Source organism: Bacillus sp. XT-2 (assembly GCF_025696525.1).
In the GTDB taxonomy this organism is placed as follows: domain Bacteria; phylum Bacillota; class Bacilli; order Bacillales; family Bacillaceae; genus Bacillus; species Bacillus halotolerans.
In genome coordinates this window covers 1-55,052 of the sequence record NZ_JAHVOC010000004.1, presented here as the reverse complement: position 1 = coordinate 55,052, position 55,052 = coordinate 1, and the positions used below count along the sequence as shown (strand labels likewise).

At 41.8% G+C, this 55,052-nt stretch carries 71 protein-coding genes, 1 tRNA gene and 1 pseudogene (1 of these 73 running past the window's edge); 56 read left to right on the top strand and 17 right to left on the bottom strand.

Features of this window, described 5'->3' with window-relative positions:
• Positions 1–455: the 5' portion of a GNAT family N-acetyltransferase gene (locus tag KXD37_RS12235; protein ID WP_254518161.1), read on the bottom strand. Its footprint begins 91 nt before the window's first position; only the first 455 of its 546 coding nucleotides appear in the window; the start codon lies at positions 453–455; its stop codon lies beyond the left edge, outside the window.
• 57 nt (positions 456–512) lie between these two features.
• Entirely contained in the window at positions 513–1,703 is a 1,191-nt protein-coding gene (locus tag KXD37_RS12230; protein ID WP_254518162.1) for a DUF819 family protein, read from the bottom strand.
• A gap of 172 nt (positions 1,704–1,875) precedes the next feature.
• On the opposite strand from KXD37_RS12230, the gene KXD37_RS12225 reads away from it, so the two are divergent.
• The 7 genes from KXD37_RS12225 to KXD37_RS12195 all read left to right on the top strand — a co-directional run bounded on the left by KXD37_RS12225 (position 1,876) and on the right by KXD37_RS12195 (position 7,163).
• Positions 1,876–1,948, top strand: a tRNA-Val gene (locus KXD37_RS12225).
• Positions 1,949–2,108: 160 nt separating this feature from the next.
• The gene (locus KXD37_RS12220) at positions 2,109–3,158 is read left to right on the top strand and encodes a tyrosine-type recombinase/integrase (RefSeq protein WP_263463594.1); all 1,050 of its coding nucleotides are present in this window, start codon (positions 2,109–2,111) and stop codon (positions 3,156–3,158) included.
• Between the two features lie 157 nt (positions 3,159–3,315).
• Positions 3,316–4,041 (top strand): helix-turn-helix domain-containing protein, encoded by a 726-nt coding sequence (locus tag KXD37_RS12215; RefSeq protein WP_263463593.1) that lies wholly within the window; start codon positions 3,316–3,318, stop codon positions 4,039–4,041.
• A 256-nt stretch (positions 4,042–4,297) separates the two neighbouring features.
• Entirely contained in the window at positions 4,298–5,212 is a 915-nt protein-coding gene (locus KXD37_RS12210; protein WP_263463592.1) for a DUF4062 domain-containing protein, read from the top strand.
• Between the two features lie 58 nt (positions 5,213–5,270).
• Positions 5,271–5,618 (top strand): hypothetical protein, encoded by a 348-nt coding sequence (locus KXD37_RS12205; RefSeq protein WP_263463591.1) that lies wholly within the window; start codon positions 5,271–5,273, stop codon positions 5,616–5,618.
• Between the two features lie 91 nt (positions 5,619–5,709).
• On the top strand, positions 5,710–6,528 hold the full coding sequence (locus tag KXD37_RS12200; RefSeq protein ID WP_263463590.1) for an RNA ligase family protein: 819 nt from the start codon (positions 5,710–5,712) through the stop codon (positions 6,526–6,528).
• A 56-nt stretch (positions 6,529–6,584) separates the two neighbouring features.
• A complete protein-coding gene (locus tag KXD37_RS12195) occupies positions 6,585–7,163 on the top strand; it encodes a DUF3267 domain-containing protein (RefSeq protein ID WP_263463589.1) in 579 nt (192 codons plus the stop codon).
• 341 nt (positions 7,164–7,504) lie between these two features.
• On the opposite strand, the gene KXD37_RS12190 is transcribed toward KXD37_RS12195, so the two are convergent.
• The 3 genes from KXD37_RS12190 to KXD37_RS12180 form a co-directional block, all read right to left on the bottom strand.
• Positions 7,505–7,729, bottom strand: a complete 225-nt coding sequence (locus tag KXD37_RS12190) for a helix-turn-helix domain-containing protein (protein WP_263463588.1) — start codon at positions 7,727–7,729, stop codon at positions 7,505–7,507.
• Between the two features lie 69 nt (positions 7,730–7,798).
• Entirely contained in the window at positions 7,799–8,110 is a 312-nt protein-coding gene (locus KXD37_RS12185; protein ID WP_263463587.1) for a hypothetical protein, read from the bottom strand.
• A 13-nt stretch (positions 8,111–8,123) separates the two neighbouring features.
• Positions 8,124–9,548: a lipase gene (locus KXD37_RS12180; RefSeq protein WP_263463586.1), complete on the bottom strand. Its 1,425-nt coding sequence runs from the start codon at positions 9,546–9,548 to the stop codon at positions 8,124–8,126.
• 50 nt (positions 9,549–9,598) lie between these two features.
• On the opposite strand from KXD37_RS12180, the gene KXD37_RS12175 reads away from it, so the two are divergent.
• The gene (locus KXD37_RS12175) at positions 9,599–9,940 is read left to right on the top strand and encodes a DUF1433 domain-containing protein (RefSeq protein WP_263463585.1); all 342 of its coding nucleotides are present in this window, start codon (positions 9,599–9,601) and stop codon (positions 9,938–9,940) included.
• Positions 9,941–9,961: 21 nt separating this feature from the next.
• Here KXD37_RS12175 and KXD37_RS12170 read toward each other — a convergent pair whose 3' ends face one another.
• Both KXD37_RS12170 and KXD37_RS12165 read right to left on the bottom strand, forming a co-directional pair.
• Positions 9,962–10,150 (bottom strand): hypothetical protein, encoded by a 189-nt coding sequence (locus KXD37_RS12170; RefSeq protein ID WP_172640631.1) that lies wholly within the window; start codon positions 10,148–10,150, stop codon positions 9,962–9,964.
• Between the two features lie 7 nt (positions 10,151–10,157).
• The gene (locus KXD37_RS12165) at positions 10,158–10,394 is read right to left on the bottom strand and encodes a helix-turn-helix domain-containing protein (RefSeq protein WP_024085142.1); all 237 of its coding nucleotides are present in this window, start codon (positions 10,392–10,394) and stop codon (positions 10,158–10,160) included.
• Positions 10,395–10,679: 285 nt separating this feature from the next.
• On the opposite strand from KXD37_RS12165, the gene KXD37_RS12160 reads away from it, so the two are divergent.
• The 12 genes from KXD37_RS12160 (at position 10,680) to KXD37_RS12105 (ending at position 17,791) form a co-directional block, all read left to right on the top strand.
• Positions 10,680–10,880: a hypothetical protein gene (locus KXD37_RS12160; protein ID WP_263463584.1), complete on the top strand. Its 201-nt coding sequence runs from the start codon at positions 10,680–10,682 to the stop codon at positions 10,878–10,880.
• Positions 10,877–11,221 carry a hypothetical protein gene (locus tag KXD37_RS12155; RefSeq protein ID WP_263463583.1) on the top strand — a complete coding sequence of 115 codons (345 nt, stop codon included), beginning with the start codon at positions 10,877–10,879 and terminating at the stop codon, positions 11,219–11,221. The genes KXD37_RS12160 and KXD37_RS12155 overlap by 4 nt, the downstream gene beginning before the upstream one ends.
• Entirely contained in the window at positions 11,218–11,760 is a 543-nt protein-coding gene (locus KXD37_RS12150; RefSeq protein WP_263463582.1) for a hypothetical protein, read from the top strand. Before KXD37_RS12155 ends, KXD37_RS12150 begins: the two co-directional genes overlap by 4 nt.
• Positions 11,761–12,624: 864 nt before the next feature.
• The gene (locus tag KXD37_RS12145; protein ID WP_263463581.1) at positions 12,625–12,873 is read left to right on the top strand and encodes a helix-turn-helix domain-containing protein; all 249 of its coding nucleotides are present in this window, start codon (positions 12,625–12,627) and stop codon (positions 12,871–12,873) included.
• Positions 12,870–13,253, top strand: coding sequence for a hypothetical protein (locus tag KXD37_RS12140; RefSeq protein ID WP_263463580.1), 384 nt, complete (start codon positions 12,870–12,872; stop codon positions 13,251–13,253). The genes KXD37_RS12145 and KXD37_RS12140 overlap by 4 nt, the downstream gene beginning before the upstream one ends.
• 65 nt (positions 13,254–13,318) lie before the next feature.
• Positions 13,319–13,690 (top strand): sigma factor-like helix-turn-helix DNA-binding protein, encoded by a 372-nt coding sequence (locus tag KXD37_RS12135; protein WP_263463579.1) that lies wholly within the window; start codon positions 13,319–13,321, stop codon positions 13,688–13,690.
• Between the two features lie 71 nt (positions 13,691–13,761).
• Positions 13,762–14,574: a hypothetical protein gene (locus KXD37_RS12130; protein WP_263463578.1), complete on the top strand. Its 813-nt coding sequence runs from the start codon at positions 13,762–13,764 to the stop codon at positions 14,572–14,574.
• Position 14,575: 1 nt separating this feature from the next.
• Positions 14,576–14,854, top strand: coding sequence for a hypothetical protein (locus KXD37_RS12125; RefSeq protein ID WP_263463577.1), 279 nt, complete (start codon positions 14,576–14,578; stop codon positions 14,852–14,854).
• The gene (locus KXD37_RS12120) at positions 14,851–15,393 is read left to right on the top strand and encodes a hypothetical protein (protein ID WP_263463576.1); all 543 of its coding nucleotides are present in this window, start codon (positions 14,851–14,853) and stop codon (positions 15,391–15,393) included. The genes KXD37_RS12125 and KXD37_RS12120 overlap by 4 nt, the downstream gene beginning before the upstream one ends.
• Positions 15,394–15,454: 61 nt before the next feature.
• Positions 15,455–15,589: a hypothetical protein gene (locus KXD37_RS12115; protein WP_263463575.1), complete on the top strand. Its 135-nt coding sequence runs from the start codon at positions 15,455–15,457 to the stop codon at positions 15,587–15,589.
• A gap of 1,021 nt (positions 15,590–16,610) precedes the next feature.
• Positions 16,611–17,366, top strand: a complete 756-nt coding sequence (locus tag KXD37_RS12110) for a DUF3990 domain-containing protein (RefSeq protein WP_263463574.1) — start codon at positions 16,611–16,613, stop codon at positions 17,364–17,366.
• Between the two features lie 269 nt (positions 17,367–17,635).
• On the top strand, positions 17,636–17,791 hold the full coding sequence (locus KXD37_RS12105; RefSeq protein WP_263463573.1) for a hypothetical protein: 156 nt from the start codon (positions 17,636–17,638) through the stop codon (positions 17,789–17,791).
• A 49-nt stretch (positions 17,792–17,840) separates the two neighbouring features.
• Here the strand turns inward: KXD37_RS12105 and KXD37_RS12100 are convergent, their stop codons facing one another.
• Positions 17,841–18,389 carry a site-specific integrase gene (locus tag KXD37_RS12100; protein ID WP_263463572.1) on the bottom strand — a complete coding sequence of 183 codons (549 nt, stop codon included), beginning with the start codon at positions 18,387–18,389 and terminating at the stop codon, positions 17,841–17,843.
• 83 nt (positions 18,390–18,472) lie between these two features.
• Between KXD37_RS12100 and terL the strand changes: the two genes are divergently transcribed.
• The 24 genes and pseudogenes from terL to KXD37_RS11980 all read left to right on the top strand — a co-directional run bounded on the left by terL (position 18,473) and on the right by KXD37_RS11980 (position 39,374).
• On the top strand, positions 18,473–20,233 hold the full coding sequence (gene terL / locus KXD37_RS12095) for a phage terminase large subunit (protein ID WP_263463571.1): 1,761 nt from the start codon (positions 18,473–18,475) through the stop codon (positions 20,231–20,233).
• Between the two features lie 16 nt (positions 20,234–20,249).
• Complete coding sequence (locus KXD37_RS12090) at positions 20,250–20,684, top strand: phBC6A51 family helix-turn-helix protein (protein ID WP_263463570.1); 435 nt, start codon at positions 20,250–20,252, stop codon at positions 20,682–20,684.
• Between the two features lie 4 nt (positions 20,685–20,688).
• Complete coding sequence (locus tag KXD37_RS12085; protein WP_263463569.1) at positions 20,689–22,359, top strand: phage portal protein; 1,671 nt, start codon at positions 20,689–20,691, stop codon at positions 22,357–22,359.
• Positions 22,359–23,171, top strand: coding sequence for a phage minor capsid protein (locus KXD37_RS12080; RefSeq protein ID WP_263463568.1), 813 nt, complete (start codon positions 22,359–22,361; stop codon positions 23,169–23,171). Before KXD37_RS12085 ends, KXD37_RS12080 begins: the two co-directional genes overlap by 1 nt.
• A gap of 106 nt (positions 23,172–23,277) precedes the next feature.
• Positions 23,278–23,838: a ribonucleoside-triphosphate reductase gene (locus tag KXD37_RS12075; protein WP_263463567.1), complete on the top strand. Its 561-nt coding sequence runs from the start codon at positions 23,278–23,280 to the stop codon at positions 23,836–23,838.
• Between the two features lie 31 nt (positions 23,839–23,869).
• Positions 23,870–24,778: a major capsid protein gene (locus tag KXD37_RS12070; protein WP_031601004.1), complete on the top strand. Its 909-nt coding sequence runs from the start codon at positions 23,870–23,872 to the stop codon at positions 24,776–24,778.
• A gap of 55 nt (positions 24,779–24,833) precedes the next feature.
• Complete coding sequence (locus tag KXD37_RS12065) at positions 24,834–25,025, top strand: hypothetical protein (RefSeq protein ID WP_263463566.1); 192 nt, start codon at positions 24,834–24,836, stop codon at positions 25,023–25,025.
• A 17-nt stretch (positions 25,026–25,042) separates the two neighbouring features.
• The gene (locus KXD37_RS12060; protein WP_263463565.1) at positions 25,043–25,435 is read left to right on the top strand and encodes a hypothetical protein; all 393 of its coding nucleotides are present in this window, start codon (positions 25,043–25,045) and stop codon (positions 25,433–25,435) included.
• A gap of 99 nt (positions 25,436–25,534) precedes the next feature.
• Complete coding sequence (locus tag KXD37_RS12055) at positions 25,535–25,774, top strand: hypothetical protein (protein WP_263463564.1); 240 nt, start codon at positions 25,535–25,537, stop codon at positions 25,772–25,774.
• Positions 25,771–26,178, top strand: coding sequence for a hypothetical protein (locus tag KXD37_RS12050; protein ID WP_263463563.1), 408 nt, complete (start codon positions 25,771–25,773; stop codon positions 26,176–26,178). Before KXD37_RS12055 ends, KXD37_RS12050 begins: the two co-directional genes overlap by 4 nt.
• A gap of 4 nt (positions 26,179–26,182) precedes the next feature.
• Positions 26,183–26,557, top strand: a complete 375-nt coding sequence (locus tag KXD37_RS12045) for a minor capsid protein (RefSeq protein WP_263463562.1) — start codon at positions 26,183–26,185, stop codon at positions 26,555–26,557.
• Between the two features lie 40 nt (positions 26,558–26,597).
• Positions 26,598–27,167 (top strand): hypothetical protein, encoded by a 570-nt coding sequence (locus KXD37_RS12040; protein ID WP_263463561.1) that lies wholly within the window; start codon positions 26,598–26,600, stop codon positions 27,165–27,167.
• Between the two features lie 59 nt (positions 27,168–27,226).
• Positions 27,227–27,610 carry a hypothetical protein gene (locus KXD37_RS12035; protein WP_263463560.1) on the top strand — a complete coding sequence of 128 codons (384 nt, stop codon included), beginning with the start codon at positions 27,227–27,229 and terminating at the stop codon, positions 27,608–27,610.
• Positions 27,611–27,705: 95 nt separating this feature from the next.
• Positions 27,706–27,930, top strand: a complete 225-nt coding sequence (locus KXD37_RS12030; RefSeq protein ID WP_263463559.1) for a hypothetical protein — start codon at positions 27,706–27,708, stop codon at positions 27,928–27,930.
• The gene (locus KXD37_RS12025; protein WP_263463558.1) at positions 27,931–30,753 is read left to right on the top strand and encodes a phage tail tape measure protein; all 2,823 of its coding nucleotides are present in this window, start codon (positions 27,931–27,933) and stop codon (positions 30,751–30,753) included.
• A 3-nt stretch (positions 30,754–30,756) separates the two neighbouring features.
• Entirely contained in the window at positions 30,757–32,175 is a 1,419-nt protein-coding gene (locus KXD37_RS12020) for a glucosaminidase domain-containing protein (protein WP_263463557.1), read from the top strand.
• A 14-nt stretch (positions 32,176–32,189) separates the two neighbouring features.
• The gene (locus KXD37_RS12015; RefSeq protein WP_263463556.1) at positions 32,190–33,584 is read left to right on the top strand and encodes a phage tail protein; all 1,395 of its coding nucleotides are present in this window, start codon (positions 32,190–32,192) and stop codon (positions 33,582–33,584) included.
• A 12-nt stretch (positions 33,585–33,596) separates the two neighbouring features.
• Positions 33,597–35,501 carry a teichoic acid biosynthesis protein gene (locus KXD37_RS12010; RefSeq protein WP_263463555.1) on the top strand — a complete coding sequence of 635 codons (1,905 nt, stop codon included), beginning with the start codon at positions 33,597–33,599 and terminating at the stop codon, positions 35,499–35,501.
• Between the two features lie 11 nt (positions 35,502–35,512).
• On the top strand, positions 35,513–37,294 hold the full coding sequence (locus KXD37_RS12005) for a BppU family phage baseplate upper protein (protein WP_263463554.1): 1,782 nt from the start codon (positions 35,513–35,515) through the stop codon (positions 37,292–37,294).
• Positions 37,295–37,305: 11 nt separating this feature from the next.
• Positions 37,306–37,695: a hypothetical protein gene (locus KXD37_RS12000; RefSeq protein WP_263463553.1), complete on the top strand. Its 390-nt coding sequence runs from the start codon at positions 37,306–37,308 to the stop codon at positions 37,693–37,695.
• Between the two features lies 1 nt (position 37,696).
• Positions 37,697–37,918 (top strand): XkdX family protein, encoded by a 222-nt coding sequence (locus KXD37_RS11995; protein WP_263463552.1) that lies wholly within the window; start codon positions 37,697–37,699, stop codon positions 37,916–37,918.
• A 2-nt stretch (positions 37,919–37,920) separates the two neighbouring features.
• A pseudogene (locus tag KXD37_RS11990) lies at positions 37,921–38,125 on the top strand (BhlA/UviB family holin-like peptide).
• 70 nt (positions 38,126–38,195) lie between these two features.
• Entirely contained in the window at positions 38,196–39,134 is a 939-nt protein-coding gene (locus KXD37_RS11985; RefSeq protein WP_263463551.1) for an N-acetylmuramoyl-L-alanine amidase, read from the top strand.
• 18 nt (positions 39,135–39,152) lie between these two features.
• On the top strand, positions 39,153–39,374 hold the full coding sequence (locus KXD37_RS11980) for a phage holin (protein ID WP_263463550.1): 222 nt from the start codon (positions 39,153–39,155) through the stop codon (positions 39,372–39,374).
• Positions 39,375–39,490: 116 nt separating this feature from the next.
• Here the strand turns inward: KXD37_RS11980 and KXD37_RS11975 are convergent, their stop codons facing one another.
• The 3 genes from KXD37_RS11975 to KXD37_RS11965 all read right to left on the bottom strand — a co-directional run bounded on the left by KXD37_RS11975 (position 39,491) and on the right by KXD37_RS11965 (position 41,936).
• Complete coding sequence (locus KXD37_RS11975) at positions 39,491–40,372, bottom strand: hypothetical protein (protein ID WP_263463549.1); 882 nt, start codon at positions 40,370–40,372, stop codon at positions 39,491–39,493.
• Between the two features lie 557 nt (positions 40,373–40,929).
• Positions 40,930–41,799, bottom strand: a complete 870-nt coding sequence (locus KXD37_RS11970) for a tetratricopeptide repeat protein (protein WP_263463548.1) — start codon at positions 41,797–41,799, stop codon at positions 40,930–40,932.
• Positions 41,769–41,936: a hypothetical protein gene (locus KXD37_RS11965; protein ID WP_263463623.1), complete on the bottom strand. Its 168-nt coding sequence runs from the start codon at positions 41,934–41,936 to the stop codon at positions 41,769–41,771. The genes KXD37_RS11970 and KXD37_RS11965 overlap by 31 nt, the downstream gene beginning before the upstream one ends.
• A 409-nt stretch (positions 41,937–42,345) precedes the next feature.
• Between KXD37_RS11965 and KXD37_RS11960 the strand changes: the two genes are divergently transcribed.
• On the top strand, positions 42,346–42,633 hold the full coding sequence (locus KXD37_RS11960) for a putative quinol monooxygenase (protein ID WP_223203927.1): 288 nt from the start codon (positions 42,346–42,348) through the stop codon (positions 42,631–42,633).
• Positions 42,634–42,990: 357 nt separating this feature from the next.
• On the opposite strand, the gene KXD37_RS11955 is transcribed toward KXD37_RS11960, so the two are convergent.
• Both KXD37_RS11955 and KXD37_RS11950 read right to left on the bottom strand, forming a co-directional pair.
• Positions 42,991–43,263 carry a hypothetical protein gene (locus KXD37_RS11955; RefSeq protein ID WP_127695450.1) on the bottom strand — a complete coding sequence of 91 codons (273 nt, stop codon included), beginning with the start codon at positions 43,261–43,263 and terminating at the stop codon, positions 42,991–42,993.
• 409 nt (positions 43,264–43,672) lie between these two features.
• Entirely contained in the window at positions 43,673–44,068 is a 396-nt protein-coding gene (locus tag KXD37_RS11950; protein WP_024120994.1) for a hypothetical protein, read from the bottom strand.
• Positions 44,069–44,334: 266 nt separating this feature from the next.
• Here KXD37_RS11950 and KXD37_RS11945 point away from each other — a divergent pair, with 266 nt between their 5' ends.
• The 7 genes from KXD37_RS11945 (at position 44,335) to KXD37_RS11915 (ending at position 49,493) form a co-directional block, all read left to right on the top strand.
• Positions 44,335–44,775 (top strand): DUF805 domain-containing protein, encoded by a 441-nt coding sequence (locus KXD37_RS11945; RefSeq protein ID WP_263463547.1) that lies wholly within the window; start codon positions 44,335–44,337, stop codon positions 44,773–44,775.
• 372 nt (positions 44,776–45,147) lie between these two features.
• Positions 45,148–45,414 carry a hypothetical protein gene (locus tag KXD37_RS11940; protein WP_024120997.1) on the top strand — a complete coding sequence of 89 codons (267 nt, stop codon included), beginning with the start codon at positions 45,148–45,150 and terminating at the stop codon, positions 45,412–45,414.
• Positions 45,415–45,750: 336 nt separating this feature from the next.
• The gene (locus KXD37_RS11935; RefSeq protein ID WP_106020490.1) at positions 45,751–46,470 is read left to right on the top strand and encodes an NPP1 family protein; all 720 of its coding nucleotides are present in this window, start codon (positions 45,751–45,753) and stop codon (positions 46,468–46,470) included.
• Between the two features lie 343 nt (positions 46,471–46,813).
• Complete coding sequence (gene csn, locus KXD37_RS11930) at positions 46,814–47,650, top strand: chitosanase (protein WP_024120999.1); 837 nt, start codon at positions 46,814–46,816, stop codon at positions 47,648–47,650.
• Positions 47,651–48,152: 502 nt separating this feature from the next.
• Complete coding sequence (locus KXD37_RS11925) at positions 48,153–48,275, top strand: hypothetical protein (RefSeq protein ID WP_059292995.1); 123 nt, start codon at positions 48,153–48,155, stop codon at positions 48,273–48,275.
• 96 nt (positions 48,276–48,371) lie between these two features.
• Positions 48,372–48,659: a YozQ family protein gene (locus KXD37_RS11920; RefSeq protein WP_263463546.1), complete on the top strand. Its 288-nt coding sequence runs from the start codon at positions 48,372–48,374 to the stop codon at positions 48,657–48,659.
• A gap of 351 nt (positions 48,660–49,010) precedes the next feature.
• Positions 49,011–49,493 carry a YjdF family protein gene (locus KXD37_RS11915; protein WP_106020489.1) on the top strand — a complete coding sequence of 161 codons (483 nt, stop codon included), beginning with the start codon at positions 49,011–49,013 and terminating at the stop codon, positions 49,491–49,493.
• 51 nt (positions 49,494–49,544) lie between these two features.
• On the opposite strand, the gene KXD37_RS11910 is transcribed toward KXD37_RS11915, so the two are convergent.
• Complete coding sequence (locus tag KXD37_RS11910) at positions 49,545–50,051, bottom strand: GNAT family N-acetyltransferase (RefSeq protein ID WP_263463545.1); 507 nt, start codon at positions 50,049–50,051, stop codon at positions 49,545–49,547.
• A gap of 366 nt (positions 50,052–50,417) precedes the next feature.
• Positions 50,418–51,284 (bottom strand): LysR family transcriptional regulator, encoded by an 867-nt coding sequence (locus KXD37_RS11905; protein WP_101863885.1) that lies wholly within the window; start codon positions 51,282–51,284, stop codon positions 50,418–50,420.
• A 128-nt stretch (positions 51,285–51,412) separates the two neighbouring features.
• Between KXD37_RS11905 and KXD37_RS11900 the strand changes: the two genes are divergently transcribed.
• The 3 genes from KXD37_RS11900 to KXD37_RS11890 all read left to right on the top strand — a co-directional run bounded on the left by KXD37_RS11900 (position 51,413) and on the right by KXD37_RS11890 (position 53,438).
• Positions 51,413–52,384, top strand: coding sequence for a DMT family transporter (locus KXD37_RS11900; RefSeq protein WP_106022344.1), 972 nt, complete (start codon positions 51,413–51,415; stop codon positions 52,382–52,384).
• A gap of 17 nt (positions 52,385–52,401) precedes the next feature.
• Positions 52,402–52,545 (top strand): YrzO family protein, encoded by a 144-nt coding sequence (locus tag KXD37_RS11895; RefSeq protein ID WP_010333841.1) that lies wholly within the window; start codon positions 52,402–52,404, stop codon positions 52,543–52,545.
• 125 nt (positions 52,546–52,670) lie between these two features.
• Complete coding sequence (locus tag KXD37_RS11890) at positions 52,671–53,438, top strand: MerR family transcriptional regulator (RefSeq protein WP_263463544.1); 768 nt, start codon at positions 52,671–52,673, stop codon at positions 53,436–53,438.
• A gap of 182 nt (positions 53,439–53,620) precedes the next feature.
• On the opposite strand, the gene KXD37_RS11885 is transcribed toward KXD37_RS11890, so the two are convergent.
• Together KXD37_RS11885 and KXD37_RS11880 are read right to left on the bottom strand one after the other, a co-directional pair.
• The gene (locus tag KXD37_RS11885) at positions 53,621–53,815 is read right to left on the bottom strand and encodes a DUF4177 domain-containing protein (protein WP_024121010.1); all 195 of its coding nucleotides are present in this window, start codon (positions 53,813–53,815) and stop codon (positions 53,621–53,623) included.
• Between the two features lie 328 nt (positions 53,816–54,143).
• Entirely contained in the window at positions 54,144–54,452 is a 309-nt protein-coding gene (locus KXD37_RS11880; RefSeq protein ID WP_254518192.1) for a YjdJ family protein, read from the bottom strand.
• Between the two features lie 155 nt (positions 54,453–54,607).
• On the opposite strand from KXD37_RS11880, the gene KXD37_RS11875 reads away from it, so the two are divergent.
• Positions 54,608–54,925, top strand: coding sequence for a hypothetical protein (locus tag KXD37_RS11875; protein WP_254518193.1), 318 nt, complete (start codon positions 54,608–54,610; stop codon positions 54,923–54,925).
• The last annotated feature ends 127 nt before the right edge of the window (positions 54,926–55,052 follow it).

The following is a 55,052-nucleotide window of genomic DNA, read 5'->3' as shown; positions in this document are numbered from 1 at the left end:
TTATGAAATCCCGCTTTTTCTAATACGCGCATGGACCCCAGATTGCGAGGCATGACACCGGCTTCAATGCGATGCAGTTTCAAATCGTGAAACGCATAATCAACAATCAGTCTGACCGCCTCTGTCATAAGGCCCTTTCCGTTATGGGCTTTATCTAAAAAGTATCCAATAAACGCGCATTGCAGCGCTCCGCCGATGATTTGGAAAAGGGAAACCGTCCCGATTAATGTATGGTCTTTATTTGTGAAGATGCCGAAGTGATACTCTTGGTCATTTACCAACCTTTGCTGATATTGTTCGATCCTTTTTCTCTGCCCTTCAATCGTATAGTAATCGTCTGCGCGAATCATGGAGAACTGTTCAAAAAATGCCCGGTTTTCGCTTTGCAGCCGAAGATTCTCTTCAGCATCTTCTGTTTCTAAAGGTCTTATATAAATGGTATGTCCTTTTAACATACAGTGATCTCTCCGTTTCTCTTACATAGTATTCTGAGGAAAGTGTGAAAATCCTTTTTATAAAAAGGAAGAAAACCAATTTCCCATAAAGGTGCCAACATAATTGCCGATCAAGTAGCCGAGTGTGCCGACCAGCATAATCGGTGCAACAAGCTCCCGCCATCCTTTGGCAATCGCCATCGCAGCTGCTGTCGTAGGGCCGCCGACTGTGGCGTTTACGGCAAGCAGAATTTCCTCAAGGCGCACGCGGAACAATTTACCGACAGCTAAGGAAACCGCTAAATTGCTGATGGCGATGATAAAGACAAATAAGAGAATAAGAGGCGCATTTGTGATGATTAACCGGAGATCTGCAGGAATGCCAATCACCACAAAAAACAAATAAATCAAGTAGGTGCCAAGCTCCTGAGATCCATTGAGCCTTTCAAAAAAACGAGGGAACAGAAAGATGATAAGAACGGATAAAGACGTAAGCACAAGGTACTGATCGCCAAGCGTCCCGGTCAAAAGGGGGTGAGAGAACGTAATTTTGAAATAGCCGGAAACCTTACCGCTTACCGCAACAAGAGCAAAAGCAGCTCCAGCGTTAAAGGCAATGTCCTTTAATGAAATGTCTTTCCGCTTCCAATAGCTTTCCGCGCTGTTACCACTGTTTCCTTCCGCTTTTGCCTGATCTTCAAACGGCATCGCATAATGCCGGCGAAACCATTTGAGTGCGGGAATGCTGATTAAAATAAAAAACAACAGCGCCATCATAAAGTTATCTGCCACAACCGTTGCCGACACATATTCGCCCGGTGTCTCAAATTTCGCAGCCATCGCCGCAAAATTAATCCCGCCGCCAATATAGGAGGCACTGATCATCCCGCCGATCTTATCTAGATAGGGAATATGCTGTTTTAATAGAAAAAAAGCGATGATGCTGCCAACCACTGTCCCTAAGGAACTTATAAGAAAAATAAACAGCAAGCGCCTGCTTTCCTTAAAAATCTGCCGCACATTGATCTGAAACAGCAAAAGAGGAATCGCAAGCGGCACCACATATGACCATACGGTATCGTATACAGGGGATTCAACAGGAAGCACTCCTATATTTGTAAACACCATTGCACCTGCCAGCGCGATAATAGCGCCAGACACAGCGGAAGCCCACTTAAACCGCTGCTCCAGCCCGATGCTCACTGCCGCCCACACCGCAATAAATCCCCATAATACCCATACATCATCAGAAGAAATCAAAGAATGCAAAACCCCATCACCCCTATTGTTAGAAAATTAAGACATATTATAATAGCCGATGAACATAACAGCAAGTCCGAAAAAAGTTTTTCTGAAAAAGCAGTTGACGAATAGAAGGGAAGGTTATATAATAGGACTTGTCAGAAAGACAACAACATACCCAGCAACACATACATATCATGATTCCGTAGCTCAGCTGGGAGAGCGCTACCTTGACAGGGTAGAGGTCGCTGGTTCGAGCCCAGTCGGAATCATACACGGCGGTTAGAGGCGTTATATCAACGTTTCTAGCCGTTTTTTATTGCGTTGACTTAGTCGATGACTTAGGCGTATTAAGGCGCAGGGTAGCGGTGGACCGTTACCGTGTTTGAACGTTTCTTATTCTATAAACCGGAATAGGAGGCGTTCTTTTTTATGGATAATATTCGGAAAGGGAAACCGATTAAACGAACACGCAGGCGTAAAATTCGTGATCTCGGTGACTTAGACGGATTATTTCAGACGTTCATCACGATAAAGACGGCCGAAGGGAAAGCAAAAGGAACGTTACAACAATATCGTGATAATTATAAATCTTTCACTACGTTTCTTGATGAATTTGGTATACCTCGTTCTCCTACGGTTATTGATCGAGATGCAATACGACACTATATAAACTATATGCGCAATGATTGGGTGCAATTTAAGGGGAACGTTTATATATCGGATGAGGAGAAGAAGCGAGGTCTATCAGATAGCACGATAAATACGCGCTTAAAAACACTTCGAGTGATGTATAACACCCTGGAAAACGAAGGACTTATTGACAATAATATAATGGACGGAGTTAAGAACGTAAAAGAAATAGAGGAGCCTATTATTATTTTACAACCAGATGAGCTGCAACGTCTTTTAAAAGCGCCTGATAAGAAAAACTTTGCAGATTTTCGTGATTATGTATTGATGAACGTATTGTTAGACGGAATGATGCGAATTGGTGAAATAACACATGTTGAAAAGCGGGATTTTGATTTTAAATCTCATATATTAACGATTCGATCATCTATTGCGAAAAATCGAAAGACACGATATATACCTTTACTACCTACTACATGTCGGCTAGTTCAAGAGTTAATCGCTGAAAATGAATTAGATTTTAAAAGTGATTATGTTTTTCTGACTAACTACGGAGCTCGTCTTGACAGAAATCATTTTAGAAAGAGATTAGTTGATTTTGCGGCAAAAGCTAACGTGAAAAAGAAGGTGCATCCGCATTTATTTAGACATACTGCTGCGACGATGTTTTTGGAGAATGGAGGAGATAGCCGAATGCTTCAAAAGCTACTCGGTCATTTAGATTTGCGAATGATTCAGAGATATACACACGTGGCTGATAAATCGGTAGCGAAGGCGCATGCCAAACATACAGTGATGAATTACATTATCAAAGCTCAAGCAATGCCGCGAAAAATAAAAAGATCCTAAAAACAAAAAAAGAACGCCATCCAGCGGAAATAAATCCGATAGATAGAACGTCCTGACCTACGTTTATTATATCGAAAAAAAGCGTAATTGTCTACGTTTATTTAAGTGCGCCTAATTTTCCGACGGACCGGTGTCTCTTATCGAGGAGAGAAACCGAATGTACACGAAAGAAGCCTCTAAAATGGCGTCATTCCGTTCAGTGGACGAGCTTAATGGCGCCATCCGTACGCACATATACCGTAATAAATCCGATCTAACGCCTGCCGCAATCGAGGTTCTGAAGGTGTTGTCTCGTCATGCCGTAAAAACGCCGGGCGTGGCGTATCTGAAGCTCGCAACTATTGCGGAACTAATCGGCAAGCACCGCGTAACCGTGATTCGGACCGTTAAGCGTTTAGTCGATCTCGGCATTATTCGCAAAGAAATAAAGTATCGGCCAGTATCCGGCGGCAATGGCGCCAATATATACGTTATCCTGCCGGCGAGCGATGTTACTCCGTCCGTGTTACCCCGCCAAGCTGCCGAAAAGCCAACGGAGACAAAGGCGGAAACGCCGAAACGGAAAGACGAAGCTGTTATTTCTCAAAGCAAATTAAAGTTACTACGTAATACGTATGCTGCGTTTAAATTGGCGGTCAATACGTTTGTTAGTGATCGTAAATTAACGAGCAAGCTCTACGGCATTTATCTCGCGCATACGTCGTATTTAAAAGGCGTTTATGCTGCCGATACACTTCAAGAGATCGGACTAGAGGCCGTACGGCAAACATTTATTGCAACTAAACGGAAAGCAATACGTAATTTGGCCGGTTATTATAACGGCGTACTGGACCGGATGCTGGATCGTCTATTTGAGGAAAGGTTCGACCAAATTAATATGTAACCATATAGTACTTAAAAGGTTGCGGAAGACCTCTATGCGCAGAGAGCGATATATTTAAATGATCAGGTAGAATTATTTTATTTAAGAAGTATCCAAGTGTGTTGTCCCTCTCTATAAATGATGCTAAATATACCTCTTTTATAATGTTTTATCCATTATTTTAAATCTAGCCCTAAATTCCTGTTTTTCAAGAAGGTTTCTAGTGTGTAATGTAGAAGTATATTAAGTCGTATTTTATAGGAAATGAGGGTGGAAAATGGGTTTTCCAGCGGAGGTATTGCGCGTTCTTATTGCATCACCTTCAGATGTGCAGGATGAGCGTGATGAAATAGAAAGGGCAATTCATAATTGGAATAGGCAGTTTGCAGAAGAGACGGGGGTTATTTTGCTTCCTAGTAGATGGGAAAAAGATGTAGCTCCAGCATATAGTGCAGAAGAAGCTCAGAAAATTATAAACGAACAGCTAGTAAATAAGTGTGACATACTAATAGGTGTTTTTTGGACTAGATTGGGTTCGCCAACTACTAGTTTCTCATCTGGCACGTTAGAAGAAATAAATATTTTTATAGAAAATAAAAAAGAAATTATGCTTTATTTTTTAGATAGAAACATTCCTTTTGATACAAATTATCAAGAAGTTAATAAAGTGAAGGAGTACAAAAAAAGTTATACTGGACTATATTCAACTTATAATATAAGTAAAATAACTGAAGATCTATATAAAAAAGTTCAAATTTATAGAAATAAAAATAAAAAAGATGAAAAAAATCAAAATACAGATACGGTAAGTTACAATCAAGGGAAAACTTTAGACGAATTAATAATCTCAGATCGGTTATCTGAAAATGAACTACTACTGCTTGCATATATAATAGAAACTGCAAACCGCAGCTTTGGTTCAAGATGGATGGCAGATGGGACAATGAAAGAGATTCAAAGATGGCATTCGGGTCGAGGCATTTTAAGTGAATTGCATTCTTATTACGAAGCTGTAATAGATAATTTCGTAGATAGAGGATTGCTGGAACCAAAAGAATTTACGAGTCACGGAAATGTCAGGTTATATATGATGCCTATAAATATATACGATGAACTTTGCGATTTGTCTAATGAAGCTAAGCAGAAAATAGTTTCTGTGGTAAATAATTGTACGCATGACTTACCATTCTAATATAATTGCAATTTCTCTATACCAGCAAAAAATATAAAAAATTATAGGGAGAAAAATAATGAAGATACTAGAACAACTAGCTAAATTGCGTGAAGAAATTAATAAGGAATCCAATAAAACAGGGATTATTATTACAACGGCTACAATTCAGGATCGTGACATAAATGGAGGTCTTGATTGGTTCGAAGAACGAAAAGAGATATTATTTAAGGACAACCAATGGGTTAAAAGGCATGTTGAGGAGGAGTCGCTTGTACAACAAGGACTGCCGGGAACTAAAACAGAAGTTACTTCTTCGTATACTCTAACAGACGAAGAAGTTGAGGAGTATTTTAATGGCGCCCGAAGTTCTGTAAAAGAGGTAACTCAATTAATAAGTTTCTTTGAAAAGTACGATATCAAATAGAACACCGTAAATTACCAACGCCATATCACTTCGTTCTAGCGGACTATTACTATATCATTAAAGTAATACGAAGCTGAAACGAGGTGATTTTTTGTTTATTTCGCCAATGTTATTAGAGTCCGCAAAAGCCCCGTTCGACTCTGACGACTATATTACGGAAACCAAGTTCGACGGCATCCGTCTGATCGCGTCCAAAACTAACGGACAAATACGCCTCTACACGCGCCACAACAACGAAGTCACCGCTAAATTCCCCGAACTCCTAACGCTACAGATACCGGAAGGCACCGTTTTAGACGGCGAACTGATCGTGCCAGGACCGACCGGCGCCGGCGATTTCGAAGCGATGATGGAACGGTTCCAGTCGCGCAAAAGTTTTCACGCAATAGTATTCTGCGTGTTTGATCTATTACGGTTGGATGGCGCCGCGGTTACGTCTAAGCCGTTGTATGAAAGAAAGGCGCTACTGGCCGGCCTCGCGATCGATCATCCAAACGTTAAGATCATCGAAGGCATACGAGGACACGCCGCCGACTACTTCGAGTTGGTGCGACAGAATCGCATCGAGGGCATCGTTATGAAGCGCGCAGATTCGTCTTATGCGGAAAGTAAACGGTCCGACCGTTGGCTGAAGATCGTAAACTACGAATATACGGACGTATGGATTACGGGATATCGTAAAGAAGACAATGCGCTGGTGCTTGCGTATGAGGACGGTTCCTACGCGGGAATTATGGAGTTTATGCCGCAGGCTGAACGGCGGAGATTTCATTCGCTGCGTAAGGACGTAGAAGAAACGGATAAATACGAGAATATAGAGCCGCTGAAGTGCCGCGTTAAGCATCGGTTTAGGACGAAGAACGGTATGTTGCGGATACCTTCGTTTGATGCGTGGCTACATTCCTTTTAAAATTTTGCACTTAAATATATTATTTATTAGTCGATGATATATTTGAGGTGATATAGATGATGGTCTTAAAAAGTTCATCTACCGCTGTTAATATATTAGGTATGATACTAGGCGTATTGTGCTGGAGCTCTTTCTTATTTTTTGACATAGAAATCGGAATTGCACGTCAGATTAATTCGCCATTGCTTTGGGTTTACTGTTTTAGTAACTTTGTACTTTTTTTAGGGCTACAACCGTTACTTACTATAGTTCATGAAAAAGCTCATGCGTGGGCGGCTTCTCATTTCTCATTTAAAACTAAAATTAGTTATATCAACAAGAATAAAAATGGACGCAAAACTTTTAAGCCGTGCTGTATGTTTGAGAATAGTGACGAAATAGGTAAGAGTGCTTTTATTGTCATTGCACTAGCTCCAGCAATTGTACTTACTTTGATTTTTTTACCTTTTTTACTTTTCAGTAAGATATATTTACTGCGCTATCCAGAATTATTTTGCTTCGGAATTCCACTTTACCTTCTAAAATTGAAGGGGTGTTTTGGAGATTTAAGTCTCATACTCGGTGCAAGTAAGCAGCCAAAAGGAACAACATTTCAACAATTATGTATAGGAGATTTTAAAGTAATAAAGAAATAAAGACGCCTTTAAGAGCGTCTATTTTGTTGTCTATTATAATCATTTATGTCAAAAAATGCTTTGACTTTATGAAATGAAGATGCCGATTTACTCAGTGTCTTGTATTCCTACAATCTCGTTCATCACTTTATTATATTGCGAAGACCCTTTACGTAAATTTATGATTGTCGAGCCGTTAAGGACCAGCCGAATACCTCCTTGCCGCTTATCATACCAGACACGTGCACTATCGAGGTCGACGGATACAGATTTCTCATTATCGATGCGTTCCATCAAATTACCCGCCTTTCCTCCCGTATTATACCAAAATATTCTGCATGTTTGTGAAAAAAGACGCCGATTTATTCAGCGTCCTCTTCCGCGGCTTCTTCTATTTCGAATAGTTCCTCGACCTCTACTTCGAGCGCCTTCGCAATTGAAAAAATGTGCCAATTTTCGTGGCGACTGTTCTTATCGAATCGCGATATTGAACCTTGCGGCACACCCGATGCTTCCGAAAGCCTTACCTGCGTCCATCCCTTCGCCTTCATGACGGCGTTTAGGCGCGGCGTAGCGATTAATTTCATTTCGATCACCTCTGTGACGAACTTGTCTATAGTCAACTGCTGGTTATCATTGATAATTAAAGTGGCTTTTTATCTCGTTTTAAAGCTATTAACGAAAGTTTCTCCGTCGTTCTCCGCATTAACAATAAGCTTGGCACTTTCACTGATACGCTGAGCAAGTGCTTTTTGCGCTTTTCCCTCGAAACTGTATAAAAGGGCTGAATAAACATCGTTTAATTCTTCCTGCAACGAATTCATTTCAAACTTTGGTTTAAGGTTTTTTCGAACCGTCTCAAGCTTAGTATTTGCCACTTGCGTCATACCTGCTTTTAACATTTGGCGCTGCATCTGTTTACGCATTGGATCATCTTTATGTTCTAAAAGGTTATCTAACGTCGGCATTGCTTTGTCACTCCTATAATCTTAGCCAATTGGCAAGCATTTGATCTTTTTCCTCAAAGTCGTCGGCGATTTTATTTAAGAAGCCGCCTATTTCCTCAAGGTCTGTAATTGCTGCCTGTAGTGAATCTATGAATGATTGTTCAGCCTGTGTGTCGTAAAATAACGGTCCTTTATCGTAAGATTGGGCTATATCCTCTAACGTATTTTTTACATCCTGCGCGTTCAGTTGATCGTAGAATCCATGCCCAACTTGACCGTAAAATTCAGTTTTTAGTTCAGCTATTTTTTCATCGTGCTCTTGATAAGCATTTTGCGCTTCTTTTTTCATCGTTCTCAGATCCTCGACCATCGCGTCAACTTTTTCGGCAAGTTTTTTCGCACTTTTGGGCGTTACTTTAATGGCATCCCCGCCGCCGATCGCGCCGGCCGGAAGCATTGCGTTTAGGTTTTTATCGTACACAAGCTCATCGCCGTTTACGTTCGTGATATTTCCGTTTTCATCAAACGTAAAGTTGGCTTCATTTAAACCGTGCGTATCAGGATTTCGAAGAATAACAGTATCTATAAAGTAGGCGAGGTTCTTTTCAATTTGGTCACCCCATCGTCCACTCAGTCTCTGTTTTCGATTGAATTGCGAAAGGGCAGGGTTTTTTGTGTAAATTGTGGTCCCGTTGTGGCGATCATACTCGTTCCAATATCCAGCTCCGACCATATCATCCGGGTTGATAATAGACCTCACGTAAGGATTGTACAAACCATCGTTTATTTCTTCTTGCTTATTATCAGTATGTAGTTTGACGACAGAAGGGCTGTTAAACGCGACCCCATAAATATCATTGTTTACCGCACTGTATTCAGCCTCTGCGCCTCCGAGTGAATGACCAGTTGTTGAAACAATCGTCGATGTTCCGTTATACTTTCTTTTAACTTCTTTAACGAGCTGGTCTGCTTGGTCGATTTGTGATGTTTTCGTAATGAGTTTATAGTTTCCGGTTGTAAGCATCGCGTCTTGAGAAGGTGTGCCGTTATATTTTCCGAGTGTTTTAGACGTATCCTTCGCGTCCTTTTCAACGATATAATGAGCTTCTTTTTTGGGGTCGCTTCCAAAAACAATGTTGCCGCCGTCAGCTTTTGCGCCATCATTGATCGGGTCTTTTCCGAGATCCGTTCCTGCAAATGATACAACAACATTTTCTGGATTTCTTGATTTAACCCATTTGCCGTTTTTTGTTTTTTCTCCTTGTGATAGTACAACCGCGTCCAATCCGGTATCTTCGTCAGTTTTTATTTTCTCAACATACCAAGGAATGTTTCTATCAGCTATAATAGGTTGATTGTTTTTTAGGCTTTCTTTAAGTTTATTATAATTGTATGCGTACCGACTAAGTATGTAATAAGTTTCATCAGATACTTCAGGTACTTTTATGTTCTTGGTCATACAAAACTCCTCACATATAATGTAAAATGAATTATTGAAAGGGTGATTCTATGAAAAAATACATTTTTATCCTTATAATTATTATTATAGCAGTTGGGGGTTTTATAATGAAGAATATTAATGATAAAAATGAACAGGCAGAAGAGGTAAAGGTTGCTCAAGAACGAATGGAGAAATTTATCAAAGCGAATTATGAAGGAATACATAACGTTACATTTAAAGATAAATACGAAATAGATCCAATGGGTGGAATAGAGGTATTTGGCTATTACAACGATGATACATCGAATAAATTTGACGGTATTTATGATAAGGCAAATGACAAGATTATGGGGCACACTATAGATGCTGTGAGAAAGAAAGAATGTAGAGATAAAGACTGCGATTATTAATAAGACGCCACGATGGCGTCTTTATTTTTGTGTTATACCTTCAATTGCCTCGGATATCGTGGACCATTTTTCTAAACCGCGAGCTACATGCGTACCTTTGCCTGCTATTGTCGCGTATGCTTCATATGTATTATTGGCTTCAAAAACTCTAACCGATAGATCCCTCTCCTTAAAGAGTAGCCATTCTTGTTTTTCTCCTTCAAATAACATTTTATGATCAATCCTCAATATCCAAGTTGTAAAGAATAATGTCGTCTATAGTGTATGTCTTAGTTGGTGAGAGATTATTTAATACATATAGGATTTTCTCGATTGTTTCGAGTTCTATCCGTTTGGTTTTCCCCTCGCAAAGATCCCCGATGGTTGCCGGCCTTACTTTTGCCTCAACAGCAAGTTTGTTTTTAGTAATTCCTAGCTCGTCCAGTATATCGTTCAACTTAAATTCAAAAGGCATTTTCTCTAGTCCTCCGTAATTTTATTTTAACCATATTATACAAGTAAAACGACAGCAGTAAAATGTTTTTAAAAAAAACCCAAGAAAACCTCTTGACGTTTTACTCCTGGAGTAATATCATTAACTCAACAAGTGTTACTACAGAAGTAAAAAAAGGCGAAAGCATCGACATTCAGATCAGAAGCGAAAATTTTGCAGTCTATTAACCCTAAGTTACATATCGCAACTTTTGCTTCTTAATACAGTGTTGCGTCTTTACGAAAAATTGAAGGAGGTAATTTTAAAATGAACGTTTACTATAAAAAAACTGTTGTTGGTTGGTGGAATATTTATCCTGCAGGCTCAGACGCGCAGTTCGTAAATCTTTCGCCGGAGGAATTTTTTACGCTCTTGCCTCAGGTATCCCGAAAAGCATTTGCTGGTTGCGCAGAAATCAAGCCCAAAGCAGCGCAAGAATTATTCAGTGAGGAGGTGCGGTCGGCATGACGATAAAATTTAGTCCGAAGAAAGTGAAACTTCACTGGCACGGAGTCGCTTTTGATACGGGGCTGGCGATACACGAGGTATCTGACGCCTGGTTAATGAGTCCCGACATCATCGGAAAATATATGGGAGACGATGAGCTCGCATTTTATGAAGTTGACCGACTGAAGAGGAAGCCTAACGGTTTTCACTTGTACGAGGCTAAACATCCACGTTTTTTCATGATAGGAACGTCGAAAGTAGGCACGGATCTTTCCAAAATCGATCTTCCTGAACTCGCAAATATGTCATTTATGGATTTCATTCGGATTGGTTTCTCACTAGAAAGGGAGGGTTCACGATGAATAAATACAGTGTTTCTAAATCAGCAGTGAAAACGGCGACAGCTCGTCTCGGTCTTACAAAAACGCAAGCACAGAACATATTGCCGAAATATGCTCAAGGCGCCGTGTTCGTTTGGTCTCTCGATTCAACTAGCGGCAGCCAAGCCGTTTACGACAACTACAAAGAAAAAGTCCGCCTTGTAATTGCGGAAAATGGTACCGTATTGGACGTTTTTCCAGCAGACTATACGTTACAATCAGCGCGAAACTTGTCAGAAGAGGTTCGCCAATCACTCAAGGAGACGACGAGAAAGACGCTAATAACGAAAAGAGACGAGACCCATCGAAAATGGTGTGAGGTAGAGATCAATTTTCACGCAAATAGTCACGAGATCGCTAAGGTGCGGCTTGCAATGATCGACGCAAATTTTGAGGAGCAGGCGGAACTAAGTAAGCGCTTGGTGGATCTTTGCGCTGAGAACAAGCGGCTGCATATCGAACGATCTGAATTGCGAAAAGAGAGAACCGAGTTAGAACGCGCACTTGTACCTTACATTTGAGAATCGAGGCGAAAACAGTGTATAAAGCAGGCGAAACCGTGCGATATTTGGGCGTTAAAACAGGCGATCTGACGTGGCTTTCGGCGGAAGCTTTGACCGGTAAGATAATCGGCCGGCAACGCGAAGAACGGAGTTATAAGATCGAGGGGCAGTCGGGTACTATACATGACGTTCCGGAAAAGTTAATTGATGGAGGTTCCGAAGTTAAAGCCGGTTAAACGCCGGCTTAATTTTTTTGTCCATTTTCAGAAGAATATACGCATCAATAAGTGATCGAAGAAAATTTTTAAAATCTAGGATGCAAATTCGAGCGCAGCGATGGGGTTTTACTTGTGAAGGGAGAAAACTTAACGAAAAGGTCGTGCCAATTGGGAAGTTTATACGCAGTTAATAATGAAAGTAGAAATTTGTGCGGTATTAATTTGGCGTGCATATTATCGGTTGTAAAAAGTTTTACTTAGAATGTCGCAAAATCGAATATATCGATGGGGTTTTACAGGTGAAGGGGGTAAAAAGTTTCAGCGGAAAGTGTCCGTTTTGAAAAGTAACTTCGCAGTTATTAATGACGGCAGAAAAAACTTTAATTCGATGTCGCAAAATCAAAGGTAGCCTACCCGTTATATAAGTGTAGGGCGCGAAGTTCTAAAACGAAAGGGCGTCCATTTTCAAAAGTATATACGCAACTTATAATGACGGAAGAAAATTCGCTGAATTGTGCGGTTTAGAAAAGTCGCGGGTATTATCTAGTGGATAAAGATTCATTTAAATGTCGCAAAAGTGATATCTCACTACCCATTATAAGGATAGAGGGAGTTATTAAATTTTTGTAGACTTCTGTCACAAGACAGAACATTAAGGGAGGTTTTGACCATCGTCACGAACGAGTTATTCGAATTAATAAGAAGGCATCAAAATATGACACAGGAGGAATTTGCGAACTTATTAGGGATAAGCAGAAAGACAGTCAGTGCGATTGAACGTAACAAGCGTCCAGTATCAAAAAGAACAGAACACAAACTAATTCAAAAAGTTCCTATTTCAGATAGCCTTCTAAACTACAAAATGAGGCATGACAGTCTAAAAGAATTTATAAAAACGGAGGTAAGTCAATGAGTACGAAATTTGAATACTGTCATTTTTGCAAAAAGAAACACTCTCTTCGAAGTATTGCAGATAACAAAGGAAATGAGGTGGCGTTATATTGTGCTAACAAAAAGTTGGTTGCCAAATCAGACAAAGCGTTGTGGGACGGCGAGGACTTATATGGGAAACTTCGCGAGTATGTAAGAAGAACCGCAGACATAAGTAGTCTCAGTCGTATTAGGCCTGATAAAATCGAAGGTTTGGCGAAAAAGTTTGCGTACACTTACTGTAAATTGCCTTATGCGAAAGAAAAACGTTTGGATTACGCATTTACTCAATACCATATGCAAACGATTATTGTCCGGTTGAGGTCAGTACTGAGGGCTAAAGGGTGGGGAAAGAGTTTTTGATGTCGCCTGAGAAAAAAGCTAATAAGATCCAATAATATCTTAACATGAAAATAGGAGGGAACGCAATGGGTTCAGCGACAAACAGACCGGACCAACAACGCAAATACGAAGCGGACTATAAACTAAATGATTCCGAAGGTATACGCTCTCTATTGCGTGATTACCACAAGCTCTGCCATAGCCGAATAAATGGCGACTACGCGGCTTCGGATATCCTCCTAGACTTAGAGGATGCGATAGACGCTGCGATGCTCACAGCGCTTCAAAAACGAGCTTTAACGTTAATCTATATCGAGGATCTTACACAAAGGGAAGCCGCCGCCGAAATGGGTATCGAGAGAAGCGTTGTATCAAAACACGTAACTGCTGCCGTAGATAAAATCGCAGAAATTTACGCATATTGGGCGGATAGAGGCGAAGGCTACTGCGTTAATTGAATCAAACCGGGAGTGTATCTGCCGCACTCGACGATTTAAACTATAAAACTCAAAAACAGGGGGAATTTTTAATGAAAAAGTTTACTGAAATCGAACGCAATCTTATTACTGTTATCTTAGACGGACGCCGCAATGATTATAAAAAGGAGCATGATTTCGAGAAAGTATTCGGTAAACACGCAACTATCGATCTTACGGAGGGACGTACCTTTTTACTGGATGATGCACTGTTTGGCGTAGATGGGCCTCCGGCAATCATTTACGACCTCTTATACGAAGTGGAATGCGATAATGTTAGCTTCGAAGTTATGATTGACGCGCTAGAAGCCGCAGTAAATGGCGATTGGGAGAACGTTCCGAGTGTCGAAGAAGCGATCGAGTTGACCGGCCACGAGCAATATAAAGCCAGCGAGAGGAAGTTGCTTTTACGCGAATTCTTTGAGTCTGTTCGTAAGCTACATGCGAAGTCCAAAGAAAACGGCGAAAACCTAGAGACGGAGTTAAAGTTGGTCGAAGAAGTGGCTCTTTCCGGCCTCGGTGTTGAGCACGATAGCATTGCGGCTACTATAGACGATTTTGTCTCCGGAGCCACGACGTTAGAGGAAATGGTCGATAGTACGTACGAATTGAGCGACTGGAATAAGCCGATTGACTTCGATAGCTACTTGGTATCAGTTCTTGAAGCGATTAAGATACTGCTCGTAAAAAGCGAAGGAAACCACATCGAATTATTGTTCGACGTACAAGAGATCGAAGCACTAGCGCTATATCTCGTCAACATAAGCGCAGCATCACATGATCGCCTGGACGGGAAGATTACCGAGTATTACGAAAGAGAAATGCCGTTAAATGAGCTAATCAATTCAATTAAGGGGGAAGCGTAATATGAAGACATACAAGATCGTTTATAAACCGACGATAAAGCCGTTATTTAAGCTCGCCGACCCTTACGATATCTATGCGTTCCCAATGCCCGAATTTACCGGGTATGGAACGGTTACAGGCGAACGGGAAGAAACGGTTACAGCGCCCAATAAGCAGATCGCAAAATCAATGCTCGCCTGCAGTATCATGTCGGAGCATCTAGGCGCCGGCTACGATAGCACGCCGATCATTGTTCAAGCGCTACAGAATATCGTATCAATCGAGGAGGTGCGCGAATGAATAACGTATTAGCGTTTGGTGGTGGAGGCGAACAGGAACAGCGCAAGCCAATGCCGAACGACAAAGCCGCGCTCTTAGATAATCCGCAGGGCTTCGAGGTTTACAACCGCGAGCTCATGCGGAAAGTCTTTCCGCGCTTGATTAACGAAGCTTATGACGTAGCTTATGCCGATTACAAACGTAAGCCGGAGATACGCGATGTGGTGGCGTTTTACTTTCTGCTGCAGTCGTATATTGACGGTAATTATAAACGAGAAGACGGCAGTCTTAACGATAGGTTTGGCGCGTGCTTCTTAAGCTACGATAGCATAACAGGAATGCTCCGAGTAAATCCGCATCGCATTAACTTATTGGCCGCGATCCTGGAGACTAACGGAATAATTCAGACGGCTGGCCATTACGAAGGGACAAAGCGCTTTAAGTGGTACTTCCCGTCGTACTGTCCGCGAGTGACGGACGATGGATATATCGTCGATGAATATGGCGAGAAGATAATGCCTGACTTCAGCGTGTACATGCCGAAGGGGCGCAAACGTTGATATGACGCTTCATGTCCGCAGGAGACATTAACGGTAATGACCTCAGGAGACATCACGGGTAATGTCCGCAGGAGACAGTGTAAAAAGAGAAAGACGTAAAAGAGAAATACGTAAAAGAGAAACAAATAATAGCGAGCCAAATGCTTACGCCTTTGACATCGCAGATATTAGTTATAAAGGATATATAAGTAGTTAAGTACCTTATCGCGATAAAGAACTTAATATATAAATATCTGCGTTCACGAAGGAGCGAAAGCTACGGAGTGGGCGCTATTCTTTTATATTAAGAACTAATATGTTATAAATGCACAATATACACGAATAGTTATCTATGTATTATGAGAGGCTATATGCACACAATGTGTCGATATGCTGTCTTACGTTATGAGAACCGACATGCACATTATCGGGCTTTAGCTGTCTATACGTTATGAAGAAGGCTATCGTAAAGAAGGGCTGCCACTCACGGAAATAATACCGAGGCATCAGCCGCAAATACTGGCGCCTTTCTTTATGGTTAGGCTGCGCGATATTACGCGATATACCTAACGTGTTGCATACGAATAGGTGACGCTATTTATATATGTAGGAACTCGGTACAACCTAAGCGAGATTGGTAACGAAGTGTAACCGAATATCGAGCGCGGGCCGGGCGCGGACGAACCCTTCCGAAACTCACGGGGTTAGTCCGGTTGCCTACCGATATATGCAATACCCTATACATCATAGGCGGCATACGGCATAGCCAGCACCCGTTGATCTAGCGCGGTTTCTCGAATGTATAAATAACATACGATTGATTGCGTTGTGTTAACGATGAGGAACGCCGGTATACCAACGATCGTCACTCAATTCGAATGTAACTCAATTTACTTCTGTTAAATTCGTTATTCAATAATACGAATAAAGTATTCACTCGAAAAAATCCGAATTTGAAAAAGGACGAGCCCCCAGGCCGCCCCAAAAAGCCCTGGAAATCAGGCGAATAAAACTGCCGCACAATTTTTCGAACTCGGGGCGTCAACTATATGTAGGGCGTGGCGATTTTACTACGAAATCCGGGCTGAGGATATTCGGTAGTGTAAACGTTAGAAACGCTAATTTCGTATAATTTTGAAGAGATGTTAGCTATTCCTCATAAAACGTTCGACAAATTCCGCAAATACTACCATCTTTTTCTTGTTTATATAATAATAGAGGTGAAAGGTGGGGGTGTTTTGAGGAATTATGGACCGAGCAGTATCGGAATAAGGTTACCGGAAACTTTGTATCACGGCACAACAAGTAATCATGTCAAATCCATAAAAGAAAGTATAAATTTGAACGCTTGCAACGAAAAAGCAGATTTCGGAAAAGGTTTTTATTTAACAACCAATGCAATTCAAGCAGCTAAATGGGCTTTGCGTAAAGAAAGTGTACATAACTACCGAGAAGGCTTGCATCAAGATCCCGATAATACTCCGAATTTTGTAAAAGGTGTTGTTATTGAGTATAACGTAAACCATCAGATTCTGGATGATTTAAAGCAGAAAAACTTCACCCATCAAGACGTTGAATGGGCTGACTTTATTTATTTCAACCGGACCAGTCTTTCTAAGGCTGAGGTTTATTCCAACCGGCTCGATCTTTCCATAACGAAGGATTTGGGGAAATTTAGTGGGGTTGGAATGATACGTATTATCAATGATATAATTGACGATAATAATGAAGCAGAGTACGATATTATAAAAGGGCCTTTAGGAGATGGGAAATCCATCTTTAAGGCGACACACATACGAGATAATACACCAAAATCAGATTCAATGTCTTATTTAGAGGGTATTAAAAGTAAGAGCCCCGAATTCTCATCATATGATCAAGTTACACTGCATACATCCAAAGCATTAAGGCTCATAGAATACCGAAAGGTGGTGGTAGCTAGTGAATTACTCAGATCAGGAATGGAAAGCCATATTCACTCAAAAGGTGATTGAAGAATTATGCAATTTACATCAAATCACTGATAAAGAGGCAGAACGAATGCTGGACGATTTCAAGTTTCCTGAGTTAATAGAATTCGACAGTGAATTTATTATGCATTATTCACCAGCATACTGGGCCAAAGAAGTTGAAAAAAAGTGCGTTAGAGTATTTGCTGGCTTTTAAACAGAAGGGGACTTCCGCTAAACAGGGCGGAGGTCTTTTTTGTGTGATTTTGGAACGATAGTTAAATTGGCTGTCATAAAAGGAGGGCGGTTCATGTATGACGAAAAAGCAATGGAATTCCATTGTGCCCCGTCTAATGGTTCGCGTTATTTCGAAGTATAGGCTGCAAGTCGATGTGTCTGCTGCGGTATGGAAAGGAAATACGAAAGCGCCGAGAAGAAGTCGAAGCGGCGATAGGTTTATACTAAAATAGACGAGTACACCTACGCTGGCTGCATCTCAAACGTTGGGGCGCCCATCGTCTAAAGGTTAACATTCGCGTAAACTTCATCGATTCGGTCCTGGTTAATTCCGATATAACGAAGCGTCACCGACTGCTTCGAATGATTGAAGATCGATTGTAGAAGCGAAAGGTCGGTGCCATTTTTATACGCATGATATCCGAAAGTCTTACGCAAAGAGTGGCAGCCAATCGTACCGAGCTTTTCCGAAAGACCAGCCCGTTCAACTGCTTCGTTTAGAATGCCATAAGCACGAACCCGGGTAATGGCCTTCGAACCTTTTCGCGAAGGAAACAGCCAGTCGTCGTCATAAGCTTCGGCCGGAATCAATTCGGCAACGGCTTTCTTGATAGCGGCGTTGAAGAAGAATCGTTTTGACTTCTTCGTTTTACCTTCCGTAATCGTAACGAAGTCCTTACCGCGAACATCACCGACTTTTAGCGCGAGAATATCGGAAATACGTAGTCCGGAGTTAATACCGATTGTAAATAGCAAAAGATCACGCCCACGAAGGGCTTTTTTTATTGTGTTTATTTGGCGTTTTTCTCTTATTGGTTGGACTTCGTTCATCTAAATATCACTCCGTTTTCAATATGTTAAATTCATGATATCGAAATTGTTCAATTATGTCAAATGAAAAAAGGAGGCAGCCAATGGCGTACATTAACGATCAATGGCTTGGCCGAGAAGAGCGCCAAAAGCGAATAGATTTAATAACCGATCGTGTACGGAAATTGGTTGCGCTCATCGAAGCCGGAAAAGCTACCGATCATCATATCGATACTTTTCGAAAAGACAAAGACGAACTCATTAAATTAAGACGAGTACATCGCGCGGAAGTGGATATGCTCTATTTCTTTTACGAATATTTCTCCGAGGCGAGAAATCCTGGAAATCCGGACAACTTAGTTCCGACTGCTGCGGTCGATATGGAACAAGCGCCTGATTTCCACGTTAAGTTATCTCGTATCCTCGATACGGTTTCTAATACTAACCGGACAGCTCGGATCGCTTGGGCGGCGAGTCGGGGGCACGCAAAAAGCGCATACCTATCGAACTCCTTTCCAGTCCACGAAATAGCTTATCGTAAAAGAAAAATGATCTTAATAATTTCGGAGACAAATGCGGGTTCCAAGAAGTTTATTAAGTGGGTCGCCAATCAGTTAAAGTACAATATTAAGCTGCGCGAAGACTTTGGCGTTCTGTTACATGAGCAAAAGACACGGAATGAAAAGGATAGCGAAGAGGCGTTTTTAACTACGAATGGAATCAAGATGGAAGCAACGTCACTCGGTACACAGATTCGCGGATTTCGTAACGGATCACAGCGCCCGGACTTGATAATTCTTGATGACTTGGAATCGCGAGACTCAAATAACACGCCGGAGCTCAGGCAAAAAGCGAAAGACTGGCTAAACCAAGATTTAATGCCGGCTTACGATCCGACACAGACTGCAGTTATCTTTATGGGAACGCTAGTACATCACGATTCCCTTTTAAATTACGTTCTAAATGAACGTCGCGACTTCATAAAAAACAAGTTCCCTGCAATCGTTTCGATGTCTAAACGCGGAGATTTATGGGCGGAATTTGAGCGTATTTACAAAGAGTATGAACCAACGGACGAAGAACTCGCAGAAATGGAGACGGCAGAGGAAGAAATGCCAACACCAAACGCTCGGGCAGCGCTTGATTTTTACGAAGCAAACCGAGAGGCAATGGACGAGGGCGCCGAGGTTCTTTGGCCGGATCGATTCCCTATCACGCATTTAATGCTTGAAAAAGTAAACTACGGGACTAAAGCATTCAATACCGAATTTATGAATAATCCAATCGACGAAGACTCTCAGGTATTCAAACCGGAGTCTTTTTATTATTACGACGGAATTGATTTCACCGAGGACAAGTACGACTTTTATAGCGGAATCGACTTCGCTATGGGTAAGGAGCGCGGAGACTACTCGGCAATTGTTACGATCGGGAAACACAAAGCAACCGGCAAGATATACGTGGTCGATGCGTGGGGCGACCGAGTGCATCCGGACGTTTTCTTACGTGTAATAGCCGACAAAGTTCGGAAATATCAGCCGACCAAGATAGCGGCCGAGGCGCAGATGGCACAGGAGTTTTTTATAGATACATTGAGACGCGAGCTGCAGATCGAAGGCTATCCGGCCCATTCACGAGTTAAAAAGGTAGTTCAAAGATCGCGCAAAGAGCTTCGGATCGAGGCGCTTTTGCCGGAAATAGAAAACGGGACGATCATCTTTAATCGGGGCCATGCGCTTTTATTAGAACAACTCGAACGGTACGGTTCAAGGTGGAATGATGATCTACCGGATGCGTTAGAAATGGCGGTATCTATTTCGAAACACACAAAAAGCCCAATTCGGATGAAACCGAGTTGGCTATAAAGGAGGCGATAACTACATGTCAAGACTTAAGGAACTGGAATCGAAGCTTACTGTTCAGCAGAGAAAGGCGGCGCTGCTTCTTGTCGAGAATGACGTAATCGCGGCAGCTTCCGGCGAGAAAAAGAGCCAGGAGGAAATCGCAAAGGAAGTCGGCGTCGACAGGATAACTACCTATAGATGGCGGCATCAAAACGCGACATTTATTGAATATATGAATCTGCTGGCTGATGATATGCTTTCCTCTCATCGCGCAGGCGTTTACGGGCAGCTTTTAAAACTAATTAACGGCAAACAGCCGTCAGTTAAAGCAATCGACTTGTTTATGAAGCGTTACGGACTACTTACGGAGAAAGTTCAGACAACCTCCGGCCCGACCGAACCGAGCAGCAACGCGGATATCGAAAAGGAAATCGCAGAATTAGGTGAGATATTGGGCGAAAAGGAGGAATAGCGTAATGGGCGTTTTAGATTGGTTTAAACATCGCGGCCATGATCTAGACGAAGGCTTGCACGTTAAAACGTACGGCACTATTCGAGAAGGAGCGCAATTTCCGCCCGCAGACTCGATCGAACGTCTTGCGAAATATAAACGAGCAAAAAAGTTCTTCGATGGGAAGCAAAGGGACCTGTACGAAAGAGCTACGCACCTTCTCAAAGGGACACCGCATGCGGATCAGCTCGAAAAGCTTTATATCGCGATTAACTTGGCGGATATCCTCGTTACAAAGCCTGCCGATCTGCTCGTAGGAGAGCCTGTTAGATTTGAGACGGGTAAGTCAGATACAAGCGAAGAACAAAAAGCGCTTAACAAGTACGTTGAAGAAAACGACGTCAATCAGTTAATTCATGAAAGTACAGTAGCTAACGGATATAGAGGCGATGCGTGGTTTAAAGTTCGCTATGGTTATCGACAAGACTTTTCCGAAGTTAAGAAGTTGGGATTGATCGATGGGGATGCACCGCCGGGCGTTGAAATGGAGCCAATTATTGAGCACGTTAACGCAAATTTTGTTTTTCCGGAAACGTCAGACGGCAACGTAAAAACACTAAAGGCACTGAATATCGCGCAAGTTCAATGGGTGGAGACTGAAACCACTGAAATTCCTTACTTACTTGTCGAAAGGCATATACCGGGATATATCTTCTACTCGAAGTACCGTCTTTACGAGAATGGTTGCGATAATTCTACCGGAACACCTATCCAGGTATTTAGAATCGGCGAGTTACTCCCTGATGGGGTAGAGACGAAGTATGAAGAAACCGGCTTAACTCATATACCTGTATTTCATGCGCCTTATAAGAGTGTAGACGACTCACTCTTTGGAATCGGGCTTATAGAAAAGCTCGAAACTGTGTTGTCTGCGATAAATGATCGGCTTGTTCAGATTGACTATATCTTATATAAACACAGCGATCCCGTTGCATTCGGTCCAGACTTGGAAGGCGATGGCGATTCTATCCAGTTCGGCGGCAGATATATTCCAGTCACTAAAGAGGATGCAACTCCTGGATATATGACATGGAACGGTCAATTAGACGCGGCTTTTAAAGAACTTGATATTCTATTCAGCAACGTTTTCCAAATGGCAGAGACGCCGCAATGGTTGTTTGGCACTACAGTTTCCGGAGTAAGTGGCGCCGGGACAGGAACATCACATACAGACGGTGCGGCAATAGAGGCTCGATTTATGCCGATTCTTTCGAAAGTTAAGCGAATCCGTACCCACTATGACAAAGCGATCAGAGACGCGTTATGGACGTGTATGTTATTCGATAAACAACTCGGTGACCTGAAAGTCGCAGAGGCAGTATATCCTAAAGCGGTTTGGAGCGACGGTCTACCTAAGAGTGCGAAAGAACTTGCGGAGATTATGCAAATACGTACCGGAGGCAAGCCGACAATCGACGTCAGAACTGCGATTAAGATGCAAGACGATGTCGATGACGAAAAAGCTGACGAAACTATTCGCCGTATTGAAGACGACGAGAAATCAGCAAGCGGCTTTGTAGACTCGTCTATATTCAATGGTGAGGCTGAAGATCCGGGCACCTCCACAGACGAGCAAACGGAAGATCATGACAAAGCAAAAGATCCCGAAGAAGTTCCGAAAGTAGATGACGAATAATGCCACATGTTCCCGAGCCCAATTACGATTATCAAACGGATCAATTGGCTGCGCTCTATCAGAGTGCGATACGTGATATCTTAGCCGAGCTCGACCGAGTAGACGTCAGTAACTTTCAGAGAGCAAATGCGACGGCAACCCTTAAATCGATCAGCGAAATTCTAAGCGAACTAAACAAAGAGTCTGCCGCATGGGTTAATGAAAACGTCCCGAAAGCAGCAAAAGACGGAATAGTAAATACGTTACTATCTCTCGAAGTAGCTGCGAGCGTTTCAGAAGCTCAAAAGATCGTAGCTTTTAACGAAGTGAATGACGCGATGGTGGCCACGGCAGTAGCAGATACGCAAGCGGACCTTTTGGCCGTTACGCAGAACGTTGACCGAAAGACGCGCACAGCCGTTAGAAAAGCCGTATCTGATTCGATGCGGTATAACATGGCGCGCGGTACTAACGGGCGGCGAAGCATAACCGAAGATGTCAGAAGAGCACTTCAAAACTCGGTTACAACTGGCATCATTGACGCGCGAGGAAGGCGCTGGAAACCTGAAGTTTATTCGGAAATGGTAGTTCGAACAAAGATGATGGAAACTTATCGCGAAGCAAATACGAATGAGGCGGTAGGGCGCGGTGTTTATTACGCGCAGATATCATCGCACGGGGCAACGGATCTTTGCCGTAATCACGAAGGTCAAATTATTAAGCTGACGGAAGATGCGCCAGGCAACTATCCGACCTATGAAAGTCTGAAAGCGACTGGCGAGATATTTCATCCCCGATGCAAGCACGTTTTTTCACCTATAAGAAATCCTTAAGAGCGCCTATATTGGGCACTTTTTTTATATCGTCCGAACGTTAAGACGTTAAACGAAACGGTGCTTATTTAATAGGCGACGGCCTTAAAACGGTTGGAGGACGAGTATGAGCGAATCAAAACTTCTTCGATTGAACAGTCTTCAGTTTTTCTCGGAGCCGACAGAACCCGCAGCAAGCGAACCCACTGAACCTACAGCGGCCGCAGGATCAGAGGAAAAAACGCCGGCAGAAAAAACGTTCACCCAGGAAGAGCTTAATAGAATCGTAACTGAACGGGTTGATCGCGAGAAGAAGAAGTATGCAGACTATGAGGATTTAAAAGCTCAATTAGCTGCGTTAGAAGACAAGACAAAGGCGGACAGCTCGGCTTTAGAAAAGTATGCCGAAGTCGAAGCGCGAAAGGACGCCCTAGAAGGAACGCTAACCAAGCTATTTGATTCCAAAATTACGGGCATCCCGGAAGAGTTTCATGATCTTATCCCTAGCGACGGCCCTATCGAGCAGCGGCTAGATTGGATTGTAAAAGCTGAAGAAAAAGGGCTATTTGCCCCTAAAATTAAGACGCCGTTAGGAAAACCAAGTAACCCGCAGCCGGATACAAGCGAACATCTATCCAACTTATCACCACGCGATCTAATCAGAAAAGGATACGCGAAAAACCAGTAACCCACAAAAAACCAAAGGAGTGTTTATTTAAATGGCAATCTCATTAGTGGAATCAGCAAAACTAACCCAAGACGCACTGAAGAAGGGTGTTATTACAGAGTACGCACAGAACTCAGCAGCATTGGAGATCTTACCGTTTATCGAAATGGAAGGTAACGCGTTCTCTTATAACCGTGAAGGCGCACTGCCTGGTATCGATTTCCGTGCAGTAAATGAAGCTTACAAAGAAAGCTCCGGAACAGTAAACAACCAAGTCGCTCGTTTAGCGATTCTCGGTGGAGACGTAGACGTTGATAAATTTATCGCTCAAACAAGAAGCAATATTAATGACCAACGAATGGTACAAACATCTCTTAAAGTAAAAGCATTTGCGCGGTTCTTTGAAAAGAACTTCATTGACGGAGATGTAGGTGCCAACCCGAATGGATTTGACGGACTGAAAAAACTTACTACAACAGTTGTAGACGCCGGCGAGAACGGTAATCCTTTAACGCTCTCAATGCTTGACGAGTTACTAGACGCAGTCGATGGCGGCCCTAATGTTTTGTTGATGTCTAAGGAAATGCGAAGAAATTTAAAGGCCCTCATCCAAGCCGAAAACGGATACTTTGAAACAGACGGATACGACGCGTTTGGTCGTCCTGTATTAATGTATGGTGGCGTCCCTATCCGTACTATCGGCAAAGATACAAACAACGCTGAAATTCTCGGATTTAATGAAACTCAAGGAACTTCTGCGGACACTGGATCTATTTACGCGCTCCGCGTTGACGAAGCTGACGGCGTTGCGGGTATCACTAACGGCGGCGTTCAAGTATACGATCTAGGCGAGCTGCAACAAAAACCAGCTTACCGTACACGTATCGAGTTTTACGCTGGATTAGTTGTTCAGAACTCTTCATCTGCTGCTCGTCTTAAAGGTGTACAGCGTAAAATCTAATCGCAGTAACTAACGGGGCGGCATAGTCCGCCCTATTCTTTTAAGGAGGAAGATAATGAAATATAAAATCCAAGCCCCAAACGAGCATTATAACGGCATTACTGCGGGTGTTTCTTTTTCTTCCGGCGTTGCTGAAGTCGAGTCGAAAGAAGTACGGAACGAGCTCGTAGATAATTTCGGATACAAAGATATTACTCCGGAGGCTAAGGCGCCTAAGAAACCCGCACGTAAATCCTCCGACAAGTAAAAAGGAGGCTGCCGGAAATGGCGTTAAGTTTAGAAGCTGCAAACGAATATATAAACCGCATGACTATTGATAACGAAGATTGGAACGATTACGAAGACGAAAAAAGAACCCGAATCCTTAACGTTGCTGAAGACGTGCTTAAACGAAAATATCTCGATAACGATTACGTTATCCCGGATGATGCGGTATACGAGTTTGCTAACGTTTTGGCAACGGCCTATAACGATACAAACCGTTTAAACAAGCACGGTATCGCATCGTTCTCTATTACGGGTGTCGGCTCGTTTACCTATAAAGAGACTTTACGCGCAGATGACGAGTCGCTTATCCCCAAAAAGGCGTATGACCTTATCGGAGAAGCAAACGGAGTAAAGCTTGGCGGTCGTAGAGCAAAATGGACGGTGATGTAGATGCCGATGATTCCTATGCGTCAGATCGTACAGGTAAGTCGCGATAGTTCGTCAGAGTTGGATAGATGGGGAAACCCGAAAGCGCCGAAAAAATTCGAATTGAAATGTCGGATAGACGAGGGTTCCAACGTCGTATCCTCACGGACGTCGGGCGTAGTTAAAGGCGAGGAAGTCGTAGCAACTGCGCGTATTCTTATCGATAAGCTGGCTGACGTGAAATACCAGGACGTTCTATCATTCACTAACGAGTTAGGCGAAACTGTTCAGCGGAAGCCGAAAGAAATTAATGTTCGCAGAAATATCGGAGGAAAGCCGATTCTTACGGAGGTCATCCTATGAGTTTTACACTTGATGCAGGCGACTTTCTCCATCGACTTACCGAAGAAGAATCAAACGTAACTCAGGCGGCAAAGACCGCAATGTACGACAACGTCGATGATCTCGCAAGGATTGCGCAAAACATAGCTCCGATCGATAAGGGAACGCTGCGTCGAGGGATGAAAAAGAAGGTAACACTTAAGCGAAAAAGCATTATCGGTGAAGTCTCGTTTTCAGCAAAGGACAAAGGCTTCAATTATGCCGTATGGACGCACGAGGCCGATTATAATCTCGGTCCTACCTCGGCTGCTGCTGGCGGTTCGGACGGATATTCAGTTGGCAATAAGTACCTAGAGCGCCCATTAAAAGGTGAGGCACAAAAGTACATCGATAACATAGCAAACGCAGTGAAAGGGGCGTTGTAATGCGTTGAAGATACTCGAATTAATCTCGTTTATAGAAGCGCGAGTTGACGGCGTTTATTACCCGAACCGTTTTCCGCGTGAAGCAGTTGACGAATGTATCTCGGTTAAATTGACCGGAGGCTTTCCTCCGTCACAGTGGACCGGCAAGAAGCAGCCGTCTTTTCAAATTCTTGTACGTGGTAATGCCGCCGGTGATGCTGCCTGCGAGGATAAGGCGTATGAGTTATATGGTGCCTTGTGTAATTTACGCGAAGTCACTATCGGAAATGATTCGGTAGTTATCATACGCGCGACAAACTCGGAACCGTTATTTATAGGTTATGACGACAATGATCGACCTCAATATTCGTTAAATTTTGATTGCGTTGTGCGCCCTTAATCGGGCGCTTTTTTATTGCGAAAAATAAGGAGGAAAACAAATGGCAGGAATTAGAACGATTAATGTTCCGATTGGCCCGGCTATCGTAGAGTACGGCGAAGGCGCGGACATGGTTGTATTTGATATCACTAAGGGCGGTATCAACTTTAAGGCACAAATGTCGAAGCAAGACACCACGGTAGATCAGTACGGGGATTCCGTTGTTAAGTCGACAACAAAAGGTGGAACAGCAGAGGTTACGGTACCTTTCGCGCTATATGATCTCGATAAACTTAGCGCAGCAATCCCTAATAGTACCCTCGTCGTTGACGGCGCTGATTCTACGAAGAAAAAACTCGTTGTTAGTGGGAAGGCCGGCCATGACATGCTTAAAGACGCGAAAAAGCTCGTTATTAAGCCGATTGATCCGGAGGCTACTGCGAACGATTGGATCACGATTCCACTTGCGGGCGCTATGACCGATCTCGAATATACCTACGATTCCGATAACGAAAGGATTGCGAACCTTACTTTCGTAGCTTATCCGGACACTCTAGGGAACGGCGACCTTTACATTCTTGGTGACGAAACGGCTGACGCTGCAAATACGGCTCCTTCAACAGGGGCGTGAACATAAGGCATCGCTTAATTGCGGTGTCTTTTTATATTTAACGAAAAGGAGCGAGTTGATTGGGTATTTTCGGTCTTAAAAAAGCGATGGACCAAACGGATAACAAAATGAGCCTCGGCGAAAAAACAGTCGAGATTCCGAAATTAACGCCGGCTAAATGGAAGCAGCTATTCGGAACAGTAGATAAGATCCCAGGCTTGGTTCTTCAAGTTTTAACCGCGGAGAAAAGCGATTTTTATGCTTACCTTATGAGCGCAATCGATATCGGATTGGATGAGCTAGTCGATCTCGTAGCAGCTCTTAGCGACGTAGAGACTGATTATCTTAAAAATGAAGTCGGAACAGACGAAATTGTGGAATATCTTGTGCGAACTATTAAGAAAAATCGATTAGATACGCAATTAAAAAACCTAAAAAGCCTTCTTCCGAGCCCTCAAAAGTAAAAGAAGAAGGCGATAAGTACACGATCGACGATTATCTCATAGAAGCTGCGATTAACCTTGGCGTTACTCAGCACGAGATTGAGCACGAGTATTACATGGTAGACATACCGAAGTTCGTGCGGCTTAACAACAAAAAACACGCATTAAAACGGATTGAAGAGGTGCGTATCGTCTTAGCGACAAACAGTAGGACGAGTGATGAGGAAGAATACAAGGCGCTTATTCAGGGCTTAACGAAAACCGCTGATATTCGCGCGGAAAATAGATTCGATCGGGAGAAATTTGAACAATTACGTGCATTTACGGGGGGAGGTAACTAAATGGCAGGAGCAACAGTCGGAGAGATTCGCGCCCGGTTGGTACTCGATTCACAGGAATTTAGCAACGGAGCCAATCGCGCACGACAAGAAATGGATCAGATGGGTCGTTCATCCGCGAGTCTTTCGAGTCAAATGGGCCTCGTCCAAAAAGCGGCGCTTGCCGTAGGTGGCGCAGTAGCGACCGGAGTAGGCGCGGCAGCAACAGCGGCAGCCAATTTCGAGCAGCAGATGAGCGCAGTAAAAGCCGTATCGGGCGCGTCAGAATCGGAAATGAAAAAGATGACCGATCTAGCGATTAAGCTCGGAGAGACAACGTCATTCAGCGCAACAGAAACGGCCAAGGCAACAGAAGAGCTCGTTAAAGCCGGTGTTAGCGTAACTGACATTATTAACGGTGGTCTGTCCGGCGCGCTGGACTTAGCTGCGGCTGGGAACATCGAACTTGCTGACGCGGCAGAAATCGCATCTACAGCCTTAAACGCGTTTAAAGACGACAATATCGAAGTTGTAGACGCGGCAAATATCTTGGCCGGTGCCGCAAACGCTTCGGCAACGGACGTAGGCGAATTGAAGTACGGACTTTCGCAAGTATCTGCAGTAGCTTCCGGAGTCGGTATGTCGTTTAAGGATACTTCGACGGCATTGGCAGTTTTCGCACAAAACGGAATTAAAGGAAGCGATGCCGGAACGTCACTTAAAACGATGCTCGCGAATTTACAGCCGACCACAAAAGCACAAACCGAACTATTCTTTGATCTCGGATTAATGACTGAAGATGGGACTAATAAATTCTTCGACCAAGCGGGCAGTCTTAAAAGTCTTTCGGATATCGCAGGCATTTTACAGCAGTCGATGAAAGGCATGACTGATGAACAACGCCAGTGGACGTTGCAAACGCTTTTCGGGTCTGATGCAGTACGTGGCGCGACGATTCTCTACAAAGAAGGCGCTAAGGGCGTAGACGAAATGTGGAAAGCGATGTCTAAAGTAACTGCGGCAGACGTTGCGAAAACGAAACTCGACAACCTTAAAGGATCATTTGAAGAATTTAAAGGCGCATTGGAAACGCTTGGCATCAAGATCGGAAATGAGTTTTTACCCGCATTCCGTCAAATCGTAGACAGCGGTACCGCAGTCGTTCGCGTATTCAGCAACTTAAATCCGGGCGTTACGAAAACCGGTATCGAAATGGTCGGCGCCGCCGCCGGTATTGCGTTGGTCGCATCGTCAGCCGTTAAGCTTGCGACAGCCATGCGCGGTCTATTTATTGCGATGGGCCCTACCGGATGGGTTATCACAGGGCTTTCGATTCTTGGTGGTCTTTTAGTCGGCGTCAAAGAGGGCTATGATTCGATGAATACGGTCAGCCTTGAAGCAGCGAACGCCAAGCAAAAAGAAATCGACTCCTTAAATGGGTTGATAACCGAATTCGATAAGCTTCAAGCCAAGACGAAACTAACTTCGGACGAGTTTGCGCGGTACCTCGACATTAATGACCGTCTGAAGAGCGAAACAGATCCGCAAGCCATTGCACGACTGAAAGACGAACAAGCAGGGCTGAAAGATAAGTCCGGCCTTACTAATGCCGAATTTAAACGATTCCTCGAATTAAATGACGAGGTTATTAAGAAATCGCCGGACACCGAAGCCGCAATTAGCGGTCAGGGTAACGCGGTTGCTAAAAATACAAATGCGCTTAAAGCTTTGAATGCAGAGAAAGCGGAAGAACTGCGTTTGGAGTTAGAAAAGCAAAAGAACCTTGCGGAAAAGAACTACGATAAGAACTTAGAAAGACAGAAACAGCTACAAAGCGAGATAAACGAGTTATCGAGACAACGGAGCAAGAGTGAGGGTGAGGTCGCCAACCAAGTCGCGATCGTCGAAGCCACAGAGCAGAAGCTTCGTGAAGCTAAACTAGCCGGCAACGCTAAAGAGGTTGAGTCTTTAGAAACTGTATTAGGCGTTCAAAAAGGTACTTTATTAACACTTCGCGGCCAATTAGATACGACACTTTCTAAGATTTCTGCAAAGAATACAGAACTAAATAAGGTTAACGAAGAGATTGGTAAACTCGACACTGTTAAGCAAAAAATGGTCGACCTCGAACTTCGTCAAGTTGGTCTGAACGCGAAGAAAGGCGAAGGCATAAAGGTTCTTAATAGTGAGATCGCGAGATTAAAAGACGCCAGGGCGAACCTGGTAAATAACACTTCAGCAGCGGATAAGAAAAAACAAGAATATCGAAAATCATTAGCTGCAATCGATAGTGAAATCGCTAAGCTACAAAGCGCAAAAGGACGCGTCCAAGAGATCACGGGAGCTGCCGAACAAATGAACGCCGCCCTAAGCAAAGATATTACGAAACGCATTACAACAATTACGACGGACGTTTCGATGAAAACAGAACGGGCAGTCAGTCGCGGAAGAGGAAACGAAGGTACTTACCACGTCGGGGGTATCGTCGGTGTCGGTCAAATTAACAAACTGCATACCGGAGGCCTCGCATCTAAATTCGTAGATCGGCCTATGAGTCACGAAGTGGATATTCGCGCACTCCGTAACGAAATGGTGCTAACCGAAGCACAGCAAGCGAACCTTATGCGAATGATCGACGCGGGACACACCGCAGCCATGAGCGGAAATCCAGTGGTGTCGGCTGATGTACTTCGCGCGCTAGTTTCGATCGAACAGGCAGTACGCGATAGTAACGGGCAGGTTGTCGTAATGGATTCGGAAGCGGTCGGTCGATTGGTTGCGCCGCATGTTAGTCGTGCACAGCAAGACGATATCGATATGACACTTCTGACAGATGGGAGGTACTAGCGATTGAGCAATACGGATTTCATTAAGAAAATCGCCCCGGATGCGCAGAAAATGTATAAGAACTACAAGATACTAGCGAGCCTGATAATTGCGCAGGGCTGTCTCGAAAGTGCGTACGGAAATAGTGGCCTCGCGGTAGATGGTAAGAACTTGTTCGGTATAAAGGGCGAATATAACGGTCAGTACGTAATTATGAAGACGTGGGAAGTTATTAACGGTCAGAACGTACAAGTCGACGCCAAATTCCGGAAGTATCCGTCTTGGTCTGAGTCAATTCAAGACCTCGCAAACCTTTACGTAAAGGGTACGAGTTGGGACCCGAACCATTATAAGGCGGTCGTAGGCGAGACAAACTACAAGAAAGCGACAGCAGCGTTAGTCAGTGCCGGCTATGCGACCGATCCTTCATACGCGACTAAGCTTAATAACATCATAGAAACGTATAGTCTGACGAAGTATGACACGACGGTTACTGAACCAACGCCTACACCTACACCCGTCCCTTTACCGTCGGTTATAGTCGAGGAAGAAGTAGAAATATCCGTCGATGCTTATTCGAGTGATATAACGGTCGATCCTACAGCTAACATACCGATCACGGATGGAAACTTCCGTATTCAATATAAAAACGGAACCGTTATAGATATGGCGCGAAACCTATCGGTATTGGTCCGAAGCTTTCGAATTAGTTCGCCCGATCCGGATATTGAATACGAAACCATCCCAGGAAGAAACGGATCTCTTAGAATGGGGAAAACGTATGGGAATCGTACTATAACGGCTGATTGCGTGTTTTTTGGTACAGATAATACGGACTATCACTTGTTGCAAGCCGAACTTTTTCACGCGTTATATAAAGACGACGAGTATTTTTTAATCTCGGAAGCAACTCCTAAAAAGCGATGGCGCGTCGAATTAAGTTCGTCCTTTACTCCGGACAGAATGGGGAGCACGGGCGAATTTACTCTTACGTTTGTAAGTGCGTCGACCTATTGCGAATCGGTTGGGACAACTTTAAGCGCATTTACATTCGATTCTGATATGTGGCAACTTGGCGAAGGGCTTACCGAGGAAACCTTTAAATACAAGCATAGCACTAATACGTTCAAGATTTACAACGCGGGAACGGTCCGAATAGACCCGTTAGAGCTGCCGTTAAATATTTCGTACAAAGGCGCGTCTAACAAACTAGAAATATATAACAAAACAACCGGAGATAAATGGACGTACTCGGGCACATCCTCAGCGTCCGATACGATTAAATTAACAGGCGTTATAGCACGAAAGGGAAGTACGAGCATATTCGGAAATACAAACCACGGACTTATAACGCTTGCGCCTGGCTGGAACGAGTTTGTTCTCGACGGTACTTCGAGTAAGTTCGAAATTACGTTTGATTTCCGGTTTTATTATTTCGCATAAAGGAGGTGGGAAGAATGACATTACTCGTAAAAAGCCTCGCAGGGCAACTCGAAAGGCTAACCGATTATAACGTCACCAAGAAAGACACTATCGATAATGAAAAGACTATATCCGCGACAGTTATTCAAACCCCGCGAAACGGCCACGCCTTTCCTCTAATTCAAAATGAGGGGGCGCTTTTTTATGAGGATGAAGAGTACGTAATTAAGAAAACGAAGTATACGCCGGCCGGGAAATTCCTACAGGTCGATATTGACGGAATACATCGTGCGTACGCAGATCTAGGAGATAACTACGTTTACACAACGTCAGGCAAAAAGAAAAAGCTATATATCGAAGACATGCTTGATATTGCGCTAAAAGGGTCCGGATACTCTTACGATGTCACTCCCGCCGGCCTTAGCGACTCTTTCGAAGTCGAGGAATTTGGCAACGGGTATTCACTCGGTCTATTAAACGACATCAAAGATAAGTATTCATGCGAATACGAGATCGTCGGTAAAAAGGTGTATATCGCGAAGGAAATATCCAGAGATACGGACTACGTGATTCGCGACCGATTAAACGTAAAAGACCCATCGCAAGAACTTGATACATCTTCGATCAAAACTTATATTCGCGGGTTCGGAAAGAAAGACTCCAAGACCGGAAAATACGCAGTCGAAGCCGAATACACGAGCCCTCTTGCGTCCGTCTACGGTATTAAGCACGCAAACCCGATTATGGATGACTCGTACGGCTCGGGCGATATAGGGAAGTTGGAAAAACGGCTTGAAAAAGAACTAACCGATAAGCTCGAAATCACAATTAATCTTACGTACACCGAAGTCGTAGCGCGAGGAATGCAGGACATTCGGAAAGGCGATTATGTTTGGTGCATATTAGAGCCGTTCGATTTAAAAACCAAACTCCGAGTTGTAAGCGTCGAGAGCTACTCCGATCCGCATAAGCCGGATAATTTTACTTTTGGTAAGCTACGGACAAGTTATAAGAAAACAGTCGCAAGTCTCTTACGTACACAAAAGTCTATCTCGAAAATGATCGACTCATCCAGCGGAAAGCTAAAGGGAAGTGCGGTCGGTGAAAATATAACGATAGGTTCGCAGGCGAATTTCGAAGACGGATATGATCCTACGAAAATATCAATACCGACTTACACGGTTGCGAACGCTACGACGGACGGACTCATGAGTGCGGCAGACTACGTCAAGTTAGCGAGTATTGTTATGGGCCCCGGCGGTCAAGTATCAATCGCATTAGCGACGGCCACTTCGAACGGATTGTTAAGTGCTGCCGATTTTTCGAAGCTGCAGAACATCAAGGTCGGGACAACGGTAATCGATCTTTCTACGCTTCCGCAACAACTGGCCTCATTAGATAAAAGGATAACAGCGTTAGAGACTAAATAAAGGAGGAATAAAATGCCGAAATATCCGTACAGAAAAGCCGGTTCCACATGGGATCGGACTTTTAGAAATAGTCACAATCAAAACCTTTCGGACATTGCGGACGATATTCGCGGCTCATATAATGCGCTAAATGCTCATGCTAAAGCTTCGAAAGCACATAAATCTTCACAGATCGCGCACGGTGACGGATTAAGTGTTTCACAGGAAATCGAGATCGCAAAGGCGCGGATTCGTAATCTCGTCTTAGAGACAGACGGCACTAATGTAAAAGAGGTCGTGGATTCGCGGGTAGATAAGAAAGGTACCATTTACCCTATGCTGCGCGACCGATTGAATGCGAACGAAACGGTTGTCGAGAATCTAAATTCGATAATTCAGCAGGAAACAACGTTCGATTATACGACAGTACCGCCGGTGTACCACACGACTCTTAATCTCAAAGATCCAACGGTACTACAATGCTTCGTAATCGACGAAGAAACGGGCGATATTTATGCGACTCAGGTATCTTATGGGGCTGCGGCGGCCGGGATCGAAAGTTTTACTATCACACGCATGAATCAGAACGGAGTTATGCTCGATAGTATGAAGATCGTAAATGGCGGCCACGGAACGACGATCGGCTTGGAGCGGGAAGGTTCGAAGTTATATATATGGTCGAACTATGACGTAGTCGATTCGAGTGGAAAAGTTGTGAGTCACGACCTCGTAAGATTTCCGTATAGTGCAGGTGCTACTTTAACGGGAGCAAACGGGAGCATCACGCGTTATAACAAATTTAACGATAAGTACACAATCCCGGTAATCGATCAGAAAAACGGATTAATCGCGTTTCGAATTAAAGGAGACAACGACAGCAGTACGTTAGAGCTCCGAAACCTCTCAGACGTTAAGAAGGGCGTAGACAAAAAGCTCGGTACGATTATAGTTCCGACAGACCTGACGTATTTACAAGGGTTTACGATCGACGGTTATGATGCGTATTGGTATACAGGCGATACGAACAGTCAATCGTACCCTTCCGAGTTAGTGCAGTTCAGCTTTAAGGACGGCGCACTTAAGAAACGGATTACGTGCGATTTTGGTCGTGATGCGGACGGTAGCTACGAAGGCGACTTCCGCGAGCCTGAATCAATCTATTTATACAAAGATCCGATTACGGGCAAAAAATCGCTCTTTGCTGGAGTCGTAACGGGAACAGTCGGCAAACGAATCGCGAAAGTCTATGCGTACCATTCGAAAGAGAATGCGGCAAAGTTTGCAACTGATTTATCGGCAGGCTATCAAGGCTATGCGCTATCGAAAAACAACGGATCATCGAAGAACCTGCCGGACGGTCTTACGAGCCTAAGCACCTTCAGACAAGTCGGTTATTACTACATGAAAACAGCGGAAACAAAAACCCTGACAGATCATCCGAGCCCTGGCGACGCCGGTTGGTGGCTGAACGTTATGCCGGCCGATTCTTCTGGAACAGTTATACAGACACTCACGCGAAACTCTACCGGACGGGACACGAAGATATATACGCGGGTGGTAACGAATGCCGGCGTGGGTGGTAAATGGATTGAGGTGATGACGAGTCAGAAGTTATCGTGGACTAACTTACCTCTTAAGAACGGCGCGTCTAATCCGGATTCTAATAATAAGCTACAGTACGCAGTAAATGGCGGAATGGGTTATATTCGCGGCCGGGTAAATATCCCAAAAACAGACGGCGTAGTTTTCGCGACTTTGCCATCTGAAGCACGTCCGAGTAGCAGCAGTTGGTACCAAGGATGTCAGGTCGGCGGGACCACGGGCGATCGAAAAGTCGCGGTAAGAAGTAACGGAGAAGTAGCGGGGCTCGGGTTCGCGGTCAATAACATTGATTCCGTAACCTATACGTATGTGAATATCTGCTACCCGTTAAATTAAGGAGGGATACGGTGGTATATAAAGATGCAAATGTAAGCGCCTCGGTCACGACTAATCTAGGCGACTATAAAACAACGAATATACGTTTCAGTACGCAAGACGTAGGGACGGCGAAATTGAGCTTTTATTTGTTCAAAGACGGCGTCCCTTTACCGTTGTCTGCCGTAACAGGGAAGCTCGTTATGGTGATGGCGGATGGCAGCCGATTTATAAAAGACGTAACTATTGTCGATAAACTTGCCGGCCAAGCCGAATACGTATTAACTCGCGACGAAATTAAACACTATGGAAAGGTAACGGCAGCGCTTAATCTTTATTACAATAACGGTCAGTCTCTCGCAGTTGTGCGTTTTACCTTCGAGATTACCCAGGACTTAATAGACTCAAATATCGCGCCTTCAGCCGAGTATTATATTGAGCAATTCGAGGACCTAAAAGAAGAAGTCGAAGCCATCGTCGCAGACCTACAAGTAAAGTTTGCGGATCTTGATAACGTAGAAACAAAGGCCGGAGCACAAGCGAAAGCCGATGCGGTTCAAGCTAATCTCGATACTCACGCCGGCAATAAAGCAAACCCACACCAAGTAACGAAATCGCAAGTCGGCCTCGGTAACGTAACAAACGATAAGCAGGCGACAAAGACCGAGTTTGATCTTCACGCGAACGACGGGACCAAGCATGTCACAACCGACGAGAGATCAAAATGGAACGGTGCACAATTGGCGAAACTTACGCAGGACAACGGGCTGACTAAGTACCTTTCGGCACCGGACTTCAATACGATAACTGAAACGGGCTTTTATTATATATCCTCGGTATCTACTGCGCTAAACGCGCCGGTCAATAGCAACGGTTATCTACTTGTCTATAATTACGGAACATACCCGTATCAAGAGTTCACGGCATACAGTGGCGTAACTACCTCGATTCCGGATACTAGACGAAAGTTCATGCGAAACAAGGTTAGCGGAACCGAGAACTGGACGCCTTGGATCGAGTTGGAGTATTCGGCAGGAGCTCAGGCGAAAGTCGATGCTCACGCAACTAGAACGGATAACCCGCACGGTGTAACGAAAGCACAGATCGGACTAGATAAAGTCGATAACGTGCAACAGGCTTCTTTAGCGGATTTTAACGCGCATAACTACAACAGCGTAAGACACGTCGTCCAGGCTGATAAGGATAAATGGAACGGAAGTCAGATTTATAAACTAACGTCAGACACCGGTACACAACTTTATGGGCTTGCTGATAAAGACTTATTTACGGAACTGGCGACGAAGAAAACAACAACATTTTACTCGAACAGTACAACCACTAATCAACCGCCTGTCACTAGCTCATTCCGCGGCCTTCAGATCGGGCAAGATAACATCGGCGAAGTCCTAGCGATGGGCAACGATGGTTCAACTTGGCGCGTTACGAACAGCAACGGCTGGAAGACGTGGAAGCGACTAATTACGAACGAAGACTTTGAGGCTGCGAACTGGCAGAACGTAACGCTGAAAAACGGTGCAGCTACGAATGAACGAGCATTTCAGTATGCGAAATGGGGTAATCTGCTTCTGCTGCGCGGACATATCACTGCAACTCGTGAAGTTGTTTGCGGAACTATACCGTCCGACAGAATGCCGCCAAACGGTGCCGTCGCGATGGTTCCAGTTTCCGGTACGACAGGTTATAGTAAGTTGCTTATTTACGCGAACGGAGATATGAAGTTGACCGGAATTCATTCGAATAATGATGCCGGGGTTACGGGCTATTATATGGACGCCGTAATTCCGTTAGCTTAAGGAGGCTAATAATGATCCAAGTTTATAAGTATGACGAAAATTTAGTGTTTATCGAGCCTGTAATCATTCACGAAAAAGATGACGCAGGAAATTACGTAATTCCCGGGTTTTGTACCGAAGTCGCTCCGCCGGACTCGCCTTCTCTATTTAAACCGAAATTTAACACAGAGACGCGGGAGTGGACGGAATCAGCAACGCAAGAAGAGATCGACGCGATCCTTACATCTGTACCTTCCGAAACTTCTCCGGTTGATTTACTTGTACAGCAAAACGCAAAGTTGACGATGCAATTGGCTGCGGTTAATAAAGAAAACGAAGAACGCAGACAGCGAGAGGCGGAAATGACTCTATTACTGGCGCAATTACAATCAGATATTAACACTTTGAAAGGGGCTAATTAATATGACGGTTGCTTACCCGGAAATGGCAGATATTAAGTGGTTTTTTGATCGCGATTGTTATACGGATGACGACGTTAGGCTATTCGTTGAGTTTGGTTGCATTACGGAGGCTCAGTTCACGGAAATTACCGGCAAGCCATTCGCCGAGGAAACACCGGTCGATGACACCCCCAACGAAGTCCCTTCTGGGACTAACGTAGAAACAGGCGAGCAGGAGGCGTAACGATGGGCGAATTGGACGTAATCAAATATTTTCTAACGCAAGGGCCCTTCGCGGTCCTTTTTTACGTGGCTTTTAATTTACGTCATGAAGTCGAACCGTGAACGCGAATCACGGCTACAGGATCTACTCGATAAGTTTAGCGATAAGTATGACGTTATCATCGATAAGATCGATCGACTCGAAGAGAAATTTCGTGGAAGAGAATAGACAATAAACGCGTACGCCCGTCAGGTGAGAGTCCCGGCGGGCTTTTTTAATTTCGAAAGGAGACGATAAAATGGCGATTTCAGTACGTAAGAATCTGGTCGCAGCAAGTAAGTATTCCGTTAAGTGTCCGTATTCAATGGATGCGAAGTACATTACGTTCCACAATACGGCGAACGACGCTTCAGCGGACGCAGAGATTCGGTACATGATCGGAAACAACGACGAAGTATCTTATCATTTCGCGGTGGACGATAAGGAAGTCGTACAAGGCATTCCGACGGATCGAAACGCATTTCACTGCGGAGATGGTAACGGAGCAAATTCCGGCAACCGTACGTCCATCGGCGTAGAGGTCTGTTATTCGAAGTCAGGCGGCGCTAAGTATAAAGCGGCCGAGAAACTGGCGATTAAATTTATCGCGCAATTATTAAAAGAGCGCGGTTGGGGCGTTGATCGCGTACGTAAGCACCAGGATTGGTCCGGTAAATATTGTCCGCATCGCGTGCTCGCTGAAGGACGTTGGGAATCGGTAAGAGCGGCAATCGCGGCAGAGCTTAAAGCACTCGGCGGCAAAACGTCTAAACCGGCTGCTTCAGCGCCTAAAGCTTCCGGGTCTACCTATACCGTTAAGAAGGGCGACACGCTTTTCGAAATCGCGGAGAAAACAGGCGTAAGTATGGCGAAGCTTCAGTCGTACAACGGTATCAAGAACGCGAATAAAATCTCCGTTGGTCAGGTGCTCAAGCTTAAAGGCGGTTCTTCTAAACCGTCATCCAGCGGTAAGAAATACGTATACCTTCCGGCCTCTGCCGATTCATGGCGCATCTATCCGACTAATAAAGCGCCAGTTAAAGGAAACGAATGTGGCTCATTGCGTCCTAAGAAATTCGGCGGTCTGAAATACGAAATCTTTGCGAACCCGCAAACGGATGTCTATACAATCAAGACGGATCAGTTCGGAAAAGTAAATATCTACGCTGCGAAATCAACGGGCGCAACAGTAAAATAACGAAAGGGAGACGATAATATGAATACGGAGAAAATTAGCGCAGGCACGGTCGCTCGATTCGTGCTTCTTTTGGTTGCACTTGTAAATAGCGGATTAACAATGACGGGGCATAGTCCGATTCCGGTCGACGAAGCCGGCGTGCAAGACTTTATTTCGTTAGTGTTCCTCGGGGCTACTTCGCTATGGGCGTACTGGAAAGACAATAAAGTAACGAAGACTACGCGCACAAAAGGCGAGTAAATGTAAAAAAACTCGGTTGATTTTCGTAAAATTTGATTAAGCCGAATGTTAGATACTCGGCTTAATCAAATAATTTTCTATAAAAGTGTTTATAAAGATAAGTAGCAGTATTCCCCTTATTCGCCTAGTAATTTTCCGATTTCAGTTATTATGCCTGTTGCAATAAAACTGCCAGTAACACCTTCAAGAATGTTTCTAATTGATTTTAAACCTTCTCTAATTTTTGAGCTTTTGGGTTTGTCGGAATTAACCTCTTTTTCAATATCCTCAATACTATTATTGAGTTGCGAATGGTCAAAGTCATCAGTTCCTATATTAGGCAATGCATCTTTTAGCATTGCAATAAATTCTCTAACATTATTTATATTAAATGTATCTGATGATGTCATGCTTTGATTAGAATTTATTGTGTGATGCTGAAACTGAGATGAGTTTATATCTCCAAAATAGTTGATCTCATATCGAATCTCTTCTGCTTTTTCCTTTTCATCATTATTAAAGCTAAAACCTTCTCCCAATATGCCCCTTTCCTCAAGTTCTAAGGCCCACTCTAAAATAATATTCCTAACTTTATTCAAGATCTTTTGGATTTGAGTGGAGTTAAAGTGTATTTGGTATTCAGTTTCGTGACCAGTGAAATTAGCTAACTGTAGTTGTAGGGGGCCGGGAATTAAACGTGATAAGTTAGGATTTTGACTTAATGCTTCTAGTTCAGATATAGACTGATTTAGATAGAAAGTATTTATAAATGAAAAATCGTCATCTAAAGCAACTGTTACCCAACCATAGTTATTTCTAGCTTTTAATTGGCCAGTTATTTCTCTATAAGGAGGTATCTCTTCATTTTCTTTATAACCATTTATTTCAGACTCTATTTGTTTTTGAAACTCTGTTATTTTAAGTTTTTTAGCAACTATATAAGCTTTTCTAAGAAGATCTGTTAAAGAATTACTGGAGTCTTGCGCTTCTTTTTGTAAATCAAGTACTAGATTACTCATAAAATATCCCCCTTTTGGCAATTTATAATAATTATATCACTAATTTAGGATGGATAATTGTTATTCTCTGCGTTTTTTTTGTTATTCTAGTGATTAATATTACTTGCGGGTAGTAGCGCTATAGTCTATAATCGGAATTAACAGAATAAGGACGTTCAATGTAAAGTCGCATGACTTAACGCTGATATACCAACGTTTGACTTACCGATTGACTTATCGGATCACTTGCGGATACCTTGACAGGGTAGAGGTCGCTGGTTCGAGCCCAGTCGGAATCATAGCTTAAACCCTTGCGCAGCAAGGGTTTTTTACTTTTTATAGGGGTTGTCGGTTTTATTAATGCAGAATATGATTTAAATGAAAACCCAAGAATAAAAATTGAGTTGAGAAGATAAAGTAAAAACCCCATTTGTAAAGTCCAAAATGGGGTTATTTCTTAGATTTCATATTAAGTTGCTGCTCTATCTGCGACCTTATAAGTGGACTGCTCAGAAAGAGCGTATGAAGCGCTAGATACTCCAACAACGCCAAGCAAGAGCGCTAAACAAATTGCAATTTTACATTTTTTCATTTAAATGTTTCCCCCTTTGAATTTGTTTGCGTGCTTCAATTGCCATTTGATAAAAATCGACCGCATCATGTCTGTCTTCTTTGTTGGTCAAAAAATCAGCAACAGCAACAGCGTATTCTTCCATATCACCGTAAAGGTTTTTCTCTTCGAAGAACTTGAACACTTCTCTAAGTGTTTGTAAGTCGAATGATAAATAAAGACCTTTAATCAGTTTTAATTTCTCGGTTACTTCCTGGTTATTGTGTCGGGCAGCAACCTTCTGACCTTCCTGGTATAATTCTAATGCAGTCTTTAAATCATTTTTCTTTGCTTTGACATATGCCAGATTAAAAATCGCTTTGGACTCATAAATGTGTTTTCGATCCTTATGAATTTCATAGGCAATTTGAAAATGTTTCTCAGAATTGTCAAGTTCTTCAAGGCTATTATAACATAATCCCACGTTAAAATGAGCTGAACCAATTAAATGTTGCTCCCCTATTTTTATAGCATCATTTAAGGCTTTTTCAGCTGTTTCTAAAGCATCCTCATAACACATTTTATCTAGCCAGTTCCCAAAGACAACAAACTGACATTGGACCATTTCTTTGCCATATGTAAGGTTACCCTGAGCATCTTTTTGCTCTTTAAATATAGAATATGCTCGCTGAGCATAATTCATTGAGAAATGAGTCTCTTTCATATAGTAATAGACCTCTGATACTTTAAAATAGAACTCGGCATTATCTGTATTTGCGTTTTCAGCTTCGCGATAATATGTTAAGGCAATAACTAAATCTCTTGTTCTGAAATGATACATACCGGTAAAAAAATTATAATAGAACTCTATTGTATTCGTAAGGGATTCAGGGGCCATATTCTCCCTTGTCTTTTTAAGAGCAGATAAACACCATCTATATTTTTAACAGAGTCAGGTTCGAGATACGACAGCATTATTTCGTGCCGTAGCTTTAATAGCTGAAGATAGACTGCAACCTTTTCATCTTTCTCCATCATATCGAATTCTTTTTCAACTTTTCTTTTCATTTCTTTTGCTTTCTCAACTCGACCCTACTTTATTACAACATACCAATGATTAATGTCTGTAGTTACATAATGATATGGGATTAAATCCGAAACAGGCAATCAAATACCTCCTTTTCTTTACATATATTTAATATTATACCACTAAGGACCCCCTCTAATAGAGTATTTTTTTGAAAAGTCCCTCTATTTAGACTGAAAAGGGTCGGAATAAACATAAATGAGGACCATATCGTCTGATATCGACCCTTTAGCTTGCTTTAGAATTTATAGAAAATTGGTCTAAAAGGCTATCGATGTCGTTTAATGATTTATAAATGACATCTACATTTTTCAAGAAAATGTTATAATGAAAAGTCATAAAATGATGTGAGGAGGAATTTCGGTGCATTACATAACTGCATGCTTAAAAATCATCAGTGATAAAGACCTTAATGAAATAATGAAGGAATTTAAAAAACTTGAGGAAGAAACAAACAAAGAAGAAGGGTGTATTACATTCCATGCATATCCGCTTGAACCATCAGAACGCAAAATAATGCTTTGGGAGATTTGGGAAAACGAAGAAGCTGTTAAAGAACATTTCACGAAAAAACACACAAAAGACGTTCAAAAACAAGAATTAACGGAAGTAGAATGGTTAATGAAAAGCAATGTGAATGAGTAAAAGGTTCCTTAAAAACATTCAATGGTTAAGAATCAACCACCTGTAATTAAGTAGTAAAGTGTTGGCGGATTGTTGTCCAATTCTGCCAACAATCATTATTTTCATTCAGAAGTCATCAGATGTACAATTCAATAGGCTTTGAAATAAAAGGGCAAACTTGATTTTTCGGCTTAGAAATTCATTGATCCTGTCTCTTTTTAGGGTCAAAATCATTGAAAAGTTCAGCGGTGTTTAATTTGAACCTGGATAGGAACATAAAATCTCAATTTTCTAAGAAAAGCTCCCACACAATAGGGAGCTTTTCTATTTTCGCATCACTTGATATAAAGCAGAAACTTTTATAGATGCTTAAGAGATTTAGTGATGTTTTTTATACGATTCGACAAAATCATAATAATGATCATCGTCATCATAATACTTTTTATCGTAATGATAATCGTGATCATCATCATAATACTTCTTGTTATGATCAAAATCATAATACTTATTGTCGCAATCATAATGCTTCTTATCGCAGTCATAATACTTTTTGTCGCAATCATAATGCTTCTTATCGTGGTCATAATACTTTTTGTAATAAGTTTTTTTCCAAGTGTAATACTCTTCTTTATATTTTTTATAATAACCCAATTTAAGCCCTCCTATTATTTTAATCAATATTAATATATGAAGTTTATATGATATGGTATGGCCAAATTCACTAATAATTTATTAATAGGGCTGTTTCTGATAACCAAATATAAGTTAGGTGAAAGGATTCGATCACAGTGAATAGACGAAGTATGTTGTAATGCCATTTGGGAACAGATGGGGACGAATAGGGGACAAACTTTTTAGTCAAAACAAAAGGTTTTTTATCAGAAATTCTTGTTAGAAAACCCTATAAAATATGGTTATTAAAATAATACGTAAGTTCGTATCGGCATATAGTCCCTTCCTCCTTGACAGGGGAGAGGCCACTGGTTCGAACCCAGGCGGAATCATACAGAAAAACGGCAGGAAACGCTGATAAAGGCGTTCCTGCCGTTTTTGTTTTGTGTTATCTTTTCGCAATGAGATAAAGTGATATGGCTCTTTGGGTTTGAAGAGGATTATGAATCGTAATCACCCACTGGTTTCTTCTCCTCGGAAAACTGCCTATTGCATACATTGGAGCATAATCACGTGGAGTAAACCCGCCATTTATTACCTTTATATCTCTTCCTTCAAGATAACAAACAAGGTATTCACCGGGATCTATGACCTGTTGGTTAGTCCATGCGTAAGAATAAAAGCCGTCTCCGAGATCCTCGGTGGAAGATGGCGGTATAAAACCATCTACATTCAATGTGATTTCTCTTCTTCGCTGTCTTTCTGAAAAGTCTTGATTTCTTTGCGTGTGATGAGCAGGTGGTAAGTGAGGAATTAACACAGGAACATAAAAGTAATGATACAAAGTAACCACTCCTTCGTTTACATTCATACAAAGTGTATGTTGGCGTATTTCGTTAATTCCTGTTTTGTTGTCAGTTGACTAAGAATGGAACTAAAGGAGTGAGGACAATCAGCTTGTCCATTTTTGTTTTACGACTGCCTTCATTTTTTGTATAGCAAGTTCTATGAGGTCTTTTTGCCATTGACTAGTTTTATAGCCAAATCATTTTTATGATATAATGGATATGTTTTGCAGTAATCTATAGTGTTGGTAATGGAGGAAACTATATGAAATGGTATTGGAATGGCTTAAAGAACTATGTCAATTTTGAAGGGAGAGCTCGGCGAAAGGAATATTGGATGTTTCATCTCTTTAATGGCATCATTTGTTTTATTTTATTACTGCTATCATTAATACTAGTTGGATTATTTACATCAGGCCCATTGGCGGCAGAAGGATATGCCAGTTCTCAAGTAGGATATATAATTGGATATGGCGGGGGATTACTGGCATATATTCTGATCTTTCTTTATCAGTTAGCTGTTTTTCTTCCGTCTCTTGCTCTCAGTATCCGCAGATTGCATGATATCGGCAAAAGTGGCTGGTGGATATTTATAGGCTTTATTCCGGTGGTCGGTCCTATTATTATGCTGATCTTTAACTGCCAAGATAGTGAAACAATAGAGAATCAATATGGAGCAAATCCTAAGATTATAAATGAATCGTAAATTGCGCCCCAATTGTTAGACAATGAGTTTAGCGATTGGGGTGTTTTTTATAGCCTGAAAAACTCATAAGGAAACTACATATTCAAGATAGAGAACAACTTCACCAAAGAGGGAGGAATAAATCAACCTTAGAGAATATTGTGCTGCAGGATATCGGCATGAATGATCTTACATTATTTGATTTAACGTGGTTAACTGCATTTTGAATAGTTATTTATTTTTCTTCTTAACCACATCCTAAGCACCTTTGTTTATAGTTTTCGCAAAGGATTGAATTAATATGCTGATCAAGAAGACATTTAGAATGGAACGAATCAAAGTGAACTTAATGGACAAACTTATATGGATTAAAAAGAAGAGAGGAGGGTGGAAATGAGTAAAAAATGGTTGCAAATAATAACTGCGTTATGTCTATCCACTTTTATATTAATGGGCTGTAATAATGATCAAAATAATAATGATCAAGATAACAATACTCCAGATGTTGAGGAGAACGATCAAGATAATAATGGTAACAATGCGCCGGGTGTTGATGAGGACGATACGATCAATAAAGATGATGAAAAAGATAATGAGACTGATCCCGAAGATCCGGTTGAGGATAATGAAGATGCCGATAAAGATAAAAAAGATGAGTAAGGAAACAGCACATCATCATTGTTTGCAGAAGAACCGACACTTCGTGCAAAGAAGTTTTAGTATTCTTTTCTGATGCTTTCTGCTGGCGGTGCTACAGACGAAAAACGTGCTTGAAAGGTTCTAAAATGACAAAAAGCTCTGTCCTTAGTGGATGGGGCTTATTGTGTGTTTGTGACACGTTTTTGAAATGAATATGATTTACCGAATTTAAAACATAAGAAAAATTCAAATAATACTTTAGAAACAAAATGTGTGAAGTTTGTAAAAATGACATTGATTTCAACTCGAATTTTTGATAACTAATAATTGTCTATATTGTCAAAAGGAGTTGGAATCATGAACAAATTTTTCTTGGCTCTCTTTTTATCCGTTTTCACTTCTGTCAGCATTGTTTCAACAGCAAATGCAGCAGTAATCGATCATGACAAGGTTGTCGGTTTTAAAGAGGCAGCGCCTGCCACTGTTACTCAAAAAGCGGCGAAACGTTTTCAGCCATATTTGAAGGTTTATAGCGGGTGCGTGCCTTTTCCTGCAGTCGATGCACAAGGCAATACAAGTGGAGGTTTAGAGCCTACTGGAGCGCCTGAAGGACATTGCAGCAAAAATACTGGACAAGTATATTCGCGTTCTGCTTGGTACAATGGTGTTTGGGCAATTATGTATTCCTGGTATTTTCCAAAAGATGAAGCCTCTCCAAAATTAGGTCACAGACATGACTGGGAAGGAATCGTTGTATGGATTGATAATCCAGCAAATCAACATCCAAAAGTTTTATCCATTGCATATTCCGGACACGGAAAATTCACAAATGCAGCACCAAGTGGAAGCAACATGAGAGATAATCATCCTTTGATTGCATATGACAGCACTTGGCCGCTGAACCATGAATTACTTATGAGCGATGATGTAGTAGGCGGAACTCAACCGTTAATCGGATGGGATGATTTAACTCCTGCCGCAAGGAATGCATTACATACAACAGATTTCGGTAAAGCAAATGTTCCTTTTAATGATAATAACTTTACCAGCAATTTAAAGAAAGCATGGTTTAAATAAAAACATCTTGGTATTGGGAAGAGTCCTTACAAAGAAGGATTCTTTTTTTGACTTACATGAATTCCTATTAGTTACAGTTTCTACGATAGCTGATTGGCAATGATTACTTTTAAAAATGGAACGAATGATAATAAGAGAAGTCCTTGTCGGAAAGCCTTTTCTCTCAAGAATCTCTCTGTGGTGTAAATGATGTCTGTCTTTTAAATGAGACCCGCAATCTATTTACCATTAAGAGTAGTAATTAAGATTCAAAAAATTGACAAATCGATGTATTTTCAACAAAAGGGCAACCCCTTCATGTATACTGAGTCCGTAATTACAATATGTAGAAAGGGGTAATAGAATGAAAATCAGTTTGGAGAAAAAAGCAGGTTTCTGGAAGAAGGCAGCGATTTCATCATTTATTTTTACCATGTTTTTTACCCTGATGATGAGTGATACGGTTTTTGCGGCCGGACTGAACAAGGATCAAAAGCGCCGGGCGGAACAGCTGACCAGTATCTTTGAAAACGGCACGACGGAAATCCAATACGGATATGTGGAACCCTTGGGGGATGGAAGAGGCTATACATGCGGCCGGGCAGGCTTTACAACGGCTACCGGGGATGCATTGGAAGTAGTTGAAGTATACACAAAGGCAGTACCGAATAACAAACTGAAAAAGTACCTGCCTGAATTGCGCCGTCTGGCCGAAGAAGAAAGCGATGACATAAGCAACCTCAAGGGATTTGCTTCTGCCTGGCGTTCGCTTGGAAATGATAAAGATTTCCGTGCTGCCCAAGACAAGGTAAATGATCGCTTGTATTATCAGCCTGCCATGAAACGATCAGAGAATGCCGGATTGAAAACGGCACTGGCAAAAGCTGTGATGTACGATACAGTTATTCAGCATGGCGATGGTGATGACCCTGACTCTTTTTATGCCTTGATCAAACGCACGAACAAAAAGGCGGGCGGCTCACCTAAAGACGGAATAGATGAGAAGAAATGGTTAAATAAATTTCTGGACGTGCGCTATGACGATCTGATGAATCCAGCAGATCCGGACACCCGTGATGAGTGGAGAGAATCGGTTGCCCGTGTGGATGTGCTTCGCTCTATCGCCAAGTCGAACAACTACAATCTGAACGGACCGATCAATATCCATTCAGCAGAATACGGTGATTTCGTAATCAAATAAGCAGCGAGTGTAAAGAAACCGGCTGCACCCTTTGCGAATACACCCGCCGCCCTCATTATATGGCGGTGGTTAACGTATGAACCGATTGTGTAAATGTCATTACCATTACTTAGCCTTTCTCAGAGAGAAGGGCTTATTTCAATCTAATCTGCTTTTCCGATTCAATGAAAAAAACCAGATTCGATTCACTAGCATGAATGTATCCGATCCAACGGCAGTCACATCAGCAATTAGGCTTAATACATAATTCTAGACTTGTTTTCATGCTGGCTGATCCTCTAAATAAAGAGTGTTTTTCTTACAGTAAAGGGAACAGTTTCTGTCATATTACATTCTTTAAACTTATTGTGTTGACTGAAAGATAAATTATGGTTTGGCAGATACAGAACTAATGACGAATGATTTTTTTGTTATTGGTCAAAAGGGGTGAATGAATGCCTGCTCAAAAGACAGAATAAGGGTGAAGCTGATATTCCAATGTTTTCAGAAAAGAGGTGAAAGCATGACTAAAAAAGGGATTCAAAATTCAAGTATTGAACAAATAAGAAATGATCATGAGACTGAAACAGCATTCAAGGCAGATGACCCTAAAAAACATGGCACAGGTTCAAAGAGGACCAAATAAGTTTTGTTTCAATGGAAAGCCTGATATCAAGATCTGGGCCAATTGCCAATTGTTTTTGGCCTGTCATATTGATTGATAAGGAATGGGAGTGGATATGTGACTCAAAAAAATGGAGCAGACAGACCTGATGATTATAAAAGATTTTCTGAAATTGACAAGGACTTTGATTTTAATCAAAATGGCCATCCTAAGTCAGAGACATTAGGTAAGAACGAACAAACCAATAACAAAGAAGAAGCAAACGAAAATATGGATGTCGCAGGAAGATATTTTGAACCGTCAGATTACAAAGGAACCACACAATTGGAACAGGGTTTGGCTGAAACGCATGAACAAGTCAGTGATGACTATTTTGAGGGAACCATCGACCAAAACTTGGACTAATAATCAAGCGGAGCTGACTCGAATGAACTTGAGTTAGTTCCGTTTTCAGTACAAAGATGAAACTGGTTCGGCAGAAGCTGCTTTCATAAAGGGGCATGCAAATAATGGGATCCTCGCTTTTGCGAAACAAAAGGAAACCGTAGCTTGATATTCTATTGAAAGAAGAGAATGCAATTCTATTTAATTTTTTTCAGTCTTCTTTGGATTCCTTGATTTTGAAAAGAGAAAAAAGGTTCAAGCTGATGCATGACTTATTCTTTAATATCTTTTCTCTAAAGGGAAAAATTGATAAAATTTAAGCGGAAGAATGAAAAAACACGATTCGGTTGGTAGTCCGAATGCATTTTTATCATGTCAGTAACCTTCCCCTCCTCGGGATGTCCGTCATTCTTTCATCATTTTAAAGAGGGGGGAATCGTTATGAAATTAACGATTTACTACAATGGTCAGTTTTGGGTAGGAGTTATTGAGGTTGTGAAAAACGGAAAACTAAAGGCCTCTCAGCATTTGTTTGGAAAAGAGCCGAAGGATTCTGAAGTATTAGATTTTGTTAATAGACAACTCTTAAAGACTCTGTCCCAGTCTGAGCAGGAAGGAGTTAGTGTAAAGGCCCAAGATCAGAAAAAGATAAATCCGAAAAGATTGCAACGTCAGGTTTCGAAGGAATTGAAACGTGCCGGAGCATCCTTAAAGGCACAGGATGCGATGAAACAAGAGTTGGAAGCGAAGAAGCAAAAGAAAAAACAAATAACGAAAGAACAAAGAGAAAAAATAAAAGAACAAAAGTATCTCATCAGAAAGCAAAAAGCTAAAAAAAAGCATAGAGGAAAATAGCTTGAAAAAGCAGGCATAGAGCCTGCTTTCTTATAAGTGAAGAATATGTTTTTACACTTTAGCGTATCTCCAATGGATAAAGTCTTTTTCTTCACGGTCCAGTTTAAACCCTAACTTCTTCAAAATATGCTGTGATCCCATATTGCCATGTTCACATCTTGCCGCAATACAGTTAACATTCTCTTCGCTTAATGCCCAGTTTATTAACTTTTGAGCAGCCTCAAAACAATAACCTTTACGGCGGTGACTTTTATTTGTTGCAAAACCGATTTCAACCATGCCATCCGTATCAGGGTCACCTAAAAACCCAGTTCCTCCGACAATTTCATAATCATCCTTCTTTAAAATGATCCATGAATCAAATCCTCTTGTTCCTTTATTTTTCATTAAAATCTCGCGGAAATAAGGAATTGCTTCAAAAAAATCGGAGTTTGGCCATTCCCCATTTGTTTTATAGCCCAGGTCTATAATAGCCTGATGATCCAGTTTAGATGCAGCGTCTAGAAGGTTAACATCAATCGTTTTTAATAGTAACCGATCCGTTTCAAGGAGAACCATCTCTTTAGCCTCTCTTCTATTTGATATCTATACATGTGATTCTTTGATGTTCATTTACCATGAATCGAAAAATTAATTTTTTCCTCTATATCATTTTTTTACAATGCATATTCATTATTTTCGCTCTCTTTAACGTATCCGTAATATGTGCCGCACCAGAAAAATTCATGAACTTGGTAACAGAAAAATTTGATAAAAATCAGTATGACTTCAAATGGTAAGAATAACCGTCTGGGTCTAAATAAACGGATGATAAGGAGTAAAGAGGGGGCAGAGATAGGCCTGCTCTTTATTATGAAAAGATATGTGCAGCTAACAAGAATATGCATAAGTTTGGCGGTGAGAACAAAGCAGTAGCAGACTCCCTTAAGACATACTCATACTTTGATGCTCACTAATCGTCTTCAGCAGGCTGCGCATCGAATTTGTCATGTAAGCGTCTTTGTGCCGAATAAAGATGGTTGAGATCATGCTATATTTCTCAGGCAGCGGGTGACAATAAACCTTACCTGCGGCTGAAAGATGTGTTATGGCAGATTCGGGTACGACTGTGATTCCAAGACCAAGTGCAACACTATTTAAAATGGTCTCTAGAATGTTAAATTCCAAAATTCTTTTTGGCAGTAAACCTTCATCTTTGAGCCAATGTTCCAGCCTGGAACGATATCCGCATCCTTGATTAGACACAAGGATCGGCGTCGTCATAAAATCCTCTATTCGAAACGTTTTATTTGCCGTTACTAGAGTAAGTTTTTCAGTATAGACATCATATTGTTCGAGAATGGAATGCTTAATTGGCCCTGATATAAAAGCCCCGTCTAATTCGTGGTTGGTTACCTTCTCAATAAGTTCCTCCGTTAAACCAGCCTGCAATGATAAATCCACGTTTGGATACTTTTTATAATAGGAGGCTAAGATGGTCGGCAGTATCCTCACTGTTTCCACTGTACCGATTTTTAATATTCCAGAGGGGATATCACTATCAAGAAAGACTTGTTTTAGCTCTTCAACATCTTTCAAGATTTTGTTAACGTATTCAAGCATTTTTCGGCCCTCAGGATTTAATGTTACCCCTTTTTTATGCCGATTGAAAAGAGGTGTTTTGAGTTCGTTTTCTAATTGCTTAATACGTGCTGTTACATTGGATTGTACATAGCTTAATTCCTTTGCAGCGCCGGTAATACTTTTGTGATGGGCAACGCTTTGGAAAATTTGTAAGTCTCGCAGTTCCATTTAGTATCCCTCCTTCATTTAAAATATCATTATAAATGATGTTTTTCATCATTTTTATTCATTTTACATGATGTCATCCTTCTTTTTATAATTCTCATTGTCAATACAAGAAAAGGAGGGGAATTACAATGAAAAACGGTCAATTATTCATTGGTGTCCTCACATGTTTAGTAGCAAGTATGTCGTGGGGCGCAATGTTTCCAGTTGCAGATCATGCATTAGCATTTGTTGATCCATTTTATTTTTCATCTATTCGATATGGCGTGGTAGCAGTTATCTTAGTGATTTTATTATTGGTAAGGGAGGGGAAGAGATCATTTCGTTTAGAGGGTAAAGCAAAATTGCTCATTTTTTTTGGTGTAATGGCGTTTACTGTATACAACGTTTTTATTTTTTGGGGCCAAAGGTTGATGGGGAAGTCTGGAATCATGACTGCGTCTATTGCAGAGGCACTTATGCCAATCATTTCTATTTTTATCCTGTGGGGATATAAACATGTGAAACCGAAAAAATATAAGATTATATCTATTATGATTGCTTTTTTTGGAGCCGCATTCGTTATTACCAAAGGCGATATGAGTTTCTTTTATACATTGAAAGATAATCTGTTTTCGTTAACCTTTATTTTAATGGGTGTTGTGGGATGGGTAATCTATACAATGGGGGGACAGCTATTTCAAGAATGGTCTACGCTGCGTTATTCAACATTGACGTGTTTATTCGGTACAGCTGTAACAGGTATTCTAACAGCTGCGCTCACCGCTCAAGGATACGTGTCCATACCTAGTATAAATGTGATTGCTGAAATTAAGTATGACTTAATATTTATGATTACTTTACCAGGTATCGTAGCTCTCCTTAGCTGGAACTATGGTGTTAAAATTTTATCACCCATTAACGGGATTTTATTTATTAACTTTGTTCCCATTACTACATTGTTAATCATGATGATACAAGGATCTAAAATCACCACTTTTGATGTAGCAGGAACACTGCTTGTCATGACAGCGCTTATTCTAAATAACATTTTTCAGCGTAAGGAAGATAAAAATGATAAGCGGTCTTTAGAAAATGAACAAACACAGTTGACTATCTCTTAAACGTTGGAGGATGCTATATGTTTGAAGGTTTATTGTTTTTTATTTCGGCTGGAATCGTCTGCGAACTAGCAGCCATTAATCGAAATGGCCGCAAAAATATAAAACAACAGGAGGAGTTCAATCAACTTTTAAAAGAACTTCTTAATAAAGACACCAGATAATCCGGGTATGACAAGTTGTAGATACATCATCTCCTTGAAACATTCAAGGAGATCTTTTTTTAAAAAAAGCTTTGACATTCACGTTACGTTAAAGTGTACGGTTACTGTATAAGGAGGGAGAAGAAATGGAATATACCGTTCAGAAGTTAGCCAAATTAGCGGGAGTCAGCACAAGAACGCTTAGGTATTATGATGAGATCAACCTTTTACAGCCAGCACGGATTAATTCATCTGGATACCGAATTTATGGGGAAAAAGAAGTCAACCAATTACAGCACATTTTATTTTATCGAGAGTTAGGCTTCCAATTAGAGGAGATAAAAAAATTAATCTTTTCCCCATCTTTTAATCGTCAGAAAGCATTAAAGGATCATCATGCAGAGCTTTTAGAAGAAAGAGCCCGGATTGATAGCCTTATCCAAAATGTAGAGAAAACAATTCATGCAGAGGAGAGAAATGAAAAGATGAGAGATGAAGAGAAATTTAAAGGATTTAAAAAAGAGCTTGTGGAAAAAAACGAGAGGAAATACGGAGCGGAAATACGCCAAAAGTATGGAGAAGAAGCGGTGGAAGATACTAACCAAAAAGTGTTGAATATGACAAAGGAGCAATATGAAGAGCTGACCGCTACAGAAAAAGAAATGTTTGAAAAACTTAAAAAAGCATTTGAAGAAGGAGATCCAAAAAGTGAAGATGCCTTGAAAGCGGCGGAATTGCACAAAAAATGGCTTCAATATTATTGGAGCGACTACAGCAAAGAAGCTCATGCAGGTCTAGGGGAGATGTATGTATCAGATGAGCGCTTTAAACGATATTACGATCAACATGGTGAGGGATTAGCTGAATTTCTAAGACAGGTGATCTATGTGTATACTGGGAAAGTAAATGATTAAGCATCGAACTGATGCATGAACTTTATCGAGCGAAAACGAAAGCGAAGTTTGAAGCACGATAGAAAAAACTAGAGTCTTTCTTTGTCATGAAGGGTCAAAAAAGCTTACTAATTGTAAGCTTTTTATGATTTGTCATTTATAAATGTAAGTTACTCAATGGTAAGAATGCTTAGCCATAAAGACTAAGCATCTTCCACATCTCTTTCAAATATCATTTCAAAATAAGCAGCTGCTCCATACCCGTCTATACTAGGGGCGAAAATCTGAATAAACTTCCATCCTCTTTGAGCATAGTCACGAATGATTTGTTGGTAGTCTTCTTTGGGTCTTCTTCTCATGGTACTAAGTTCGACTCTAACGAATTCATACTCTTTCATCATGTGATACCTCCTGTAAGGTTATACGAAAGAGCGAGAGGAAAGTTCCGAAAGATGGAAAAACAAAAGGTGAACATACCGAAATTACCAATGAAACAAGAACATTCAAGTTCAGATCATATAAACGCAGTTCTGATTGACCATACGAATATAGAGAAGATATAAATCGTGCACCTAATCGTGGAATGCTTAGCAATCAAGTGCGCGGAGCGAGCTACGCCTTGCCATATCCTTTAGATGAACTGGCGATTAAAGAAAAAAGAGGGGGAGGATCATAACGGTGCTCCTTTTATGGTATTTCAATGGGGCATGGGAAATGACATATTCTTTACCGAGCCGTGTGGCAATCGCGAATCAGCAAAAAAAGTGATAATAACACATATAAAAACGAACAGATCATCAGTATATTCATGACCGGATAGTGTTTCGCAGAGTATATGAAAAAATCCAGCTGTGAAATTTGTTTGGGGCTTGTGATGGTGTCAATGCCGTTAAGGAGCTTTGAAAATTTGGCTGTGTAATTCCAATCGAATTGATCTGAAACAAGCTCGCTTCCTTGATACCAATTGACAGCGGCTAAAAACAGAAAAGCCATGAATGAAAATCCAAGCTGAACAACTAAAACAATCCCTTTCATCGTACGCCTCCAAATCAATGAACATGAGAAAAGCAGATCATATATTACCATAATGTAGGTGGTTGGACAATTTTTTCTTTATTCCGGACTGGGATAGCTGACAATGGAAAGGATCTCAATCTGTAATATTTCATATCTTAGAATGGAGAGCCAGTATGTCTTTCATTGGAGCTTTAGTTCAGGCTGGGCTGGTACTTTTTTGCTCTTTCGGCTTTTGCCGCTCTCAACTATGTGTTATTTTGGATATTGGTGATCATATCCAGAAAGTGATGGTGTCCATGAACAAAGAAATCCTAAAATACATACTCACTATTTTTTCAATATGTGCAGCCCTCCAGAAAACCGATGATATGAGTATTGCCCATAGCTGGATTTTGACTGAAATCGTCCGATTTTTGATTTGCGCGGCTGTGTTTATTATCCTGACATTTCTATTAGAGACTGTTTTCCCAAACAAAAAAGAGTCACATTAAGGGACTGACCCCATAAGATGAGACAAATAAAAAACACCTTCAAGTTTGAAAACGGATAGTTGTTATCCGAAAAAAGACTTGGAGGTGTTTTTTGTATGGGAACAAGAATGAGTTATCCGATTGAAGT

Bases quoted from the DNA above. Each gene is read 5' to 3' on its own strand.
- KXD37_RS12220 (WP_263463594.1), top strand. From the start codon at position 2,109: ATGGATAATATTCGGAAAGGGAAACCGATTAAACGAACACGCAGGCGT.
- KXD37_RS12215 (WP_263463593.1), top strand. From the start codon at position 3,316: ATGTACACGAAAGAAGCCTCTAAAATGGCGTCATTCCGTTCAGTGGAC.
- KXD37_RS12210 (WP_263463592.1), top strand. From the start codon at position 4,298: ATGGGTTTTCCAGCGGAGGTATTGCGCGTTCTTATTGCATCACCTTCA.
- KXD37_RS12205 (WP_263463591.1), top strand. From the start codon at position 5,271: ATGAAGATACTAGAACAACTAGCTAAATTGCGTGAAGAAATTAATAAG.
- KXD37_RS12195 (WP_263463589.1), top strand. From the start codon at position 6,585: ATGATGGTCTTAAAAAGTTCATCTACCGCTGTTAATATATTAGGTATG.
- KXD37_RS12190 (WP_263463588.1), bottom strand. From the start codon at position 7,729: ATGAAATTAATCGCTACGCCGCGCCTAAACGCCGTCATGAAGGCGAAG.
- KXD37_RS12185 (WP_263463587.1), bottom strand. From the start codon at position 8,110: ATGCCGACGTTAGATAACCTTTTAGAACATAAAGATGATCCAATGCGT.
- KXD37_RS12180 (WP_263463586.1), bottom strand. From the start codon at position 9,548: ATGACCAAGAACATAAAAGTACCTGAAGTATCTGATGAAACTTATTAC.
- KXD37_RS12175 (WP_263463585.1), top strand. From the start codon at position 9,599: ATGAAAAAATACATTTTTATCCTTATAATTATTATTATAGCAGTTGGG.
- KXD37_RS12170 (WP_172640631.1), bottom strand. From the start codon at position 10,150: ATGTTATTTGAAGGAGAAAAACAAGAATGGCTACTCTTTAAGGAGAGG.
- KXD37_RS12165 (WP_024085142.1), bottom strand. From the start codon at position 10,394: ATGCCTTTTGAATTTAAGTTGAACGATATACTGGACGAGCTAGGAATT.
- KXD37_RS12160 (WP_263463584.1), top strand. From the start codon at position 10,680: ATGAACGTTTACTATAAAAAAACTGTTGTTGGTTGGTGGAATATTTAT.
- KXD37_RS12155 (WP_263463583.1), top strand. From the start codon at position 10,877: ATGACGATAAAATTTAGTCCGAAGAAAGTGAAACTTCACTGGCACGGA.
- KXD37_RS12150 (WP_263463582.1), top strand. From the start codon at position 11,218: ATGAATAAATACAGTGTTTCTAAATCAGCAGTGAAAACGGCGACAGCT.
- KXD37_RS12140 (WP_263463580.1), top strand. From the start codon at position 12,870: ATGAGTACGAAATTTGAATACTGTCATTTTTGCAAAAAGAAACACTCT.
- KXD37_RS12135 (WP_263463579.1), top strand. From the start codon at position 13,319: ATGGGTTCAGCGACAAACAGACCGGACCAACAACGCAAATACGAAGCG.
- KXD37_RS12130 (WP_263463578.1), top strand. From the start codon at position 13,762: ATGAAAAAGTTTACTGAAATCGAACGCAATCTTATTACTGTTATCTTA.
- KXD37_RS12125 (WP_263463577.1), top strand. From the start codon at position 14,576: ATGAAGACATACAAGATCGTTTATAAACCGACGATAAAGCCGTTATTT.
- KXD37_RS12120 (WP_263463576.1), top strand. From the start codon at position 14,851: ATGAATAACGTATTAGCGTTTGGTGGTGGAGGCGAACAGGAACAGCGC.
- KXD37_RS12115 (WP_263463575.1), top strand. From the start codon at position 15,455: ATGTCCGCAGGAGACAGTGTAAAAAGAGAAAGACGTAAAAGAGAAATA.
- KXD37_RS12105 (WP_263463573.1), top strand. From the start codon at position 17,636: ATGACGAAAAAGCAATGGAATTCCATTGTGCCCCGTCTAATGGTTCGC.
- KXD37_RS12100 (WP_263463572.1), bottom strand. From the start codon at position 18,389: ATGAACGAAGTCCAACCAATAAGAGAAAAACGCCAAATAAACACAATA.
- terL (WP_263463571.1), top strand. From the start codon at position 18,473: ATGGCGTACATTAACGATCAATGGCTTGGCCGAGAAGAGCGCCAAAAG.
- KXD37_RS12090 (WP_263463570.1), top strand. From the start codon at position 20,250: ATGTCAAGACTTAAGGAACTGGAATCGAAGCTTACTGTTCAGCAGAGA.
- KXD37_RS12085 (WP_263463569.1), top strand. From the start codon at position 20,689: ATGGGCGTTTTAGATTGGTTTAAACATCGCGGCCATGATCTAGACGAA.
- KXD37_RS12080 (WP_263463568.1), top strand. From the start codon at position 22,359: ATGCCACATGTTCCCGAGCCCAATTACGATTATCAAACGGATCAATTG.
- KXD37_RS12075 (WP_263463567.1), top strand. From the start codon at position 23,278: ATGAGCGAATCAAAACTTCTTCGATTGAACAGTCTTCAGTTTTTCTCG.
- KXD37_RS12070 (WP_031601004.1), top strand. From the start codon at position 23,870: ATGGCAATCTCATTAGTGGAATCAGCAAAACTAACCCAAGACGCACTG.
- KXD37_RS12065 (WP_263463566.1), top strand. From the start codon at position 24,834: ATGAAATATAAAATCCAAGCCCCAAACGAGCATTATAACGGCATTACT.
- KXD37_RS12060 (WP_263463565.1), top strand. From the start codon at position 25,043: ATGGCGTTAAGTTTAGAAGCTGCAAACGAATATATAAACCGCATGACT.
- KXD37_RS12050 (WP_263463563.1), top strand. From the start codon at position 25,771: ATGAGTTTTACACTTGATGCAGGCGACTTTCTCCATCGACTTACCGAA.
- KXD37_RS12040 (WP_263463561.1), top strand. From the start codon at position 26,598: ATGGCAGGAATTAGAACGATTAATGTTCCGATTGGCCCGGCTATCGTA.
- KXD37_RS12030 (WP_263463559.1), top strand. From the start codon at position 27,706: ATGGTAGACATACCGAAGTTCGTGCGGCTTAACAACAAAAAACACGCA.
- KXD37_RS12025 (WP_263463558.1), top strand. From the start codon at position 27,931: ATGGCAGGAGCAACAGTCGGAGAGATTCGCGCCCGGTTGGTACTCGAT.
- KXD37_RS12015 (WP_263463556.1), top strand. From the start codon at position 32,190: ATGACATTACTCGTAAAAAGCCTCGCAGGGCAACTCGAAAGGCTAACC.
- KXD37_RS12010 (WP_263463555.1), top strand. From the start codon at position 33,597: ATGCCGAAATATCCGTACAGAAAAGCCGGTTCCACATGGGATCGGACT.
- KXD37_RS12000 (WP_263463553.1), top strand. From the start codon at position 37,306: ATGATCCAAGTTTATAAGTATGACGAAAATTTAGTGTTTATCGAGCCT.
- KXD37_RS11995 (WP_263463552.1), top strand. From the start codon at position 37,697: ATGACGGTTGCTTACCCGGAAATGGCAGATATTAAGTGGTTTTTTGAT.
- KXD37_RS11985 (WP_263463551.1), top strand. From the start codon at position 38,196: ATGGCGATTTCAGTACGTAAGAATCTGGTCGCAGCAAGTAAGTATTCC.
- KXD37_RS11980 (WP_263463550.1), top strand. From the start codon at position 39,153: ATGAATACGGAGAAAATTAGCGCAGGCACGGTCGCTCGATTCGTGCTT.
- KXD37_RS11975 (WP_263463549.1), bottom strand. From the start codon at position 40,372: ATGAGTAATCTAGTACTTGATTTACAAAAAGAAGCGCAAGACTCCAGT.
- KXD37_RS11970 (WP_263463548.1), bottom strand. From the start codon at position 41,799: ATGGCCCCTGAATCCCTTACGAATACAATAGAGTTCTATTATAATTTT.
- KXD37_RS11965 (WP_263463623.1), bottom strand. From the start codon at position 41,936: ATGGAGAAAGATGAAAAGGTTGCAGTCTATCTTCAGCTATTAAAGCTA.
- KXD37_RS11945 (WP_263463547.1), top strand. From the start codon at position 44,335: ATGAAATGGTATTGGAATGGCTTAAAGAACTATGTCAATTTTGAAGGG.
- KXD37_RS11940 (WP_024120997.1), top strand. From the start codon at position 45,148: ATGAGTAAAAAATGGTTGCAAATAATAACTGCGTTATGTCTATCCACT.
- KXD37_RS11935 (WP_106020490.1), top strand. From the start codon at position 45,751: ATGAACAAATTTTTCTTGGCTCTCTTTTTATCCGTTTTCACTTCTGTC.
- csn (WP_024120999.1), top strand. From the start codon at position 46,814: ATGAAAATCAGTTTGGAGAAAAAAGCAGGTTTCTGGAAGAAGGCAGCG.
- KXD37_RS11925 (WP_059292995.1), top strand. From the start codon at position 48,153: ATGACTAAAAAAGGGATTCAAAATTCAAGTATTGAACAAATAAGAAAT.
- KXD37_RS11915 (WP_106020489.1), top strand. From the start codon at position 49,011: ATGTCAGTAACCTTCCCCTCCTCGGGATGTCCGTCATTCTTTCATCAT.
- KXD37_RS11910 (WP_263463545.1), bottom strand. From the start codon at position 50,051: ATGGTTCTCCTTGAAACGGATCGGTTACTATTAAAAACGATTGATGTT.
- KXD37_RS11905 (WP_101863885.1), bottom strand. From the start codon at position 51,284: ATGGAACTGCGAGACTTACAAATTTTCCAAAGCGTTGCCCATCACAAA.
- KXD37_RS11900 (WP_106022344.1), top strand. From the start codon at position 51,413: ATGAAAAACGGTCAATTATTCATTGGTGTCCTCACATGTTTAGTAGCA.
- KXD37_RS11895 (WP_010333841.1), top strand. From the start codon at position 52,402: ATGTTTGAAGGTTTATTGTTTTTTATTTCGGCTGGAATCGTCTGCGAA.
- KXD37_RS11890 (WP_263463544.1), top strand. From the start codon at position 52,671: ATGGAATATACCGTTCAGAAGTTAGCCAAATTAGCGGGAGTCAGCACA.
- KXD37_RS11885 (WP_024121010.1), bottom strand. From the start codon at position 53,815: ATGAAAGAGTATGAATTCGTTAGAGTCGAACTTAGTACCATGAGAAGA.
- KXD37_RS11880 (WP_254518192.1), bottom strand. From the start codon at position 54,452: ATGAAAGGGATTGTTTTAGTTGTTCAGCTTGGATTTTCATTCATGGCT.
- KXD37_RS11875 (WP_254518193.1), top strand. From the start codon at position 54,608: ATGTCTTTCATTGGAGCTTTAGTTCAGGCTGGGCTGGTACTTTTTTGC.